At 36.3% G+C, this 46,250-nt stretch carries 37 protein-coding genes, 8 tRNA genes and 2 rRNA genes; 12 read left to right on the top strand and 35 right to left on the bottom strand.

Features of this window, described 5'->3' with window-relative positions; all coding sequences use genetic code 11:
- The first annotated feature begins 1,145 nt into the window (after positions 1 to 1,145).
- Positions 1,146 to 1,802 carry a GntR family transcriptional regulator gene (locus D8M06_RS18315; protein ID WP_121206028.1) on the top strand — a complete coding sequence of 219 codons (657 nt, stop codon included), beginning with the start codon at positions 1,146 to 1,148 and terminating at the stop codon, positions 1,800 to 1,802.
- Between the two features lie 64 nt (positions 1,803 to 1,866).
- On the opposite strand, the gene brnQ is transcribed toward D8M06_RS18315, so the two are convergent.
- Positions 1,867 to 3,225, bottom strand: a complete 1,359-nt coding sequence (gene brnQ / locus D8M06_RS18310) for a branched-chain amino acid transport system II carrier protein (protein ID WP_121206027.1) — start codon at positions 3,223 to 3,225, stop codon at positions 1,867 to 1,869.
- A 482-nt stretch (positions 3,226 to 3,707) separates the two neighbouring features.
- Here brnQ and D8M06_RS18305 point away from each other — a divergent pair, with 482 nt between their 5' ends.
- Positions 3,708 to 4,871: a pyridoxal phosphate-dependent aminotransferase gene (locus tag D8M06_RS18305; protein ID WP_121206026.1), complete on the top strand. Its 1,164-nt coding sequence runs from the start codon at positions 3,708 to 3,710 to the stop codon at positions 4,869 to 4,871.
- A gap of 143 nt (positions 4,872 to 5,014) precedes the next feature.
- Here the strand turns inward: D8M06_RS18305 and D8M06_RS18300 are convergent, their stop codons facing one another.
- The 5 genes from D8M06_RS18300 to glgB are packed head-to-tail and all read right to left on the bottom strand — an operon-like array spanning position 5,015 to position 13,098.
- Positions 5,015 to 7,444, bottom strand: coding sequence for a glycogen/starch/alpha-glucan phosphorylase (locus D8M06_RS18300; protein WP_121206025.1), 2,430 nt, complete (start codon positions 7,442 to 7,444; stop codon positions 5,015 to 5,017).
- A 12-nt stretch (positions 7,445 to 7,456) separates the two neighbouring features.
- Positions 7,457 to 8,887: a glycogen synthase gene (locus D8M06_RS18295; protein ID WP_121206024.1), complete on the bottom strand. Its 1,431-nt coding sequence runs from the start codon at positions 8,885 to 8,887 to the stop codon at positions 7,457 to 7,459.
- A 37-nt stretch (positions 8,888 to 8,924) separates the two neighbouring features.
- Positions 8,925 to 10,031, bottom strand: a complete 1,107-nt coding sequence (gene glgD / locus D8M06_RS18290) for a glucose-1-phosphate adenylyltransferase subunit GlgD (RefSeq protein ID WP_121206023.1) — start codon at positions 10,029 to 10,031, stop codon at positions 8,925 to 8,927.
- Positions 10,028 to 11,188, bottom strand: a complete 1,161-nt coding sequence (locus D8M06_RS18285) for a glucose-1-phosphate adenylyltransferase (protein WP_241558993.1) — start codon at positions 11,186 to 11,188, stop codon at positions 10,028 to 10,030. The genes glgD and D8M06_RS18285 overlap by 4 nt, the downstream gene beginning before the upstream one ends.
- Positions 11,185 to 13,098 carry a 1,4-alpha-glucan branching protein GlgB gene (gene glgB / locus D8M06_RS18280; protein ID WP_241558992.1) on the bottom strand — a complete coding sequence of 638 codons (1,914 nt, stop codon included), beginning with the start codon at positions 13,096 to 13,098 and terminating at the stop codon, positions 11,185 to 11,187. Before glgB ends, D8M06_RS18285 begins: the two co-directional genes overlap by 4 nt.
- A gap of 315 nt (positions 13,099 to 13,413) precedes the next feature.
- Between glgB and pulA the strand changes: the two genes are divergently transcribed.
- Positions 13,414 to 15,570, top strand: coding sequence for a type I pullulanase (gene pulA / locus D8M06_RS18275; protein ID WP_121206021.1), 2,157 nt, complete (start codon positions 13,414 to 13,416; stop codon positions 15,568 to 15,570).
- 179 nt (positions 15,571 to 15,749) lie between these two features.
- On the opposite strand, the gene D8M06_RS18270 is transcribed toward pulA, so the two are convergent.
- Positions 15,750 to 17,912 (bottom strand): heavy metal translocating P-type ATPase, encoded by a 2,163-nt coding sequence (locus D8M06_RS18270; RefSeq protein ID WP_421904736.1) that lies wholly within the window; start codon positions 17,910 to 17,912, stop codon positions 15,750 to 15,752.
- Positions 17,899 to 18,264 (bottom strand): ArsR/SmtB family transcription factor, encoded by a 366-nt coding sequence (locus tag D8M06_RS18265; protein WP_121206019.1) that lies wholly within the window; start codon positions 18,262 to 18,264, stop codon positions 17,899 to 17,901. Before D8M06_RS18265 ends, D8M06_RS18270 begins: the two co-directional genes overlap by 14 nt.
- Before the next feature lie 212 nt (positions 18,265 to 18,476).
- On the opposite strand from D8M06_RS18265, the gene D8M06_RS18260 reads away from it, so the two are divergent.
- Positions 18,477 to 19,373: a patatin-like phospholipase family protein gene (locus D8M06_RS18260; protein WP_121206018.1), complete on the top strand. Its 897-nt coding sequence runs from the start codon at positions 18,477 to 18,479 to the stop codon at positions 19,371 to 19,373.
- A gap of 382 nt (positions 19,374 to 19,755) precedes the next feature.
- Here D8M06_RS18260 and D8M06_RS18255 read toward each other — a convergent pair whose 3' ends face one another.
- Both D8M06_RS18255 and D8M06_RS18250 read right to left on the bottom strand, forming a co-directional pair.
- Complete coding sequence (locus D8M06_RS18255; protein ID WP_121206017.1) at positions 19,756 to 20,523, bottom strand: GNAT family N-acetyltransferase; 768 nt, start codon at positions 20,521 to 20,523, stop codon at positions 19,756 to 19,758.
- Between the two features lie 102 nt (positions 20,524 to 20,625).
- Complete coding sequence (locus D8M06_RS18250) at positions 20,626 to 21,252, bottom strand: methyltransferase (RefSeq protein ID WP_121206016.1); 627 nt, start codon at positions 21,250 to 21,252, stop codon at positions 20,626 to 20,628.
- Between the two features lie 144 nt (positions 21,253 to 21,396).
- Here D8M06_RS18250 and D8M06_RS18245 point away from each other — a divergent pair, with 144 nt between their 5' ends.
- Complete coding sequence (locus D8M06_RS18245; protein WP_121206015.1) at positions 21,397 to 22,317, top strand: ketopantoate reductase family protein; 921 nt, start codon at positions 21,397 to 21,399, stop codon at positions 22,315 to 22,317.
- Between the two features lie 262 nt (positions 22,318 to 22,579).
- On the opposite strand, the gene D8M06_RS18240 is transcribed toward D8M06_RS18245, so the two are convergent.
- The 3 genes from D8M06_RS18240 to D8M06_RS18235 form a co-directional block, all read right to left on the bottom strand.
- Entirely contained in the window at positions 22,580 to 22,909 is a 330-nt protein-coding gene (locus D8M06_RS18240; protein ID WP_121206014.1) for a nitrous oxide-stimulated promoter family protein, read from the bottom strand.
- A gap of 99 nt (positions 22,910 to 23,008) precedes the next feature.
- Positions 23,009 to 23,482 (bottom strand): hypothetical protein, encoded by a 474-nt coding sequence (locus D8M06_RS19765; RefSeq protein WP_147404995.1) that lies wholly within the window; start codon positions 23,480 to 23,482, stop codon positions 23,009 to 23,011.
- 13 nt (positions 23,483 to 23,495) lie between these two features.
- Positions 23,496 to 23,903, bottom strand: a complete 408-nt coding sequence (locus tag D8M06_RS18235; protein WP_121206013.1) for a secondary thiamine-phosphate synthase enzyme YjbQ — start codon at positions 23,901 to 23,903, stop codon at positions 23,496 to 23,498.
- Between the two features lie 145 nt (positions 23,904 to 24,048).
- Here D8M06_RS18235 and D8M06_RS18230 point away from each other — a divergent pair, with 145 nt between their 5' ends.
- The 5 genes from D8M06_RS18230 to D8M06_RS18210 all read left to right on the top strand — a co-directional run bounded on the left by D8M06_RS18230 (position 24,049) and on the right by D8M06_RS18210 (position 27,070).
- The gene (locus D8M06_RS18230; RefSeq protein ID WP_121206012.1) at positions 24,049 to 24,465 is read left to right on the top strand and encodes a YugN family protein; all 417 of its coding nucleotides are present in this window, start codon (positions 24,049 to 24,051) and stop codon (positions 24,463 to 24,465) included.
- A gap of 133 nt (positions 24,466 to 24,598) precedes the next feature.
- Complete coding sequence (locus D8M06_RS18225) at positions 24,599 to 25,135, top strand: ribonuclease H-like YkuK family protein (RefSeq protein WP_121206011.1); 537 nt, start codon at positions 24,599 to 24,601, stop codon at positions 25,133 to 25,135.
- Between the two features lie 147 nt (positions 25,136 to 25,282).
- Positions 25,283 to 25,645 (top strand): DnaJ family domain-containing protein, encoded by a 363-nt coding sequence (locus D8M06_RS18220; RefSeq protein WP_121206010.1) that lies wholly within the window; start codon positions 25,283 to 25,285, stop codon positions 25,643 to 25,645.
- 84 nt (positions 25,646 to 25,729) lie between these two features.
- Entirely contained in the window at positions 25,730 to 26,785 is a 1,056-nt protein-coding gene (gene ytvI, locus D8M06_RS18215) for a sporulation integral membrane protein YtvI (RefSeq protein ID WP_121206009.1), read from the top strand.
- A gap of 75 nt (positions 26,786 to 26,860) precedes the next feature.
- On the top strand, positions 26,861 to 27,070 hold the full coding sequence (locus D8M06_RS18210; protein ID WP_121206008.1) for a hypothetical protein: 210 nt from the start codon (positions 26,861 to 26,863) through the stop codon (positions 27,068 to 27,070).
- A gap of 297 nt (positions 27,071 to 27,367) precedes the next feature.
- On the opposite strand, the gene glmS is transcribed toward D8M06_RS18210, so the two are convergent.
- From glmS to sigW, 7 genes are all read right to left on the bottom strand, one after another.
- Positions 27,368 to 29,170, bottom strand: a complete 1,803-nt coding sequence (gene glmS / locus D8M06_RS18205; RefSeq protein WP_121206007.1) for a glutamine--fructose-6-phosphate transaminase (isomerizing) — start codon at positions 29,168 to 29,170, stop codon at positions 27,368 to 27,370.
- 548 nt (positions 29,171 to 29,718) lie between these two features.
- The gene (locus D8M06_RS18200) at positions 29,719 to 31,512 is read right to left on the bottom strand and encodes a S9 family peptidase (protein WP_121206006.1); all 1,794 of its coding nucleotides are present in this window, start codon (positions 31,510 to 31,512) and stop codon (positions 29,719 to 29,721) included.
- Positions 31,513 to 31,627: 115 nt separating this feature from the next.
- Entirely contained in the window at positions 31,628 to 32,971 is a 1,344-nt protein-coding gene (gene glmM, locus D8M06_RS18195; RefSeq protein WP_121206005.1) for a phosphoglucosamine mutase, read from the bottom strand.
- Positions 32,972 to 33,037: 66 nt separating this feature from the next.
- A complete protein-coding gene (locus D8M06_RS18190) occupies positions 33,038 to 34,267 on the bottom strand; it encodes a CdaR family protein (protein WP_121206004.1) in 1,230 nt (409 codons plus the stop codon).
- The gene (gene cdaA, locus D8M06_RS18185; protein WP_121206003.1) at positions 34,260 to 35,084 is read right to left on the bottom strand and encodes a diadenylate cyclase CdaA; all 825 of its coding nucleotides are present in this window, start codon (positions 35,082 to 35,084) and stop codon (positions 34,260 to 34,262) included. Before cdaA ends, D8M06_RS18190 begins: the two co-directional genes overlap by 8 nt.
- A gap of 485 nt (positions 35,085 to 35,569) precedes the next feature.
- Positions 35,570 to 36,214, bottom strand: coding sequence for an anti-sigma-W factor RsiW (gene rsiW, locus D8M06_RS18180; protein ID WP_338323006.1), 645 nt, complete (start codon positions 36,212 to 36,214; stop codon positions 35,570 to 35,572).
- 6 nt (positions 36,215 to 36,220) lie between these two features.
- On the bottom strand, positions 36,221 to 36,784 hold the full coding sequence (gene sigW, locus D8M06_RS18175) for an RNA polymerase sigma factor SigW (protein ID WP_121206001.1): 564 nt from the start codon (positions 36,782 to 36,784) through the stop codon (positions 36,221 to 36,223).
- Positions 36,785 to 37,013: 229 nt separating this feature from the next.
- Here sigW and D8M06_RS18170 point away from each other — a divergent pair, with 229 nt between their 5' ends.
- Positions 37,014 to 37,163: an aspartyl-phosphate phosphatase Spo0E family protein gene (locus D8M06_RS18170; RefSeq protein WP_121206000.1), complete on the top strand. Its 150-nt coding sequence runs from the start codon at positions 37,014 to 37,016 to the stop codon at positions 37,161 to 37,163.
- A 146-nt stretch (positions 37,164 to 37,309) separates the two neighbouring features.
- On the opposite strand, the gene D8M06_RS18165 is transcribed toward D8M06_RS18170, so the two are convergent.
- From D8M06_RS18165 to D8M06_RS18120, 10 genes are all read right to left on the bottom strand, one after another.
- Complete coding sequence (locus D8M06_RS18165; RefSeq protein WP_421904727.1) at positions 37,310 to 38,410, bottom strand: phosphomevalonate kinase; 1,101 nt, start codon at positions 38,408 to 38,410, stop codon at positions 37,310 to 37,312.
- Positions 38,411 to 38,420: 10 nt separating this feature from the next.
- On the bottom strand, positions 38,421 to 39,398 hold the full coding sequence (gene mvaD / locus D8M06_RS18160) for a diphosphomevalonate decarboxylase (RefSeq protein ID WP_121205999.1): 978 nt from the start codon (positions 39,396 to 39,398) through the stop codon (positions 38,421 to 38,423).
- Between the two features lie 22 nt (positions 39,399 to 39,420).
- Entirely contained in the window at positions 39,421 to 40,383 is a 963-nt protein-coding gene (gene mvk, locus D8M06_RS18155; protein WP_121205998.1) for a mevalonate kinase, read from the bottom strand.
- Positions 40,380 to 41,669, bottom strand: a complete 1,290-nt coding sequence (locus D8M06_RS18150) for a hydroxymethylglutaryl-CoA reductase, degradative (protein WP_121205997.1) — start codon at positions 41,667 to 41,669, stop codon at positions 40,380 to 40,382. Before D8M06_RS18150 ends, mvk begins: the two co-directional genes overlap by 4 nt.
- Before the next feature lie 234 nt (positions 41,670 to 41,903).
- A tRNA-Lys gene (locus D8M06_RS18145) sits at positions 41,904 to 41,976 on the bottom strand.
- 186 nt (positions 41,977 to 42,162) lie between these two features.
- Positions 42,163 to 42,237: transfer RNA gene (locus tag D8M06_RS18140), tRNA-Gln, on the bottom strand.
- Between the two features lie 9 nt (positions 42,238 to 42,246).
- Positions 42,247 to 42,331, bottom strand: a tRNA-Tyr gene (locus D8M06_RS18135).
- A 44-nt stretch (positions 42,332 to 42,375) separates the two neighbouring features.
- Positions 42,376 to 42,451, bottom strand: a tRNA-Thr gene (locus D8M06_RS18130).
- A gap of 53 nt (positions 42,452 to 42,504) precedes the next feature.
- Positions 42,505 to 42,580: transfer RNA gene (locus D8M06_RS18125), tRNA-Val, on the bottom strand.
- Between the two features lie 7 nt (positions 42,581 to 42,587).
- Positions 42,588 to 42,662: transfer RNA gene (locus tag D8M06_RS18120), tRNA-Glu, on the bottom strand.
- A gap of 351 nt (positions 42,663 to 43,013) precedes the next feature.
- Between D8M06_RS18120 and fabI the strand changes: the two genes are divergently transcribed.
- Complete coding sequence (gene fabI / locus D8M06_RS18115) at positions 43,014 to 43,790, top strand: enoyl-ACP reductase FabI (RefSeq protein ID WP_121205996.1); 777 nt, start codon at positions 43,014 to 43,016, stop codon at positions 43,788 to 43,790.
- 46 nt (positions 43,791 to 43,836) lie between these two features.
- Here the strand turns inward: fabI and D8M06_RS18110 are convergent, their stop codons facing one another.
- The 5 genes from D8M06_RS18110 to D8M06_RS18090 form a co-directional block, all read right to left on the bottom strand.
- Positions 43,837 to 45,351 (bottom strand): GGDEF domain-containing protein, encoded by a 1,515-nt coding sequence (locus tag D8M06_RS18110; RefSeq protein WP_121205995.1) that lies wholly within the window; start codon positions 45,349 to 45,351, stop codon positions 43,837 to 43,839.
- A gap of 396 nt (positions 45,352 to 45,747) precedes the next feature.
- Positions 45,748 to 45,820 (bottom strand) — tRNA-Thr (locus tag D8M06_RS18105).
- Between the two features lie 7 nt (positions 45,821 to 45,827).
- Positions 45,828 to 45,902, bottom strand: a tRNA-Asn gene (locus D8M06_RS18100).
- A 9-nt stretch (positions 45,903 to 45,911) separates the two neighbouring features.
- A 5S ribosomal RNA gene (rrf, locus tag D8M06_RS18095) occupies positions 45,912 to 46,026 on the bottom strand.
- A 125-nt stretch (positions 46,027 to 46,151) separates the two neighbouring features.
- Positions 46,152 to 46,250, bottom strand: a 23S ribosomal RNA gene (locus D8M06_RS18090); the annotation flags it as partial.

Genomic DNA, 46,250 nt, shown 5'->3' with positions numbered 1-46,250 from the left:
TTACATCGCACGAAGAAAATTGCCCTTTATTTTCGAGGAGTCGACTGCCCTCCGCTCCAATCAACCTGCTTAATAGTGGTAGCTATATCTATATCTATAAAGTCTTTATAACATGCTTGGAAGTTATAAAGCACCAAATTAGCGAAGGAAATACACGGAGACTCCTTGAAAAAAGAAGACCACTTTTTTCTGCGTGCGATGTAACCCTGCCGAGGCGCTCCTTGTCCTGCGGGTAGAAGAGCATCGGTGAGACTGCTTTGTGCGTCAGCACGAAGGAGGCTCACCAGCTCCCCTAAGGTGCGCGTAGTGTATTTCTGCAGCGAGAGTTAAGCACATTAATCTGAATTCAAATTATTAAGAGTTTCTATCAACTGTAAATCTTTAAAAGCAACAAACAATACGAAAAGAGCCTTTTTTTAAAGGCTTTTCCAATGAATTCCCTCCTTATATGAGAATAATTTTTCCCATCATTCGATTTTAATAAATAACACACTAATTAGGGGTACAAATCTCATAGCGTTTTGTACCCCTAATTTTATTGATATGACAACATTTATTTGTTTTTAACAAAGTATATAAGGTTATGTATAATCTGTAATTAAGGTGCTAAAACGAGTGTTAAAAACTAATATGTAAGAATGGGTTTTGAGTTTGGAAAGAGCTGGTGCAGACATTAAATCCGTTAATTGATCGAAAAGAGCCAATTTAAAACATAAGCGGACATCAGATTCCTTATATAGTTAAATAGTCATTATTTAGTCGGGATATCCATGAAATAACGGAACATATGTCCACGAAAATACTCAAATACATTTATTTAAAGAAATAGCGGAACGTATGTCCATAATCAGACCACTATTAAACTAGCTGGTCCTTAGTTGAAGAAGAAAATTAAATATCACGTTATAAAACGCGCAGAATATTTTCTGAGCGTATTAGTTGCTATTTATACTGTTAAATACGGGTAAAGTCATTTTAATAGCAACAATCTTTTAGAAAAGAGCAAAAAAGGAACGAGATGGTTTTCCCACTTCCCAGTTCTCCGATTTATCTATCCCCCAAACAAATATATTGCATATTACAATATAATTAGATTTATAGTATAATAATTGATAGGCTAATTAATTTCTGGGAGGTTACAAGACATGCCTATACCAATAAATCATGAAAAACCAACTAGACAATCTGCAAAAGAAAGCGCATTTAATCAACTACAGCAATGGATTATAGACGGGACATTACTCCCAGGCGAAAAAATTAATGATACAGAATTAGCACAAGCATTGGGAGTCAGCAGAACTCCAGTACGAGAGTCACTGCAACTTCTGGAAGCACAGGGATTCGTCGAGATGTTCCCTGGGAAAGCAACACAGGTGACAGAGATTGAAAGAAGCTCTATCAAGGAACTCTTACCACCTTTAGCAGTTTTACAAGCATTATCAGCAGAATTAGCAATTAACCATCTAACTGACGAGACAATAAGTTTGCTCGAAAATACAAATAGTCGATTTGCAGAAGCCATTCAATCGAAAAATTATTATTCTGCCTTGAAAATCGATGAACAATTCCATGACATTATTGTTGACGCTGCTAATAATAAGTACATCAAAAATTTAATCGAATCGTTACAAGCACACGTAAGAAGGCAATTCTTCCACAATTCAATTATCTTAACGGAACATTCTATTGAAGATCACGCTAAAATTATTGAATTGATGAAAAACAAGGATGTTGACACCCTAACGGCCATAATGAAAGAAAACTGGCTGCGAACTATTGAGTTATTTCCAGGTGTTGAATGAACTAGCTTGAGCATAAAAAAGACCGGCTTAGTTAGCCGGTCTTTTCCTATTTTTTTAAAAGATTTTATACTTCTTGTGCTGTAGTTACTTTTTGCACACGAGCAATAATTCCTGTAATTACGATTACGATAAGTGCAGGCACTAACCATCCAAGTCCTTGTCCATAAAGTGGTAATACTTGTTCATAGAAGTTAACGACTGGCACCATCCAACTAAAATAGTCAATTCCTAATGAATCACATAATGATTTAAGTCCATCAAAGATACTGATTAATAATGTAACAACGGTTGTTGCTACATAAACCATTCGAGCATGATTAAACAATGGTGATAAGAATGTTAATAGCATCAGGACGATAGCTAATGGATAAAGGAACATTAACACTGGAATAGAGAAAGAAATAATATTCGCTAATCCAAAGTTAGCTATTACAAATGACAATGTTGTAAAGAAGACAACTAAGGTTTTATAACTGAATTTTGGAAGTAATTTATTAAAATACTCTGCATTTGCTGTAATTAAACCTATTGCAGTTGTCATACAGGCAAGAATGATAAGTACTGCTAATAGCACAGACCCTATTGTTCCGAAATAGTGTGCACCAGCTCCACTTAGTACCGGACCACCTGTTTCAAATAAGCCTAGTGTTGCTGTACTTGTTGCACCAAGATAAGCAATACCTACATAGATGGCACCTAGTAATATGACTGCAATAACTCCTGATTTAGCTGTTGCAGATAATACTTCTTTTCTTGAAGTAACTCCAAATGACTTGACTGTACCGATAACGATGATACCAAATACTAAGGAAGCAAGTGCATCCATCGTGTTATAACCTTCTAGAAATCCTTTCATAAACGCACCACTTGCATACGCTTCTTCAGGTGCTTGTGCTGCCCCCATCGGGTTTACGAACGCTGTAATTAATAGAACGGCCAGTAATACTACTAGAGCAGGAGCCAATATTTTACCAACATTATCAACAAGTTTTGCTGGGTATAATGAAAATAAAAGAACTATTGCAAAGAATACTAACGTAAAAATGAACAGAATCAATTGTAGAGAACCATCACCTACAAACGGAGCAAGTCCTACCTCAAACGCTACTGTTCCTGTACGTGGAATAGCAAAAAATGGTCCGATTGTTAAGTATAGTAATGCTGTAAAGAAAATGCCGTATCCAGGGCTGACTCTACTTGCAAGATCCTGCAAATCTCGACTGCCGGAGAATGCCATTGCTAGAATACCAAGAAGTGGCAATCCGACACCAGTAAGTAAAAAGCCAATAGCTGCTGGTCCAAGGTTCGTACCGGAATATTGACCTAGCTGAGCTGGAAAAATTAGATTTCCTGCTCCAAAGAAAAGAGCAAATAACATAAATCCGATTGCTAAATAATTTGAAAATGGAAGTTTTTCCTTCATTTTTGTTCCCCCCAAGACATGATGTAATTTAAAAACGATAAAAATGTATGCAATATATTGGATGAAATCTATGATACTATCTTCCTAAATAAAATGCAATATATTTTCATTAAATTTTTTGATAATTTTCGCAAGGAAGTACTAATTTGATAATTCAGAACTATAAAACGGTTTAAATAAAGGCTCTTTTCTAAATAAATTGTAGCTTTTTTACCTTACATTTTATATAGAATCCTGATTAACTTAATTAAAAATAAATGTGTAATGTAGTGCGTTGTTGATTTCCGCTCCGGGCAGTCGCTTTCCGTAGCGGATATAAAGCACTATTCTTAATTAAATAAATCAGGAGTTTCTATCAAAAAATCTTCAAAAGCAACAAACTATACGAAAAGAGCTAACTAAATCATTTAATAAGGTAGACACATCAAGTAAAACATTATAACATTTATCTAACTTACCATAATTTAAAAAGGGGTTCGAAAATGGAATTATCAAATCGTATGAAACAATTGCCAACGCAATTTTTTGCTAGCCTTGTTCAAAGTGTTAATGCAGCAATTGAAGAGGGGCGGGATGTCATTAATTTAGGTCAAGGTAATCCAGACCAGCCTACACCAACGCATATAGTAAAAGCACTACAGAAAGCTGCAGAAGATCCGAAAAACCATAAATACTCTCCCTTTAGCGGAACATATGAATTTAAACAAGCAGCTGCAGACTTTTACAAACGAGAATACAATGTTGATATTGATCCGAATACGGAAGTCGCTATTCTCTTTGGAGCTAAAGTGGGCCTAGTCGAGTTACCCCTAACCTTAATGAATGAAGGGGATTTAATGCTACTTCCTGATCCGGGTTATCCTGATTATTTATCAGGTGTTAGCTTGGCAAATGTTAGATATGATACGATGCCATTACTCTCCAGGAATAATTTTTTACCAGACTATCACGCACTTACTCCAGAACAGAAAGACGAAGCTAAATTACTCTACTTGAATTATCCTAACAACCCCACAGGGGCAACAGCAACTGTTGATTTTTTCCAGGAAACAGTTCAGTTAGCATCTCAACATGAGATTGGTATTGTTCACGATTTCGCTTATGGTGCAATAGGCTTTGATGGACAGAAGCCAGTTAGCTTTCTGCAAGCCGAAGGAGCAAAAGAAGTTGGTGTGGAACTCTATACATTATCAAAAACGTATAATATGGCCGGTTGGCGAGTGGGATTTGCAGTGGGCAATTCCACAATGATTGAAGCCATTAATTTACTGCAAGACCATTTGTTTGTTAGCTTATTTCCCGCAGTACAGGAAGCTGCAGTTACTGCATTAACCAGTGAACAATCCTGTGTAGAAAATCTTATAAGACTCTATGAAAATAGACGCAAAACCCTTATTTCTGAATGTCAACGAATTGGCTGGGATGTAGAAGCACCAAAAGGCTCGTTTTTCGCATGGCTTCCTGTTCCAGATAACTATACTAGCGAATCATTTGCTGAACTTTTACTGGATAAAGCAAATGTTGCTGTTGCAGCAGGAAATGGTTTTGGAAAATATGGCGAAGGATATGTACGTGTTGGGTTATTAGTAGAAGAAGATCGATTAAAAGAAGCAATAGAACGAGTGGAAAAACTAGGTATCTTTTAGATTAACTTTCATGTTATTTAAGTTATTGTATTATATATCACTTTTGAAAAATGCCCACAAATTTAGGCTTAGAGAAATGTCTCTAAGCCTAAATTTGATAAAAACTTGTTAAAAGCAACAATCTTTTAGAAAAGAGCCATTACTTAAACCTGTTTAATCTTCCATATATCAGAAGCATACTCTCGAATGGTTTGATCACTGGAGAATTTTCCTGAGTAAGCGATATTAGTCACACTCATATTCATCCACGTTAGACGGTCACGATATGCTCGCTCAACTAATTCATGTGTCTCTAAATATGGCTCAAAATCTTTTAACACGAAATATGGATCATTATGATAAAGAATATTGTAAAAAATATCCTTAAATTCTATATCATGAACTCCAAATGCACCCTGGTTTAGTTGATCAAGTATTCTTTTCACCCGATCATCTGTATGGTATATATCTCTTGCATTATAACCACCATTTTGATAGTACTCTAACACCTCATCTGCCGTTAGGCCAAAAATAAAAATATTATCGTCTCCTACCAAGTCACGAATCTCAATATTGGCTCCGTCCAATGTACCAAGCGTTAGTGCTCCATTCATCATCATTTTCATATTTCCAGTTCCTGATGCCTCTTTACTTGCTGTTGAGATTTGCTCACTAATGTCTGCCGCAGGAATAATTCTTTCAGCGAGACTAACATTATAATTCTCCAGAAAAATAACCTTTAACTTTCCTTGTATACTTGTATCATAATTTACAATCGATGCTACTGTATTAATTAGCTTAATAACTTCTTTGGCTAGATAATAACTTGGTGCTGCCTTTGCACCAAAAATAAAGGTACGTGGTGTCATATCCTGATTCGGGTTTTCCTTCAGTTCGTTGTATAAATAAATGACATGAAAGATGTTCAATAGTTGCCGTTTATATTCATGCAGTCGTTTTATTTGTACGTCAAAGATAGATTGATCATCAATAAGAATTCCTGTTTGTTGATGGATATAGTTGGCTAGCAATTTTTTGTTTTCATGTTTCACCTGATCAAATTGCTCTAATAGTGCTTTATCATTCGAATATTTTAATAAGCTAATCAGTTGTTTAGGCCGCTTGATCCATTGTGACCCTATTACATCTGAAACGACCTCAGCAAGTTTTGGATTCACTTGAAGCAACCAGCGCCGGTGTGTTATTCCATTCGTTTTATTATTGAACTTATTTGGAAAAAGCGAATAAAAGTCCTTCATCTCTTTCTTTTTTAAAATCTCTGTGTGAATACGTGCCACACCGTTTACACTAAAACTACTAACGATTGCCAGTCTTGCCATATGAACTCTGCCATAGGAGATAATGGCCAATTCAGGAATCTCATCTCTTAATTCTTCGTGATCAAACCAAATAGATTGACAAAAGCGCTCATTAATTTCCTCAATAATCATATATATTCTCGGCAGTAAATCTTTTATCATTTCCTCTGGCCAAGTCTCTAAAGCTTCACTTAGAGTTGTATGATTGGTATAAGCAAAGACATTGGTCGTTACTTTCCAAGCAGCATCCCATTCCATTCTTTCATCGTCCATTAATATTCGCATCATTTCTGGAATAGCTAAACTTGGGTGTGTATCATTAATTTGGATAACCACCTTTTCCGGTAATTTGCTAAGAGGAAGGTGATAACTCTTCTTGAATTTTTTGAGGATATTTTGAATACTGGATGAGACAAGGAAATATTGTTGTTTTAGTCGTAATTCTTTGCCTTCATAACTTGAGTCATCTGGATAAAGAAACCCAGATATTTGCTCAATAGAATGTTGATGATCTAAGTCATGATAGAACGCTTGATTTTCTTCCATCCGTTCATTCTCTGTTCCTGGAATAGGTTCTGCACTCCATAACCTTAACGTGTTAACAACGTTATTTTTATATCCCACCACCGGAATATCATACGGAACTGCCATAACCTTATCCGTATTTTCATATTTGAATTCCAAAGATCCATCATTTCTTTTAAACATATGTACCTTTCCTTGAAACTGAATGACAACAGACTCTTCTTCATTTCTTGTTTCCCATGGATAGGGATTCTTCAGCCAATAATCTGGAAGTTCCACTTGATTACCGTGTATAATTCGTTGCTCAAACAATCCATATCGATAACGGATCCCGAAACCATGGCCAGGGTAATATAAGGAAGCTAATGAGTCGAGGAAACAAGCAGCCAGCCTTCCTAACCCACCATTACCAAGTGCCGCATCACGTTCCTCTGCAAACACATTTTCCGTATGAAACCCTAATTCTTCCAATGCTTCCTTTGCAGCATGGAGCATGCCATAGTTAAGAAGGTTGCTTTCCAAAAGCCGTCCAATCAAAAATTCCATTGATAAATAATAAACTTGTTTAGAACGCTTCGAAGCATACTTTTGATTAGTATTAAACCAGTTAGGGATGATTTCCTCATTTACAATCGAGGCAAGCGCATAATAAACATCTTTATTCGTGGCATTTGCTACTTCCATTCCATTTTCAATGATTAATCTTTTTTCTATTCTTTCTTTCAAATCACTAGCAGTTATCTGTGGCAATTACATCTCTCCTTATCCGTAAATAGGAATTGGTACTAATTGCTCATATAATCTTCTATACTCATATGCAGAGTCCTTCCAGCTAAACTGACTATTGTTTACATTTTTTATTAGTTGCTGCCAATGATCTGGATGATGGTATATACTCAGAGAATACATTAGAACATTCAGTAAATCATGTGCATTGTAATTCGTAAAACTAAACCCGTTCCCTTCTCCCGTTATCTCATTATAGGAGAAAACCGTGTCCTTTAGTCCGCCAGTTTCCCGAACAATCGGAACTGTTTTATATTGCAAAGCAATTAACTGAGCCAAGCCACATGGTTCGAATTTTGATGGCATCAAAAAGAAATCAGCACTTGCATATAGTCTTCTTGCTAATCCTTCATCAAATGTTAAAAGTGTTTTTACCTTATTTGGATAACGATAAGCTAATTCATCAAAGTAATGTTCAAATTCTTGTTCACCTGTTCCTAAAATGATAAATTGAACGTCTTCTTGCAAAAATTCATCTAATATACGTTGTACAAGATGGAGGCCTTTTTGCTCCACAAGCCTTGTAACAATGACATATAAAGGCTTATCCAAATCCATCTGATAGTCTAGTTCTTCTCCTAGAGCTAATCTGTTTTCTATCTTTTTAGACCTGGCTGATCTGTATTTTATTGGGAGATTGGAATCTGTCAATGGATTGTAGTCCCTCGTATCTATTCCATTCAAAATCCCTATAAGGTCCTCGTTTCTATCTAATAGGATTGATTCGAGCCCCTCACCATAATAGGCGTATTTAATTTCTTCTGCATAGGTAGGGCTTACCGTCGTAATTTTATCTGCGTGAAATAAAGCCCCTTTCAGGCAATTAAGCGTACCATTCCATTCAATCCCACCTATATGTTTACTATCCAAATCGAAGAAGTCATTAAATATGTCAATAGGCATTATCCCCTGATATTTGATGTTATGAATAGTAAAGACTGTTTTCATCTGATTAATCGGTTTACGAATATTCGCCAGTACTACAGACATCGCTGCCTGCCAATCATGAGCATGGAGAATTGCTGGTTTAAAATCTGTATGTTTTAGAAATTCAATGACAGCGTGACTATAATAAACAAAGCGCTCGCCATCATCATAGTATCCATAGACACCTTTTCTTGTGAAATAATAATCATTGGATATAAAGTAATAGATTACCTGATTATGTTTTAATGTATATACTGTTGCATCCTGATTTCGCCAGCCAAATGGAACATCAAAAGCAGTAAGGTACTCCATTTTATCTTTCCATACCTCTGGTATCTCATCATATAAAGGTAAAATAACACGTACCTCCAGCTGCTCAAGCTGATTTAATGCTTGTGGAAGGGAACCTATCACATCTGCAAGTCCTCCCGTTTTTATGAAAGGAGTGGATTCCGAGGCAACAAATAATATGTTCTCCATTTGATATCTTCCCTTTCTTGATTATATATAGCTCTCCTTATATTTCCTGTCTCTTAGCAACTACATATGGTTTGTCTTTTGAACCAATAATCTGCTGTCCTTTTGTCACATGAACATCTTTATCTAATATGACATTTTCTAAATAAACATCTTCATCAATCTCGCAGCGTTGCATTATGATAGAATTCTTTATAGTAGCGCCCTCATTCACTTTAACGCCTCTAAACAGAACACTTCCTTCTACGTCTCCATCTACTAAACAGCCGTTTGCTAGAATAGACCTTTTAACCATGGATTGATTATGATGCTTGACTGGTGGATTATTAGATATCTTTGTTCGTATAAAAGTAGGTTTAAAGAATAAGTTACGATAATTCTCCTCATCCAATAGATTCATATTATGACGATAATAACTTTCAATAGAATTTATAAATGCAGAATAACCTTTATGTCGATAAATCTGAACCTTTAAATTCGATAACTTGTCTTTAATTCCATGAACAAAAAAGTTATCAAAGTTATACGCAATGCAGTAATCTACTAATTCCCTCAATAATGATTTATTAATGATGTATGTCCCTGTAAAGAGAGTTGGATTCCTACGTTCATTCGTTATATTTTGAACCCAGCCTAAGTCGTCAGCTTGAATGCGGTAATATGGTGTATGTTCCTCTTTTAATTCATCTACGGAAGTGGAAATTAACGTAACATCAGCGCCTCGATCTAAATGCAATTTAAATGCTTCTTTATAATCTGTATTTGCGATAAATTGACTTCCGCTAATTAAGACATACTCCGACTTCCCGCGGTCAAAATAATCTCTATTATTATGAAAAAACTGTAAGTCTCCTTTTGATACATCAGTAGGGTCATTCCAGTCAGGAGGAAGGATATACAAACCACCGTTCCTGCGGTCCAAATCCCAGTTTTCTCCAGTTCCAAGATGGTCAAGAAGGGAGCGGTACTTAGATCTAGCAAATATTGCTACCTCATGTATGTCTGAATTCACCATGTTAGATAATGCAAAATCAATTAATCGATAACGGCCTGCAAAAGGAATCGAGGCATTGTTTCGAAAGTAAGTCAATTCATTGAATACATGATGTTCATGCTCTAAATTAATCAGTCCCATCAACGTCTTCATCGCTGTTCCCCTCCTGTCATAGCCAGCATTCCATCCAATATATCCTGATTAATAACTACAGGTTCCCCATCATCCCCTGCAGAAATATTCGTTCCTTCAGGTATTTCTGTGTTTTCCATCACAATTACACGCCTTAGTACACTATTGGAACCTACTGTTACGCCAGGATGCAAAATAGATTGTTCAATCGTACTGCCAGTTTTCACTTCAACATCTTTGAATAAAATCGAGCTATCAATTTTCCCCTTAACAAAACATCCTGAATTTATCATGGAATGGTGAACCTCTGCACTTTCTCCGATAAATTGAGGAGGAAAGTTTGAATCATTGGTGGATATTTTCCAGTTTCGATTAATCAAGGCACTTCTTCCCCATCCCTCATCCAATAAGTCCATATTCGCTTCCCAATAGCTTTGAACTGTACCAACATCTTTCCAATATCCTTCAAATCGATAGGCATAAAGTCTTCTCTCTTCTTCCAGCATGGCAGGAATAATATCCTTTCCAAAATCATGACTGGATGTCGTTAGCCGTGCATCCTTCATTAAATATGCTTTCAACGTTTCCCAAGTAAAAATATAAATTCCCATGGAAGCTAAGTTGCTTTGAGGTTGGTCTGGCTTTTCTTCAAATTCATAGATACGCATATTTTCCGTAGTATTTAAAATACCAAATCTTGACGCATCCTCCCAAGGGACTTCAATAACAGAAATCGTTGCATCTGCATTAGATTGTTTATGCTGATTCAGTAATTTCCTATAATCCATTTGGTATATGTGGTCACCCGAAATAACAAGAACATATTCCGGATTATATTGATCAATGAAATGGATATTTTGATAAATAGCATCCGCTGTACCAGAATACCATTCCCCACCAGTCTTGGCTGTATAAGGTGACAGTACCGTTACCCCACCATTCCTTCTATCCATATCCCACGGCTTTCCATTTCCAATATGTCTATTCAGTTCAAGCGGTGAGTACTGTGTTAATACTCCAAGTGTTTGTATATTTGAGTTAGAACAATTGCTTAAAGTAAAATCAATGATCCGATACATTCCTCCAAATGGCACTGCTGGTTTTGCAATACGATTTGTTAATGCACCTAATCGTTTTCCTTCTCCCCCTGCTAAAAGCATACCTACACATTCTTTCAAACTACCCTCTCCTTCATAATATCTATATTTTTAAATAGTGTCATAGCTAATGGTGGTATTTTTACCTTTATATGTTGCGGCAATCCATGCCACTTTTCTGGAAAACTAAAATGTTCTTTCTCGTTTAATTGTCCTGATCCCCCGAATTCTTTCTTGTCAGAATTGAAAACTTCCTGATATATCCCGGGAATCGGGACACCAATTTTATAATCGTAATACACGTTTGGAGTGAAATTGCAGACAACGATTAGTTCTTCGTTTTTTTCTTTACTCTTTCTTCTAAAAGCAATGATACTTTGATCTACATTATGTGGGTCTATCCATTCAAATCCATTTGAATCATGGTCTAATTCGAAAAGCTCTGGATATCTTTGATAAAAATGATTTAACGATTTGACATAGTTGTATATTCCCTCGTGAAGTGGGTAATTCAAAAGATGCCAGTCTAACTCTTCTTTATCCTTCCATTCTGCATACTGCCCGAACTCTCCTCCCATAAACTGCAAACTCTTTCCTGGATGACAGGTCATATATCCATACAATAACCTTAGATTGGCAAATTGCTGCCACTGATCTCCTGGCATCTTATCAAGTAATGACTTTTTCCCATGAACCACTTCATCATGGGATAGTGGCAAAAGAAAATTTTCCGAATTAGTATACATAAAAGAAAAGGTTAATAGATTATGATGCCATTTACGATGTACTGGGTCTTTTTTCATATAGGTAAGCATGTCATTCATCCAGCCCATATTCCACTTATAATTAAATCCCAGTCCACCTGAATGTGTTGGTGCTGTTACCATTGGCAAATCAGAACTATCCTCTGCCATCATTAATGTGTTTGGTTCATAGGAAAAGATAACTTTATTCAGTTTACGGATAAAGGCGAATGCTTCTAAATTCTCCTCCCCACCATAGGAATTATAAATCTTATCCTCCCAATCAGATCGGTCAAAATTCAGATAAAGCATACTTGCTACTGCATCGACTCGTATTCCATCTATGTGATACTCTTCCAGCCAAAATAAGGCATTGGAAATTAAAAAGCTTTGGACTTCAGGTCTGCCAAAATCAAAACTAAGGGTACCCCATGATCTTTTCTCTGCCTTTTTTGGGTCAGCATATTCATATAGAGGCCGCCCATCAAATCTCCGTAGTGCAAAGTCATCCCTACAAAAGTGACCAGGAACCCAGTCCATAATGACACCAATATCATTTGCATGACATTGATCGATAAAGTATTTAAATTCATTACGATTTCCATACCGAGCAGTTACCGAAAAATAACCAGTAATTTGATAACCCCAAGATAAGTCAAATGGATGTTCAGCTAGAGGCAATAACTCAATATGGGTAAATCCTAACGACTTCACATAAGGAATTAATTCTGTCGCTAATTCCTTGTATGTATAATATTCTCCTGAATCCTTCTTTTTCCATGTTCCTAAATGAACTTCATAAATAGACATAGGTGATGCATAAGGTTTATAGTGTTTCTTTTTGTCTAACCAGTTTTTATCTTTCCATTCATATGTAGAGACTTCTGGAGTTAACGACGCTGTTTTTGGTCGAAGTTCTGATTGAAGTGCATATGGATCTGATTTTAACCTCACCTCATCATCTGAAGATATAATATGATATTTATAGGCTTGGTTAGGGGATACATCTGTAAAAAAGCCAACCCAAAGTCCTTCTATTGTGAGTCGTTCTAACAAGTGGGACTCTTTATTCCAATGGTTAAAATCACCTACAACAGAGATACTCTTCGCATTAGGGGCCCAAACAGTAAAACGGAATCCTTTTTTACCTTCCCATTGGATAAAATGACATCCTAGAAATTGTTGACTATGGTAATTTGTCCCTTGATGAAATAAATAAATGTCCTGTTCTGATATATGATACTTCAAAAACGATGATACCTCCTTAAACCAATAGGCAGGAACCCGACATAACGAAAATAATGCGGAAATACCTTTTAATATAGGAATAATTATAGGATGAATAACCATTCACTTCAATGAAATTTCTGAAGATTCGTTCGACAAATGTCGCTAATTTAAAGTTAATCCGCTCTATTAATGTCGAAAACTATTAAGCTCCAGTAAACTCTGTTTAATGTATGGAATAAAAGGTTATTATCGTTTTAAAGAATACGTATATTTGCATATTTAGAATATCTACATATACTAATATGCATAGATACTAAGAAGGAGTTGCTTCCTGTGAAAAATCAAGTTGCATGGATTGATAATATACATGAATTATCCGTTATTGGTGATGTTAAAAAATTACTGGGTCAAAATCATTATCCAACTATATATTGGGAAGCAAAAGAGATCTACATTCAAACAAAAGTAGAACAGGTTATCGATGAAAAAATGATTAAGATTCGTTTTCATGAAGAACTGCCAATGGGCGAGAATTTGTATCTCCATTGGGGAGATACAAAGATTCCAATTTTTCCAGGATCCATTGTTCGAACGAATTGGTTTGATGAAAAGTATGCTAATCTTGATACAGAACTAGGTGCCATTTGCGACCGTTTGCAAACTACTTTCTCTGTTTGGGCTCCAACTGCGGTATCTGTTGACTTAATATTAAATGATCAGATCTATCCTCTTAAGAAGCATGAAAGAGGAATATGGAAATTTCTAATTGAAGGTGATTGGCATGGCTATCCCTATGAATTTCAAATCACCGTAAATGGACAAACAAGATGTGTCAATGATCCTTATGCTAAATCCATGCTGCCAAATAGTGAAAAAGGAATCATTGTTGACTTATCAAGAACGAAACAATTGAGTGGAGAGACGAACTCAAGACCTAAAATGGAACATCTGCAAGACAGCATTATTTATGAACTCCACGTTAGAGATGCCACTATTCATAAAGATAGCGGGGTTAAAAGTAAAGGGAAATTTATTGGTTTAACAGAAAAAAATACGAAAACTGAAAATAATTTTACAACTGCTCTTTCCTATATAAAAGAATTGGGAGTTACACACGTTCAACTTTTGCCTATCAATGATTTTGCTAGGGTAGATGAACTTCATCCAGATGGTTCTTATAACTGGGGATATGATCCTCTTTATTTCCAAGCTCCTGAAGGCAGTTATTCTATATTTCCAGAGGACCCCATTGCCCGGATAAACGAGTGTAAATTGATGATTGAAACTTTCCACCAGGAAGATCTGTCCGTAATATTAGACGTTGTGTATAACCATGTTTTCATCATGGAGGAATCTACATTTGAAAAGATGGTTCCAGGATACTATTTCCGTTATCATCCAGACAGAACACTTAGCAATGGAACTGGAGTCGGAAATGATTTTGCATCCGAACGAAAAATGGCAAGAAAATTCATCTTAGATACAGTTGATTTTTGGCTAAGAGAATATCAAGTAGATGGTTTTCGTTTTGATTTATTGGGTTCACTAGATATAGATACAATGACACAGATCGCAGAACGATGTAAAAAAGAGTCCACACCAATCATGCTATTAGGTGAAGGATGGGATTTGCCAACTGCTCTTACAACTCATCAAAAGGCAACGAACACAAACTCTCATATGCTAAAAGACATACATTTCTTCAATGACTTTTTTCGGGATACAATCAAAGGCAGCTTATTTCACCATGATGATACTGGTTTTATAAATGGAGATGGACATTTTAAGGAGAGGTTGCCACATTTACTTTCAGGATGCGTTCTTGAAGAGTTTGGCATTCCTTTTGTATCGGAAGTATCGCAAACCATTAATTATGTGGAATGCCATGATAACCATACATTATGGGATCGTCTTTTACTAACGAATCCAAGGGCCACTGAATTGGACCGAAAGAAAATGCATCAGCTTGCAACAGGACTGACGCTACTAAGCCAGGGAGTACCTTTTCTTCATGCAGGACAGGAATGGTACCGCACCAAACAAGGAGTTGAAAATAGTTATATTGCAAAGGATGAAATCAATCAGTTGGACTGGGGGAAACGAGAGCTCGAAACAGAAAATATCCGCTTTGTGAAACAATTGATATCATTAAGAAAGAAATATGAGGTTTTCCGATTAAAAACAAAAAATGAAATACGTCGCAGATTCTATGTTTTAGAAACTCCTAAACCAGTTATTGGAATAACTTTACTAGGAGATGAGGCTGATTTTTCTGTATATGCCAATCCGACAAAGAAGAGTTATACCCTACAGCTTCCTTCTCCAGGGCAATGGAAAATTGCTGTTACCAATATAAAGAAAAAAGAATACAGTCTGATCATAGGTGAATATGCTTCCATTGATCCTTATGAATTGATGGTAGTGCAAAAATCCCGCAAAAAGATTGGCAGAATGGTGGAAGCCAATTTTATTGGAAATGCAGAAAAGTAATGCTTTATAAGCACCTAAATATGAACATTAGCATCTAACGCACAAACATTAGAAAACTTGGCTGTCGCCAAACCTTTCGGCGACAGCCAAAGCCCGCCTTATGCAGGAAGAAAGTATTGTATTCTCCTATCTGCCTAAAAAAGCGAACAGTTCTCATAAAGACCTGTTCGCTTTCAAACTTATTCCTTTACACCAAGCAATCTGAGTCCATTTGCTGTTACGAGAAGAGTAGCCCCCATATCTGCTAAAATTGCGATCCATAACGTGAGCCATCCTGGTACAACTAATAGTAAGGCAACTAATTTTATCCCGATTGAGAATGTAATGTTTTGTTTAATAATTGCTAGTGTTTTTCTGCTTAGTTTCACGGTAAATGGCAGTTTACTCAAATCATCTCCCATTAATGCTACGTCGGCTGTTTCAAGTGCTGTGTCTGTACCTGCACCGCCCATTGCAATCCCGACTGTAGAGGCAGCTAATGCAGGAGCATCATTAATTCCATCGCCAATCATTGATACACTGCCATATTCATTGTTTAATTTTTTCACAGCAACTAACTTATCTTTTGGAAGTAATTCAGCTTCTACATCTGTAACCCCTACTTGATTTCCAATGGCCTGTGCTGCTTTTTGATTATCTCCAGTTAGCATAATCGTTTTATGAACTCCCAATCGATGGAGTTTTTCAATCACTTTACTGCTTGTTTCCCTTACCTCATCTGCAACGGCTACTACAGCAAGTATTTCATCATCTGTTCCAGCAACCATGGCTGTTTTACCTTGATTCTGGAACGCAGTAATACATCTTTCAACTTGTTCGTCTAGCGGTAGTGTGATTTCTTTAAATAAATTTGGGCTGCCAATGTAGTATGTCTGCCCATAAATTGTGCCTTTAATCCCTTTTCCGGTAATCGATGTAAAGTCTTCCACTGGAACTTCCTTATAGGAAACATTTTCTTTATCCGCCTTTGCAGCAATAGCAGATGCAAGTGGGTGCTGAGAGCGATACTCCAGAGCTGTTATTAAGGCTAATATTTCTCGCTCATCAGCAGTTTCATCAAACACCTTAAAATCTGTTACTGTTGGTACTCCTTTTGTTAAGGTACCTGTCTTATCAAAAGCAATAGCCTTGATTGCGCCCATTTCTTCCAGATAAACACCACCCTTTACAAGAACACCGTGTTTAGCAGCATTTCCAATGGCTGTCACTATAGATACCGGTGTGGAAATTACAAGTGCACAAGGACAGCCTACCACTAAAACTGCTAATCCTTGGTAAACCCAAGTTTCCCAGCTACCGGCAAACAGAAGTGGTGGAATCACTGCAACTAAGGCTGCGATAACCATAATGATGGGTGTATAATATTTAGCGAATTTATCAACAAATGCTTGGGAAGGTGCTTTTTCTGCTTGAGCTTCTTCAACTAAATAGATAATTTTTGAAATAGTCGTATCTTCTACTAATTTATTTACTTTTACTTCCAGTAGTCCTTCTTCATTAATGGTTCCAGCAAACACTTCATCATTTAACCTTTTTTCAACCGGAACAGACTCCCCTGTAATAGCCGCTTGATTTACTGCTGAATGACCATTAACGACAACACCGTCCATTGCAATCTTTTGACCAGGCTTAACAATCATAATATCGCCAATTGCAATGTCCTCCACACCAACCGTTATTTCTTCTCCTTTTCTTCTAATGAGCGCTTCATTTGGGGCAATATCCATAAGTGAGCGAATCGACTGTCTCGCTTTATCCATCGAATAACTTTCTAGGGCCTCACTTATAGCAAAGAGAATAACAACAACTGCTCCCTCTGCCCATTCGCCTATCAGAGCTGCACCGATAATTGCAACAGTCATCAATGTCTTCATATCGAAATCTAATTTACGCAAGTTTTGAAAGCCGACAATAAATAAAGAATAGCCACCCATCACGATAGCGGCAAGGAAAAGCAAAACGGTCACCAAATTATCCTCGCCATTAACAAATTGGGAGATGTAGCCAAATACAACAAATAAAAGAGAAGTTAGTAATGTACTATATTTACTAAGAAAAGACACTTTCTCCTGACTCTGCTCATTATTTTCGGGTCTGCTTTCTCCTCGTTTTCTTTCTGGCGTTACCTTTAAGTTTTCAAACGCCCCTGCTTTTTCCAGCTCATCTACAGTTACTTCACCATATACAGAAATTTTTGATGCTCCAAAGTTAACCTTTGCATCATAAACTTGAGGTAACTCTTTTACATTTCTTTCAAATTTCCCCGCACAATTTGCACAAGAGAACCCCTGAACCAGGTAGGTATGTTTCTGATCTTTTACAACTTCATCAGCCAATTTCAACTTCCTCCTTTCTTCCTGAGAAGGCAAATTGAATTAATTGTTTAACATGTTCGTCATCAATAGAATAGAAAACCAGTTTTCCGTTTTTACGATATTTTGCCAACCCTATATTCCTTAACAACCGCAAATGATGAGATGCAGTAGCTGTTGTCGCACCAACAATATTAGCTACATCACATACACATAACTCATTTTCCATAGAAAGAGCATAAGCGATTTTTATTCTTGTATCATCTGATAAAGCTTTAAATATCTTCGCTACTTCCAAAGTATTTTGTTCAGAAAGATTTTGTCTTACACTTGTTACCTTTTCTTCATCAATACATGTTATCTCACAGACATCTTTACCCAAAGGAATCCCCTCATTCAAATACTTGTTTGATTATTAGTTTATGTAAAGTGAATACAAAATGCAACCAACTTCTTCCATTGATTTAGCAGTATTCTAAAACATCCAGTGTTTGATATACTTGGTATAATAGTTTTATATGAAATCGAAAGAAAGGTACTAGTCCTAACGAATGCTTTACATTGTTTAACAGAAAGAAAGGGAAGTGTGCGTAATTGATAGAAAATACAGGGCTTTTGTTAGAAGGCGGGGGGATGAGAAGCGCCTATACGGCTGGAGTTCTAGATTTATTCCTTGATAAATGCATCGAATTCCCTGTCGTCGCAACTGCTTCGTCAGGTGCACTGATTGGCAGCTCCTATATCACAAAACAACGAACTCGTAACTATAAAATTCTAGAGGAAGTGACGAACCATAAAGATGCGGTATCTATCAAAAACTGGATCCGTAACAAAGAAATATTTGGGATGGATTATATATTTGATAAAATTCCTCGTGAAATTGTCCCATTAGATCTTGTGGCCTTTTTAAATTCACCGACTAAATTTATTATTGGAACAACCAATATTCATACCGGTGATCCAGTTTACTTTGATAAATACCAATCACAAGAGGAACTATTTACTATTACTCGAGCTTCCTGTTCCTTACCTGTGTTAGCACCGAGTATTACATATAATAATATGGAATTAATGGATGGGGGAGTATCTGACCCTATCCCGATACGACCATTAGTTAAGCAAGGTATGAAAAAACATATTGTTGTACTTACTAGAAATAGAGGGTATATCAAAAAAGCAACCAAATTAAATTGGTTTTTTAAACGAATCTTTAAAGATAAACCTGAACTTATTAAGATACTTCGTGACAGACATCAAATATATAACGATACAATGAAGCAAATCTATGAAATGGAAAAAACAAATGAAGTCTTTATCATACAACCTGAACAGCCATTAACCGCAACCAGATTTGATAATAATAAGGAAAAGCTTAAGAATTTATATTTGCAAGGATATACAGAAGCTGAAAGCAAGTATAGCCAGCTTGAACTCTTTCTTGAAGCCAAAGATAACATCAAACCTTTTGTTTCTGGAAATGTGCCATCTTAAATAAAGGCTCTTTTTTTACATTTTATTTAAAATATGGATTACTATAATTAAGAATATTGCTATATAACCCGCTACGGAAATACACTACGCTCTTCGCGGGCAGCTGGTGAGCCTCCTCGTGCTGTCGCACTGCGGGGTCTCACCTATGCTTTTGCTCCCGCAGAAGTCTCCGTGTATTGCCTTCGCTAATTTGGTACTTTTTAAATTTTTGCATGTAACTTTGCATAAATATATTGATCACTAGTAAGCTGGTCGATTGGAGTGGAGTGCAGACGACTCCTGCAGGAAAAAAATGTGCACATTGTTCGTTTTCTGAGTTAAACACTTTAGTTATGTCCAAACCTCTTTATTGGTTATAGATATCTCATATATACATTCTACACTAAGATTTATTTGGTTCTTCTATTTTCTGCACTTCATATTGATACCCTAAGTATTGATAACCCTGCCTCTTATACATTTCTTTTGGAGTGTCCTCTCCATCTGCAACGAGTATGATCGTTTTATCAGAGAACTTATCCATTACATATTGCTGCAACCTGCTTCCTATTCCTTTTCTTTGCACAGCTTTTTTTACTTCTAAACCATCAATTTCTGCGGTCTCATCAGAAATAATCACATCCATGCTTCCCACAGGCTCCCCCTGATAATAAGCAATTATCTGCATAATGCCCGAATCAAAATAATGCTTCGTATTTAAATCTATCTTCTGCTTAGCAAAGTCTTCTCCAAACTGCCTATCTATTTCATATTGCAATTTGATATATGCATTAAAATTCTGTTCGTTCACTTCCTGAATGTCAATTTCTGGATGGTTATCAACTGCAGGGAAGTTTTCCGGCTGAATAGCATACAGCTCTAAAAAACCAATATCATACTTCTGGAAACGAAGATAAGTAAGTATTTCCTCACATGGTTTTTCGTTTTCAGGAAAGTAAAACTTCACATGTTGCTGGTTATGCTTTTTATGAAAGTCTCTAAGATATGTCTCCGCCTCTTGTAGTTTGATAAGAGAAGGCATTTTCTTAAATTCTATAAAATTACTATCATAACGAATAATCATTTCAGGGTAATGTACTTGTTTATAAAGTTCATTTTCTACTATCACATTTCCTATAATATTAATATTTTTAAATGTAATTTCCTTCATCCTAATATTCCCCTCTATATTCATACTACTTTTGCTCAATTTCCCCCCCTACCTAGTAGGGATAGTAAAAATTTCCTGAACTCCTGTCCATCTATTCAAATATTAAATTTGTTTCCCTTGATAATCAAGTCGATAAATTAAAAAATGTTCGTATGGATTTCGTTCATATAGACCCGGCAATTTTATCTCCTTAACCAAATTAAAGTATGTTTCATTATCCAAAAAGTAAATATAATCATCATGTGCATAATATAAAATTAATTCTAATTCCCGGTCTGTTTCTTCTACCGAAATTAATATATTCTGAATTACTTTACGGAAAATCTGAATGGAAAATGGATGAAAGAAATAGAAGCGATTATCTGTTTCCTTAATCTTATAGTCCTCAGCCAAACAACTAAGGAATTGAATTTTATCAGTATTCCGCTTCCACTTTTTTAAGTATTCATTCTGGTTAATTAACGCTTTTTCATGGAAATCCTTATTCATTTCAATACCAACAACTGATGCGTGATAAAAATAATGGACGAAGAAATTTAACCTTCCCATTCCACATCCAAAATCAACTATACGATCGTTTTCTTTGATTTCATATTCACTGAATAGTTTCTCTAGGGCACTGTACGGTGTGGGTTCATACGGATGGTAATGGATAGATGCGCCCGAGGAGTTGTTCCTGTCTCTCCTTGTCCTGATGTTCAGCAATTTATCATAGTAGTATTCTTTCATATTATCTCTCCAACTATAATTTCATTCCTCTTATCATATCGTTATTCTCCCGTACTGTAAAATAACCCTCTTAATTTATTTTGTATTCTGAAAAGTTATCTTATATAATAGTTTAAAATATAATAGAAAGAAGCGGGGATTAACATGGGAAAAATTCAGAAAGTCGTATTAGTTGGTTTAGGAGCTATTGGTGCATCATACGGTAGTAAATTACAAACATTATTAGGCCAAAACTTTAAAGTCATTCTCAACCAGGAAAGGTTGGTACGCTATCAAAATACCGAATTTAAAGTAAATGGAACGAGACAGCAGTTTAATTACATTCTTCCCGAGATAGACTCTGACCCAGCGGATTTAGTCATCATAGCAACTAAAAATGCAGAACTTAATCAAGCGATTGAACATGTTAAAAGTCATATAGGACCTAGTACCATTATACTTTCTCTATTAAATGGAATTTCCAGTGAAGAAGAAATCTATGATGCTACTGGAAGTGATCATATCCTCTATAGCATGTGTGTAGGGATAGATGCCTTGAGAGATGATTTTTCTGTTCGCTACACAAGTATTGGGAAAATATGTTATGGAGAGAAAGATAAATCCGTCTCGGAAGATGTCCTGGCAGTAGAACAATTATTCACCGAAGCAGGAATTCCTTATGAGATTTCTGAAGACATTTGGCACACCATTTGGGCAAAGTTTATGTTTAATGTTGGAATTAATCAAACCTCCGCTGTACTAAAGGCCCCGTACGGATACTTTCAGCAAATTCCTGCACTTCATGAATGGATGGAATCCGCCATGTATGAAGTTGTAGCTATTTCTAAGAAAGCTGGTGTTCATTTAACAGAGGAAGACGTTAAACATTATCGCCCTATTATACAAAAACTTTCACCTGACGGGCAGACGTCGATGCTACAAGATATCCTAGCTAACAGGAAAACGGAAGTAGAGCATTTTGCCGGGAAGGTTTGCGAGCTAGGCAGGAAATATAATATTCCAACACCTGTGAATAACCAACTATTTAAGATGATACACATAGTGGAGAAAATGGCAAAAGTATAGAAAAGAATTATTAAAGAGGACACGCGAGTTCTAGCGTGTCTTTTTAATCTCTTTCACTTGTTGCATCTGCAACGACTGTACAAGGTGCATCATTCTTCATGGCATCTACCTATTCCGTATCCCAATCCACTGCAAGCACTTCATCCCCAAGATGATATAATTCCTTGCAGACACTCCTTCCAAACCCGCAAAGGCCCAAAACAAGAAAATCCTTTCTCATTTTTTTACCCCATCTCCATTAAATGGATACGTTCCTATATGTTTATTTCTGATTTTGCTTTACCAGATGTTTAACAGAATAAACTGGATGATATAACAGCATCCATTTGCCGCTATAACGCATGACACTTTTTATCTTTTCTCGATACTCCGGTCGATAGCAATGTACTTTACAATTCGAACAGGCGCTTTTCTTTTCACCGAATCTGCATAATGATAACCTTTGCATACAATAGTTTAATAGATCATTACATTCATCACATAAATCATGTTGATGATGGTGTTTTTTTCTGCAATATATATGAATCATTTTCGATACTGTTTCTTTTTCATCTTGAATAACGGGACCATTATTTAGCTCCCTTCTTGCCATCGTCCATCCCTTCTTTCATAAAATGATAATAATCCTACTTTCATGATAAACCACTTTCACTTTAAATTTGCTTGATTCATGCTAAAATTCATATATTGTTCATTTTTTCACAATTAAATATATACATAGCTTTGATACGTTGTTAACAGTATATTTATGATTAATCGGGATGTTAATGCTAAGCCAGTTCAATTGATGGGGGAGTGGGATGTATCGGTTGGGTTCGGGTGCTATCAACCGCGATGTAGGCTCTATCAACCGCTTTTCACTTTCTATCAACCGTCTCGCGGGCTCTATCAACCGCGCTCCACTTTCTATCAACCGCCACGTGCGCTCTATCAACCGCGTTTCACTTTCTATCAACCGCCACGTGCGCTCTATCAACCGCGTTTCATTTTCTATCAACCGCCACGTGCGCTCTATCAACCGCGTTTCATTTTCTATCAACCGTCTCGCGCGTTCTATCAACCGCGTTTCACTTTCTATCAACCGTCTCGCGGGCTCTATCAACCGCGCTCCACTCTCTATCATTCGCAAAGTGCTCTCCATACCATATAAAAAAGACGAAACCATCTCATTCCGCCTCTTAACCTTCGATAATTTTCACATAGAACATTCTTCTTCTCGGACCATCAAATTCACAAAAATAGACACTTTGCCAAGTACCAAATATAGGGTGTCCATTTGAGATTATGATGGTTTCACTAGCTCCTACTACGGATGACTTCATATGGCCATCTGAGTTCCCCTCCATGTGAATATACTCCTGCTTATTAGGGAAGGTCTCATTTAGACCTAATTTTAAATCTGTTTTTACATCAGGATCTGCATTTTCATTTATTGTAATTGCCGCTGTTGTATGGGGACAATAAATTACCATCATCCCTTCCCTCACCCCACTCTTAGTAAGTGCTGTTTCTATATATCGGTCAATATTAACAAAATCCTGCTTTTCACTGGTCGTGATATTAAATGAATAAAGGTTTTTGCTCATTGAAACTATCCTCCAAGTTAAAAATGTCTTTTCATCATCATATTATCATTAATAAATAATTATAGAAAAGAATTGTCCATTCTAGGTATTTTATTCCAATTATAGTTAAAAATAATCGTAACAATTTTAAATGAGGTGAATAAAAATGTTGAAATTACATACGGAACTAGAAGGACAGCAGGGATACTTCGGAGATATATCAAAAAAACTGAAATCAATGGGACTTACTTTATGCGGAAGCTGGGAATATGACGGTGCCTTTTTTGATGCCTTACTGTGGCGAGAAAATGGTGAATCCATCTATTTGCGAATTCCTTTTCATGTACTAGATGGTGAACTGGACCGTCCGGATGCTTATATCGAGTTCCGAACTCCTTTTGTTATTAAACATGTCGTGAATTTTGGATTAGATAAAGATGAAAATTCTTTACTATCCGCTACAGGATTTAATCAATTTCAAAAACCCCTTGATCCTGATGGAAAGATTCATGATAAAAGTTATTGGGAAAAAACTGGAGAACAAGTAATCGAACAAGTGATGAATAAAGTTCGAGTTTCCTAAAGATAATTTACATATTTTTAGGAATGTTTAAGAAAAACAATCGTAAATATTTAGTAATGAATATAATGTACTGAGGCAGAAAGCAATAAAGCCTTCATGAAGTAACTCACTCTTATTAAAAAGGAAGGGAAAAATGTCAAAATTAAAGGTATTAAATTATTCGTTCCAAAACCTAAGCCAGAAGAACATGTCATTTGAACAGGTATTCAGTCACATTGTTCAGTTCATGGAAAAAGACCGAATTGGAAACTATCGTTTAATGTTTGGAACAGATTCGCAAGTACATGGTTACTACACAAAATTTATCACCGGAATTGTCATTCAGCGTGAGAAAAAAGGGGCATGGGCTTGCATTCGTAAAATAATCGTACCTCGTAAAATGACAAACCTTCACGAGCGCATATCATATGAAACTACCTTAACGGAAGAAGTCGTATCAATGTTTACAGAAGAAAGAAAAGACCAGCTAATTGATATTGTCCTCCCTAATATCTATAAAGGTGCATCCTTTACTATAGAAGGACATATTGACATTGGATCAGGAAATAGGAATAAGACCAGAATCTTTGTAAATGAAATGGTATCAAGAATGGAATCAATCGGTGTAGAACCAAAAATTAAACCCGATTCTTTTGTGGCGAGTTCCTACGCAAATCGGTACACCAAGTAAGGTTGAAGCGAGTATATACACCTCATAATCCTTAGGTCGTATTTATTTCTAAATACGGCCTCCAATTATTGCTTAAACACTTTTACTGCGATATACTTCTATCAAACTTCCTATTTTTCGAATAATAATAGAAAGTAGGCTTTTTTTATGTATCATTTTGTTGAAGAAAAAATCAAAGAATCTATTGATAACGGTGAATTTGATGATCTTCCCGGAAAAGGAAAACCACTTCATTTAAAAGAAGAGTTACAAGGTTTGTCTCCAGAAATAAGAAGAGCATATAAAATTTTAAAAAATGCAGGTTATATTCCTGAGGAACAAGAAAAAAAGAAGCGTTCTCTCACATTTAATGATTTATATACTTTTGCAACTGGTAAAACAAGAAAAACGGAATCATTGCAGAAAAAGCAATTGGAAGAATTGGTAAAGAAAAGAGAATTGCAGAAAAACCAAACTTTCCGTACCTATGCTCAAAAGATATACAAAAAGTTATTAAATTTACAAAATTAATGTTTCAGATTTGGAAACTTCATGTTCGCATAATATAATGAAACTTAGTAGATTACTATGTTCAGGTTGGAAAGGAGCCTTTATTTGTCAAAGTTTCTCACCACTAAACGGATTATCATTGCAGTCGTTATCATATTATTAGCTGTCTTACTTTATTTCTATTCATCGGCATTTATGCCCTTTATTTTGGCCATGTTTACTGCCTTTATATTAGAGCCCTTGGTAAGACTAATTCAAAGATATTTAAAGTTTAAAACCCGATTACCAGCTGTGGTGATAACCTTTGTTTTTTATGTGTTAACCATTGCATTTATCTTTTATTTAGCAATTACTCGAGTCGTTAATGAAACGATTAATTTTGTAGAGAGATTGCCTTATTACATAATTGAAATAAACTTTTTTATTGAAAATATGCTGGAAAGCCTAAATAAAACAGCAGCGGGATTGCCTCCTATCTTTATTGATGAAATGGAAAAACAAATGACCAGTGTGCTGGAATGGGCAACTACCTCTGCCCAGCAAATGATACCTGTTTTAGCAGGTTGGATACAAGGCATTCCTAATATGATAGTTGTAATTATTATCTATTTAATTGCCTTATTTCTTATTAGTATTGATTTACCTAAATATAAGCAAGGATTTTATGCAAGATTTGAGAAGGATAATGCGGAAAAAGTGCAGTACATGTTGCAGCGTTCCACTCGATTTTTTACTGGGTTTTTTAAAGCACAGTTTCAGGTAAGTATTATTATCTTTATCGTTTCTTATATCGGTCTACTTATTATCTCTCCAGAAAATGCATTAGTTATGGCGATAATCATTTGGCTGATTGATTTTATTCCTATTATTGGATCCATCGTCATTTTAGCACCCTGGGGGTTATTTCACTTATTAGCAGGTGATGTCAATACCGGAATTCAGTTATTATTCCTTGCTGCTATTCTGTTAATTATTAGAAGAACTGTCGAGCCAAAAATCATGGGGGATCAAATTGGACTACCTCCATTATCAACCTTAGTTGGGTTATGGTTTGGCTTATATTTCTTTGGTATCTTTGGACTCATCATTGGACCACTTGCCATCATCGCTATACTATCAGCTAAAGAAGCTGGTCTCATTAAATTGGACTTTAAAATATAGAGTTGCGTTCTTTTTTATAGACTATTGACGGTTAAATGTTAACGATATTACACATATTAACGTTGAGGTGATTAGATGACAAAGGATAATAAGAAGAAGAATGCTGATATACCAAATTCTGAGGAGAGAGAAAGAGTTAGTGTTCATATGGGATCAAATGCCACTCATCCATTGAATACTAACGACCGGGTGTCAGGCAATTCTGTCGATGAACACAGAATGCAGGAATCAGCAAATGCTTATATCGCGGAAAAAGAGATCAAGCAGACTTTTCTAAACTCATAAATTTCCGAGAATCATCTCCTATACTAACAAACCATCAGTACAAATTGTGACTGATGGTTTGTTATTTCAAGATTGTTATTAGTTTCTTTCGCCTTCTCCATAATTAAACGTTCAAGCGTTACTTCATTGGATTGCTCTATAGTAGGTTATCTACTATTCATAACAGTTTTCACCATTATTGAAGATCTTTTCATCTATTCATGTCTTTTTTCCATAAGAAAACACCCCTTTAAACATTTCTTCGCTAAAGGGATGTATCTGTGTATCTTCTATATCTATACTATTTCATACAAATAGCTACTCAACCGTAACACTCTTCGCTAAGTTACGTGGTTTATCTACATCACAGTCACGGTGAAGTGCTGCATAATATGCCAACAATTGCATTGGTATCACACTAGTAAGTGGTGTGAGCAAATCATGAACGCTTGGCAATACAAAATCATCTGTATCTTCTTCTAGACCTTTCATACTTATGATTAATGCATTTGCACCACGAGCTACTACTTCCTGTACATTACCACGAATGGAGTAATTAACATTCTCGTGGGTAGATAGGGCAATAACTGGTGTACCATCTTCAATTAAAGCGATGGTACCATGCTTCAATTCCCCTCCAGCGAAACCTTCTGCTTGGATATAAGAAATTTCTTTCAGTTTCAATGCCGCTTCTAACGATACATTATAGTCACCGCTTCTTCCAATAAAGAATGCATTACGAGTTGTTGCTAAATACTCTCTTGCTAAACGTTCCATTTCTTCTTTCTGATCAGTAAGAACTTCCATTGCGTTCGCAACGATTGCCAGTTCTTTCATTAATTCAAATTCTAACTCCAAACCTTTTGCTTTTGCAGTATCAGTAGCTAGAATTGCAAGCACCGCTATTTGCGCAGTATACGCTTTGGTTGATGCAACTGCAATTTCTGGTCCTGCATGCAAATGTAAGGTGTAATCCGCTTCACGAGAAAGGGTAGATCCAGGTACATTCGTCATCGTTAATGCAGGATGACCTAATTCTTTAATTTTTACTAAAACAGCACGGCTATCTGCGGTTTCTCCACTTTGTGAGATAAACACAAATAATGGCTTTTCCGATAATAATGGCATGTTATAGGAAAACTCACTTGCAACATGAACTTCAGTAGGTATTTTAGCTAATTTTTCAATGAAGTCTTTTCCTACTAATCCAGCATGGTAACTAGTTCCTGCAGCGATAATATAAATACGATCTGCTTTTTGCATCGCTGAACGTATGGATTTATCCAGTTTTAATTCATTGTTTTCATCTTGATATTCACGGATGATTTTTCGCATAACAATAGGCTGTTCGTCAATTTCTTTTAACATATAATGTGGGTAGGTTCCTTTTTCAATATCACTTGCATCAATTTGTGCTGTATAAGGTTTACGTTCCACTACAGTACCGTTAAGTTTTTGAACTTCCACAAAATTTCGGTTAACTAAAACAATCTCTTTGTCAAAAATCTCAAGATATTGATCGGTTTCCTTAAGTGTTGCCATCGCATCACTTGCAATAAGATTGAAGCCATCACCCAAACCAATTAATAGTGGACTTTTATTCTTGGATACATATAACGTATCAGAATCATCTGCATCAATCATGCCGATTGCATAACTTCCTTTTAAAAGTCCCATAGCTTCTCGGAATGCTTGCAATGTATCCTTATATTTATCATATAACTTTTCAATGAGCTGAACGATAACCTCTGTGTCTGTTTCACTAACAAACGTGACATCCCTTAGGTAGTCTCGTTTTAAGTCTTGATAGTTCTCGATTACACCATTGTGAACGATAGTGAATTGGCCTGAAGCACTTTGATGTGGATGTGCATTAATAATACTTGGTTCACCATGAGTTGCCCAGCGAGTATGACCGATTCCCATCGTTGATTCAACAGAATTATCCACACTCTTTTTCAAATTGGCTATTCGTCCTTTTACTTTAGTAAGATTTACACCGTCATCATTTAAAACAGCAATCCCTGCTGAATCATAGCCTCGATATTCTAATTTTTCTAGCCCATGTAATAAAATGCTTTTTGAATCATTTGTTCCAATATAACCTACTATTCCGCACATAATTCGTTGTCCTCCTAATATGGGGCAGACAAACGTTAGTCAGAGTTGTCTAAAGTAATAATCAGAAAAAAATTTCTTACTATTAATTAGACAGCTCTGCTAGGGGCGTTTAACTGCCCCTTTCTCGATTTTAGTTAGACATCTTGCCCGATTCCTTTGTGCAATAAGTCACCTTATTGTTTTCAGAATGAGCTTAAACGACTGAGATGTGCAGTCGGAAGGCATCCGCCGAAAATTTCGATAACCTCCACCTCGTCAACTATTTTCCATTTTCGAACGGAAAATAGTCCTGGCGCTTAATATAAAATAGTAATATTTAATGCTCCTTCCTATCCTAAAATACGCCCATCCATTTTTAATGGGCATGTTATATTCTACCCGATATAGACTTAAATGGTCAATAAAAATTTAGGTAGATATTTTAATTTATGAAATAGGATGTTATTTTGTTACGTAGTAGTACTTTAAATTGCCTTTCAATAGAATCAAAAAGGAAATGCAAAATTCACATCCTACATTTCCCTTTCAGTAATATTCGTATTAATTATTTACTTATGTTCCTCCATAAAGTCGAGCATCAATTTATATACTTTTATTTCATTTTCTTTTTTAGAGAAACCATGACCTTCATCTTCCAATACGAGATATTCTACATCTCGATCTTTTTCTTGTAATTTAGCAACGATTTGATCTGATTCTGCTTTTACGACTCGCGGGTCTTTTGCCCCTTGTATAACTAGCATTGGTTTGGTCATACCATCTAAATAAGTTACAGGAGAATCTTTTATAAAACGCTCTTTATCACGTTCGGGGTCACCTAGCCATCTATCCATAATTGGTTTCCAGTGTGGTGGTACCGAATTTACAAAAGTAAATAAATCCGATGGTCCAAATATATCTACAACAGCCTTAAAGTATTCCGGATGCCTTCCATGTAATAGAAGTGCCATATATCCGCCATAACTTCCCCCAACTAAAAAAAGCTTCTCTCGATCAGTAATTCCATTATCAAATAACCATTCAATTCCTGCTACATTATCAAGTCGTGGACCTTCTCCCCAATCCTGCTCCACTAATTTTACAAAAGAAGAACCATAACCGGTACTACCACGAAAATTAGGAGCAAAAATGGTATAACCACGATTTAAAAAACATTGAAACATGGAACGGAATTGTTTTCTTTCAGCAGCTTGTGGACCACCATGTGGCCAAAAGATTGTATATCCATTATCATTTTCTGGTTTTGCTTTAAATAGCAATGCTTCTATTTCCATTCCATCAAATGAAGGATAGGATACTACTTCAGGATCCACCATGCCTTCCTTGTTTATCCCTAATACCCGATTATCTGTTAACTGAATCCAAACCCTTGCATCTTCTGACATGTAAATATTAAGTGGCTCTGTAGCACTTTCACCGAGGATATAAATATTTCCTGATTCTGTCACAGTTAGTTTTTCAATAATATCAACGGGATAATCAATTTCATCTACCACTTCACTTTCGAGGTGATAACGATATAGTTTATCTGTAACTCCTTTCTCTGTTACAAGATAAAAAACTTTATTTTCTTTATCCCAGGTTAAATCATTTATACTTTCATTCTCAATCATTACTGTTTTACTGAATTCCTTTGTTTCCATGTTAAAACATGCTAGATATGTGAATTCACTCTTATAATCTGTTAAGAAATAGATTGTTTTATCATCAGTAAATACCGGATCAAACGTATCATGAACTTCTTCAGGGTTTGGCGTTAAGTATTGCGTTTCATCATCAGCAGTTTTAACAAAACCAATGTTATATGTATTTGCAAATGAGCGAATATAAACAAAAGCCTTTTCATCCTTTGATACAGCAGCTAATACTGTTGGGGAAATTTCACCTTCGTTTAACAATGTATCCAATCCATCTTTTAAATCTCTTACTCGTGCATTTAGAAAGTTTGGATTATCATCTGAAGTCATATAGTATATTCTTTCTCCATCCTCGCTAAGATGACTGAAGAAATATTTTTCATCCGAATGGCCATTAACTAGCTCTTGGGGGATACCACCATCATAGGGAATAGCATAGATATGATAATTTTCATCTCCATCTTTATCGTAACCTGCTAATACAAATCTATTTTCAGGGTCAAATTTTATAAAACTTGTAGATTCTTCTTGATGAGCAAATAAGTACGGAAACTTTGTGCCTTCTAAATTCATTGCCCATAGGTTCATTTTTCCATTCAGGTTAGAACTGAAAACAAGTCGTTTTTCATCATTACTTACTGTGAAATCAGTAATAACATATGTACGAAAAAATTGTTCTACTGTAGGTTTTGCAAATTCAATCAAACATAACTCCTCCTCTACGGACTAATAAAAATTTTCTAACTATTCCTATTGTAACATATCATGCTATAATAACAGAAAAAAACCACTCCTATTTTTAGAGTGGTTTTCCATTTTTTTATTCCATTCCAACTAAATCTTCAACAAGCTTGACGATACGATTTACATAGGTTTCACACTCTTCTTTCGTAGGAGCTTCAACCATAACCCGAATCAATGGCTCTGTACCGGAAGGACGAACTAGAACACGGCCATTCTCACCTAGTTCACGTTCCACATTTTCAATCTCACTTAAGATTTCTGGATTATTTAATGCTTCATTTTTATTATTTACTTTTACATTTTTTAGTACCTGAGGGAATATCTTCATCTCTCCAGCTAACTCTGAAAGAGGTTTCCCTGTTTCCTTCATCACATTAACCAACTGCAATGCTGATAACATCCCGTCACCAGTAGTAATGTAATTTAAAAAGATGATGTGACCTGATTGTTCCCCTCCAAGATTATAACCGCCCTTACGCATTTCTTCCATTACATAACGGTCACCAACAGCGGTCTTACTGCTCTTGATTCCAACTTTATCTAGTGCTTTATAAAATCCGATATTACTCATCACAGTAGAGACAACCGTATTTTGACGAAGAAGACCACGTTCATTTAAATATTTTGCACATATATACATAATTTGATCTCCATCAACGATGTTTCCTTTTTCATCCACTGCTATCAATCGATCTCCATCCCCATCAAATGCGAGACCAATATCAGCACCCTTTTCTATAACATATTCCTGTAATTTCTCAGGATGTGTAGAACCGACTCCATCATTAATATTTAATCCATTAGGTTTAGAACCAATGGAATATATATCTGCTTCCAAATCTGCAAATAAGTGTGTAGCAAGACTTGACGTTGCACCATGCGCACAGTCAAGTGCTATGGATAATCCATCAAAGTCATTATCGATGGTATCTTTTAAGAAGGAGAGATATTTCTGTCCACCCTCAAAATAGTCATTAATTACCCCTATATTTCCACCAATCGGTCTCGGTAAACTGTCTTCGCCGTCTATAATTTTTTCGATTTCAAGCTCTTGTTCATCGCTTAATTTAAATCCATCTGGTCCGAAAAATTTAATCCCATTATCTTCAACTGGATTGTGCGAAGCAGAAATCATTACTCCAGCATGTGCACTCAATGCTTTTGTTAAATAAGCAACACCTGGTGTAGAAATCACGCCCAGTCTCATAACTTCTGCTCCAATAGAAAGTAGTCCTGATAAAAGAGCTCCTTCTAACATTAATCCAGAAATTCGTGTGTCGCGACCAATAATTACTTTTGGTTTTTCTGTTTGCTGGGTAAGTACGTAACCACCAGCACGACCTAATTTAAATGCTAATTCTGGCGTAAGTTCCTTATTCGCAACTCCTCTTACTCCATCTGTTCCAAAATATTTTCCCATGTCTTACCTCTCCTTTATTTCCAATTCAGGTATTTACAAGTGAGAGCCTATGTAAATCTATATACGTTATTCAATTACTATTGTTACTTCATCATATTCAGTGGAAATGGATATATCTTCTGAGTCGTTATCCATTTCCACTTCTACCGGTAAGTTATGTTGGCCCGTTTCAATACCGATCGCATTTATAAAAACCCGTATATCATCTGTTGTAAGATTATCTACCTCAGACTGGTTCCCCACAACTGTCACACTCATTGTCTCAGCCTCTGGTTGAATAAACCTAAGGGCTTGTCCGTCTTCTATTCCTTCTACTTCTATCTCCATCTCTTCTAATGTCATAGATTCTTCTACTTCCAGCGCTACTTCAATTGTTTCCACTTCTGGAACATTTACACCTTCAGGTAAGGAAAGGGGTACTTCCATGGTCCCTGATTCAGTAACTTCTGAAAGGTCAATCTCCTCTGTAGATACAGAGTTAATTGTAGATAGTATATCACTTGTTGCAAAAACTTCCACTTCTTCTACATTAGCAGAAATTGATAATAATGAATAGCCCTCAGGGACTTCACCTGTCGTCGGAACATTGACACTAACGGTTTTGCTTGGATTATTTATTTCTGCTGAAACTTCTACCCTTTCCGGCACTATATTTACATCCAATTCATTCCCCTGACTATCATAAACATTTACAGGTACTTCACGGTTGTTTATAGATTCTTCTAACTCTGCAACATCCACAAATACTTTAACAACTCCTATACGTTCTATAATGCTTCTTGAACTAGTTATTGCTATTTCCGTCGGATTAACCTCATAGTTCCCTAATTCATAGCCATCTGGCATCTGATCTTGATTAATAAAATCTACCGATACTGGAAATTGTTCACTTGCCCGTTCTTCAATATATATATCTATTGTTTTGGGTTCAATAAAGACTTCTAATTGATTGGAGATATTATGTTGGATTTCTACCGTATGTTCCCCTTCTTCCAATCCCTGCAAATCAACATATACATCAAAATTACGTTGCAACACAATTGGTCTTAAATAGTTAGGGGGTCCTTCTAAAGAAACTGTAATAAATTCCGGGACGCCACTAACCACAAATTTTTCATCATCGATTCGTATTTCTACGGGAACATCATCTAACGTTTGCGTTTCTCTATTATTTCCTGGAAAAGTTGATTCTGTTTGGGATGTACTCACAGAAGTTTCCACAAATATATATAGTACGATAGCAAAAGCAAGTGCTGCAAAACGAACAAACCATTTGCTTTTAAACCAATTATCCATTATCATTTTCCCTCCGTTTCCATGATTTCTTATCATCAGAGGTTTCTTCTATTAATGATAAATGCGTATTGAGCATTTGACGAAGGGTTTCTTCATTTATATCTCTGTGTAATTCCCCGTTCTTCGTACAGGAAATTGACCCAGTTTCTTCAGATACGACAATTGTTAATGCATCCGTCACTTCACTTATACCCATAGCCGCACGATGCCTAGTACCAAGTTCTTTTGAAATAAATGGACTTTCTGATAAAGGAAGGTAACAAGCAGCGGACATAATCATTCCGTCTTTAATGATAACAGCTCCATCGTGGAGTGGTGTATTTGGAGTAAAGATGTTCGTTAATAATTGATGGGTTAAATTCCCTTCAATAGGAATACCAGTTTCCATATATTCGCCTACTCCTGTTTCACCTTCAATTGTAATTAAGGCTCCAATACGCCTCTTCGCCATATAATTGCATGATTGAATAATTGCATCGATGTTGTTTCCAATCTTCTCCTCTTCTGATTTAGAGCTTCTAGAAAACAAGTTACCTCTCCCTAATTGTTCCAGAGCTCTTCTAAGTTCAGGCTGGAAGAGAATAATAATTGCCAGGAACCCCCAAATGATAGCTTGGTTGGTTAACCATTGCAAGGTCTGCAAATCAAATGCAATACTAAGTCCCCACACAAGCAAAACTACAGCAATCCCTTTTAATAGCTGGATTGCTTTTGTTCCTCGAATCAACATCATTAATTTATAAAATACATACCAGACGAGAGCAATATCTACGCCTATTCTTAGTAGATCAATAAGATCCAATCCCCCATCAAGCATGTTCACACATCCTTCTTTACACAGTGAATTTAATTATATCATTTACTCTTATAGTATGTTACTAATTATACCATAAATACCTATATAGAACTAAACGGAACTCTATACTGACTAGGTTCCAGACACACTTTTTTAAGGCTATATTCTTGAAGATTATAAATACATTTACATATTTTAGCGTTTATATTTGCTATTTAGAAGATAAAATTATGTCAAACAAATGGGTAAGATAAAGACATTCTCTAATACCCCGCAGCGTGAGTACTACTCGAATAATCATCTTTGGCCCTAGCACCAAGGAGGCTAATGCCGTGCCCGTGGAAAGCGAAGTATTCTAACGGAGCGATAGCAGCACACAACATTCATTAGTACAAGCAAGAGCTATACAATTCTGGAGATAAACCAAAAAGCATCTTTTAAATTATACCCGAATTAGTGCATGAAAAAACCGGATAAGTGAAACGCCTTATCCGGTAGATTTTGCCTTATTCTAATGAAAAGATGCTTTGAAACAAATTCTTTGTATGATACCAGAGCCATTCAAACATTTTGTCAACTGTATGAAGTTCTCCATTTACTTCTCCAACTGATGCCATTAGTCCTTCTCCATTAAGCTCTTCATCAACGAGTTCACCATTAATAATCGTGACATCACCATCAATGGTTCCTTTTATAATTAGTTTCCCGTTTTTCACAAGTAGATCGCCTTCAACAGTTACATCTTCAGGCACTATAACAGTGTCGCCTTGAATAATTAGATTTTCCTGTTTAGATACAACTAACTCACTGTCCTGATTCCACTGTGTAAACACACCACTAAACATAAGAATAAAAAATATAGCCGCCGCTGTTAAAACTGGGTGTGCTTTAAACCAACGTTTATATTTAAATCCCTTGTTCTCACTTGGAAGATTCTTCATGACATTTTCGGTGAAATTTGATGGTGCTTTAATGTTCTCAGCACTTTGTATTAGCGTTAGAGTCCGTTTTAATTCATGAAAGTGAGATTGACACTCCTCACAGTTCTCTAAGTGATTACGTAAGGTTACTTCTTCTTCTTTCAATAAATCTCCATCTAAATATTTATGCATTAGTTTAATTATTTCATTATGAGCTCTCAAGCGGGTCACACTCCTTTACACGTGACGAAGCCTTTTGCGTAAAGCTTCCCTTCCTCGGTGAATTCTTGTTTTTACTGTTCCCAAAGGAATATCTAGGATGCTGCTTATTTCCTGAAGGGAAAATTCCTCTAAATAACGCAAAATAATAATACTGCGATACTTTGGTGGAAGTTTTGATATTTCACTATGGATATAGCGCTGTAATTCTAAACTCTCTACTTCCTCGTTTGGTAATGGGTCATCTGTAGAAAGCTGTGAATACATGTCGAGTCCATCCGTTCCCTTAACTTCAGCATCAAGATAATAGTCCGGTTTACGTTTTCGAATTCGGTCAATGGTGACATTCGTTGCTATTCGGTATAACCAAGTGGAGAACTTTTTACGCTCATCAAAGGAATCAATGTTTACATAAGCACGAATAAAAGCCTCCTGCGCCATATCCTCCGCCTCGTGTTTATTCCCAAGCATTCTATAGCAATGTTGATATATTTTATGTTGATAAACATTTACAACTTCGCTATATGCTGCTTGGTCCCCTTTTTTTACTTGTTTAATTTTTTCTCTTATAAATTGTTCCATTTACGTACCTCCGCTTACTTGCGGTATTTATATTACGAATAGGTACATAGAAAGGTTTCATTTTTTTATTAAAAAGAATAATCTCTTCTTATAAATGCGATATCCTATATACCCTGTGATAATAATTTTAAAACCATTTTATAAAATAGTCATAAAAATATCACAATTTTATATTGCAATTTATACTTTATTTTCTTATTATAGTATACTAGATAGGGGGTAAGTTTTGGTGACTAAATCTGTTTTATTAGAAAAAATTGAAGAATGTCGTGAAGAAATGATTTTATTAAGTGATGATCATGATTTAACTTCTGACGTTGTAATTTCTTCTAGTATGAAACTAGACGAATTAATTAATGAATATCAAAAATTTATATAAGTGTTTTTCTAAATATAAGCTATAACCTACACCAAGAACTTACTACGCATAGTAAAAGACATGGAGATAATCCATGTCTTTTTTACATACGTAAGATAATTTTACACTTTCTTATCACTTTAGTCATTCGAAACCAATATTTAGCATTATACATCAATGGATCCATGTGGATATGGGTGAATGAATAATGGCTTTATGCCTTCCTTTTCCCAGGCCTTTATGACATGTTCTGCTTTTTCTTTTGAAGGCATAAACGCAATTCCACAATCGCCCCCACCAGCACCGGATGGCTTACCCGCTCCTCCGTGCTGTTCGGCTAAATTACACAAGTTACTAAGCTGTACCGTTTCTATTGGAGTATTTGCATGTTCTCCCACTTTCGCTAAGGCTCTTCTGTTTTCTTTCACACCTTCAAGTACAAGGGAGAGATTAGATTCATTCATACCAGTATAAAATTTATTAACAGCAAATTTACTATCTTCGAGAAAACGATAAAATTGTTCGGGATTATTCTCTTCTAATCTCAATATTTTATCGACTAGTTTTGCAGTCGATGCAGCATTCCCAGTCCAACCTACGCAGAAATAGATATCCTTAGGCATCTCCATGGTTTTCACCGAAAAGTAAGTCCAATTTTTTTCTACTAATTCTGTTACAGTTTTAGCATTCTTATACTCAGTTCTTAACCAGTCTGCTTGGAATGAAGAATAGTAAAGTATTCCTCCATACGTAGATGCTGCAATATCAGCACCAGACCCATTCCCCTGTGTTATAACATGAGATATAGATGCTAATTTAAAGATTAATTCCTTAGACGGTTCTTCTGGAAGAAATATCTTAAGCATGGCATTTACGACAGAAGTAACAACGGCCGCACTAGATCCTAAACCATATTTAATGCCAGATTCATCATCTAACTCACTTTTGATAGATAACATAAAGGGAGTTAGCGTAACTTCTTGCTCCTGCAAATAGGTACTTACAATTGTCATTGCATCATTAACAAATTGAACTCTCGAATCATTCGTTGCTACTTTTACCCGTTTATTTTCTATCGCAAACTCTAGATTTTCTAATTGAAAATCAGTTAAGGACAATCGATTTACTTCCGATTTCTTAATAGTGGCATATACGAACCTGTCTACTGCCATTACTGCCAAATGATGATATGGTTGTAATACCGCGAATTCCCCGGCAATCATTAGTTTCCCGGGAGTTTTGATCGTCATAGATTGTTTTTCCAACACAATTCAACCCCTAAAGATAGGTTACGCCGGGTCCTGGCTTACTTAGCGTTACGCTATTCACACCTGGTACTTCCTGTAATCTTTCTTTTACTCGTTCTTCATTCTCTGGCAAATATAATACCTTCACATTCGGGCCAGCATCAATTGTAAAATAAGCAGGAATTCCATTAGAACGCATTTCCTGTACAGTTTGCATGACACGTAGAGTTGTATCATGCCAGTATGTAAATGGAGGATTCGCCCCCAAAGTAGTAGCATGCATCTTCAAGCAATTCGCTTCTGCAATAGAACCTGTCTTCTCAAAATCCTTTGCATTTATTGCAGCTTTAATTTCTCGTAAATCAGTTGGAATACTATCTAACCATCCCTGGTAGAAAGGGGATGTCTCCACTGTTCGTTTCATACCTGCTCTACTTGATACCTTTTTCTCGGTTGCAGATAAGACAACCGCAGCAACTCGTACATCCCAATGGCTTGCAGGTGCAACAGAAATTGCGTGAGAGTCCAGACCATCAGATCGTGTTCCCATTTCCCACTCAACAAAACCACCATAGATGGAACGACAAGCAGATCCAGAGCCTTGACGTGTCAACCGGGAAAGCTCTTCATCTGATAATTCCAGACCGATGGCACGACTACTCGCAGCTGCAAGAGCAGCAAAGCCTGAAGCAGAGGATGCAAAGCCGGCAGCAGTTGGTACCTCATTGGTTGATTTTACTTCAGCAAAGAGGTTCGCTTTCCCCGATAAATTTCGTAGTAAATCCAGGAACAGGGTAACTCGGTTAAATGCCTCACCCGTAACAGGAACGTCATTAAGCATAAACGAATCCACCAAAAATTCCTCGTGGAAGGCTACACTAGTAGTTGTATAAAAACCATCTAACGTTAAGGAGAGGCTGCTATTAGTAGGTAAAATTAAGCGCTCGTTCCTTTTTCCCCAGTATTTAATTAAAGCAATGTTTGTATGAGCCTTTGCTGTAGCCTTCATCATGTATCTCCTTTATCCACATTTAATCCTGTTTTTTTAACACAAACGGCCAAACTGCATGAGCACCGTATTTTCTAAGGTTTTCTGCAAGCTGTCTTGAATGTACTTCATTTCGTGCAAGCGCAATAATACAGCCACCGTTTCCGCCACCAGTAAGCTTAGCGCCTAATGCACCCTCTTGTCGCGCAAAATAAATTAGACGATTTAAACCTGCATCACTTACTCCCAAAGCCTCTAATTCTCGTTGAGCTTCATCCAGCAAGTGTCCCAGTAAATGCTTACCAGCTTTTTCTAATGCATGTTTTGCTTGGTGAGTTAACTCACCTATGCGCTCTAATTTACGATGTATTCTTTTGGGTGCAGATTTTAATAAACGGGCTACTGATTCAACAGACATTCTTGTGTCCCCAACTCTTCCTGAATCAGCAACAACGAAATAAAAGTCCTCTTTCAAATCAATGTATTTTATCGGAAAGTCCTTTTCATACCATACTGGCGAACTTGAAGTAATCGTTAGTGTATCAATTCCACTTGGCTGACCATGCGCATGAGTCTCAGCAATGTTCGCTAAATCTAGTATTTCTTCTTCTGAATAAGTTCTGTTTGCAAAAGCAAATAAAGATCGAATCACTGAAATTGCTACCGAGGCACTGGATCCTAGACCTTTACCAGGTGGTATAGATGAGCTTATTTTAATTAATAAATCCTCTGGAGGCATTTCAAGGTAATCCAATGTTCCTTTTATACATTTAACAATTCCCTGTAACGAATCAGGGGCAAGATTCATTGGACCATGATAAAATGCACTATCAATTTTGACAGTGCCAGGCACTTGTTCTATTACCGTCTCAACACCGATTAAAGGAAAGGGTATGGCAATAGCTGGTTGTCCGTGTACAACTGCATGCTCCCCAATCAGTATTAATTTACTATGAGCTATACCTATAGCTGTTTTTTCTGTGGTTGTAACTTTTTCTGCACTCATTTTTTATATTCTTCCACCAATTCTTTAGCTTTCCCTACACGGATTTGTTTTTCTTTTACTAGTTGTTCAGCAATAATATCAATCATCTCCCCTGTAGCTCCTGCTGCAATAGCAACAGAGCGAGAGTGTAGTGCCATATGTCCTTTTTGAATGCCCTCTGTTGCTAATGCCTTTAACGCACCAAGATTTTGAGCAAGACCTACCGAAACAATTACTTGGGATAATTCTTTTGCAGAGTTCACGCCTAATATGTGTAGAGCAAACTTAGCCATCGGATGAACGCGAGTAGCTCCTCCAACAGTACCAATTGACATTGGCAATTCTAATTCCCCTACAAGGTTACCATATTCATCCTTAGACCAGATTGTCATTGAATCGTAAGTTCCGTTACGTGATGCATAAGCATGGGCCCCTGCTTCCACTGCTCTCCAGTCATTCCCTGTCGCAATGACGACTGGATCAATTCCGTTCATTATTCCTTTATTATGTGTTACTGCACGATACGGATCAGAAGCGGCAAACTCATATGCGTGAATTACACCATCACGCACCTCTTCTCCAGAGTAATCTCCAGTTTTTAAAAGATCGGGTGGAATGACACATTTTGCCTTAGCCAAACATCTGTCTGCATAATTCGATAAAATTCGCAAATAAACCTTACCTTTAGTCAACTCTTCAACTAATGGCGCCAACGATTCAACCATTGTGTTAATGATATTCGCACCCATTGCATCACACGTGTTAATATACAGATGAATCACAAGCATCTGACTATATGCAGAAGTGGATTCTTCATTTAAGATCCGAACATCTAAATCTTCTGCGCCACCACCTCTAGAAACTATACTAGGGTAGGCGTTATTAGCAGCTTCTAAAAGAACTTCTTTATTTTGTTGCACAGTTTCTTTTGCTTGTTGAAAATCTGCACATCCTACGACCTGAATTTGGCCAATCATTACTCGTTCTGTAGCCTTTGTAGTAAAACCTCCAGCTTCTCTCACAATCCTAGCAATATGACTTGCTGAAGCAACTACAGATGGTTCCTCAATTACCATTGGGATTACATAGTCTTTCCCATTTATTAGGAAATTCAACCCTAATCCTAACGGAAGTTGGTATGTTCCAATTACATTCTCAATCATCTTATCGGCAGTATCAGTTGTTAACGGTGCACTTGTTTGAATATTTTTTACATCCTCTTCTGAAAAGGAATGTATCTTTTTTAATAAATTCAATCGTTCTTCAACAGTCATATTATAGAACCCAGGAATTCTAGAGGTTTCCATACTGTACCATCCTTTTTGTATACAAAAATTCAAACACCTAAAATCTCTTCTCATTATAACATGTTATCTCTATTATCATTATTAGAATGTCTTATTATCATACTACAAATTATTATTTAATGAGTTAAAACATCTCTATTTATTATGTAAAAAATCCATACAAAATGCAAATAAACAAGGTTGTTTTATAACGACCTTGTTTATTTATTCTAATATTGATTTTTTAATAAGTGATGAGCCATGAAGGATTCGAACCTTCGACCCTCTGATTAAAAGTCAGATGCTCTACCGACTGAGCTAATGGCTCCTATTTTGATGCTCTTTCTATGATTATTGAAGAGTTATTTTGTTGACCCCTGCATCTGCTAGTTTAATCGGAGATGCTTTGTGCTTCGGGGTTACTCGGAGCTTATTGTGAGTAATTTTTTCATAAAAAAATACTATTGCACTAATAGTATATTTACATGGACAACATTTATTTTATAAAAACAAATGGCTGGGCCACCAGGATTCGAACCTGGGGTACACGGGATCAAAACCCGATGCCTTACCGCTTGGCTATGGCCCAATAAACAAATGGTGGAGGGGGGCAGATTCGAACTGCCGAACCCAGAGGGAGCGGATTTACAGTCCGCCGCGTTTAGCCACTTCGCTACCCCTCCGTATTTTATACAATATAATTATCAAATATACACATAAATATAAATGGTGCCGGCCAGAGGACTTGAACCCCCAACCTACTGATTACAAGTCAGTTGCTCTACCAATTGAGCTAGGCCGGCATAAATTATTTGATTACTTTAAGTCATTTGATCTTGCTTATTTTGTGATATTATGGTGGAGGATACAGGGCTCGAACCTGTGACCCCCTGCTTGTAAGGCAGGTGCTCTCCCAGCTGAGCTAATCCTCCATCATGTTGGTGACCCGTACGGGATTCGAACCCGTGTTACCGCCGTGAAAGGGCGGTGTCTTAACCGCTTGACCAACGGGCCATTCATTACCATTCGACAAGTTTTGTGATTGCCTGTCTCAAACTGACGAATTTTATTATACCGAGTTATTCAAACTTTGTAAAGGGTAAATTTCTATTTTTGTAAAAAAAATTATGTTAGAAAGTAAATTCTTTGCTATATAAAGCTTTTACCCTATTTTAGCCATCTTCTCTATCATCTTTTCCCAATATATGATTTTTATAAAATAAAAAAATAAATGTATGTGAAATTTCTAGTTTGGGGGAAATTAGAACCAAGTAATAATATCAAGTTATATAAAATGTTTTATTTCTACCACCCTGTTAGGTTATAATATAAAAAAGAGATTTATTTATATGATGGAGGTTAACAATGTCTGGATTATTACAAGGTAAAAATGTTGTTGTGATGGGTGTAGCAAACGAAAGAAGTATCGCTTGGGGAATAACAAAGTCGCTACATAACGCTGGTGCAAATTTAATTTTCACGAATAGACAAGAGCGTTCCTATAAAAAGTTAGTTAAATTATTAGAAAAACATGAAATAAATCCAAAACAAATTGTCTCCTGTGATGTAGCAGATGACGAAAGTATTCGAGAAGCATTTGAAGAAATAAAAAATGAGGTAGGTGTCATCCACGGGCTTATTCACTCAGTAGCTTTTGCAAAACGTGAAGAGTTACAAGGTGAATTTGCAAATACTTCGCGCGATGGTTTCTTATTAGCTCAAGAAATTAGTGCCTACTCATTGGTTGCTGTTACGAAGGCAGCTAAAGAACTCATGACAGAAGGCGGAAGTATTGTTACGCAAACATACTTAGGATCTGAACGAGTTATCCCTAATTACAATGTGATGGGTGTAGCTAAAGCATCCTTAGAAGCTAGTGTTCGTTACTTAGCTGAAGATGTAGGTAAATATGGCATACGTGTAAATGCAGTATCTGCAGGACCTATTCGAACACTTTCAGCCAAAGGGGTATCTGGCTTCAATGAAAAAGCTAGTCTCATTGAGGAAAAAGCTCCATTGCGTCGCGGTATAGATCAAGACCAAGTTGGGGATGCAACATTATTCTTTATTAGTGAACTATCTAGAGGAATCACTGGTGAAGTTTTACATGTTGACTCAGGATTTCACATTATTGGTGGTTAACAAACTTAAAAGCTCCTAGTTACTAATGTAGTAACCAGGAGCTTCTTTAATTAATTGTCCTCCAATACTCATTTGTTTCTTCATTTCGATCGTTGTTATAAAAAGAAAATTGGTTTTTCCCTTCTACTTTCGAATTATACATTGCTCTATCTGCTTTTCTATAGAGTGACTCAATATCCTCCATACTGTCCGAAGATGTTATAGCAATCCCCATGCTTGCAGTTACATCTAATCCATTTAAAGACTGCTGTGAATAGAAGGTTTCTTTCAAGTCTTGAAGAATACGACTAGCTATTTTTACTGATTTCTCATTTGTTGCTGAAGGGATAATTAAAGCAAATTCATCGCCACCCAATCGGTAAGCGGTAATATCTCCTGATAGGCTGGATTTAACGGTATCTGCAATTAGTTTTAATAATTGGTCTCCTTGGTCATGTCCAAGTTGATCATTAATTAATTTAAAATTATCCAAATCAAACATCAGCAATGCAGTATTTTCTTTACTTTTCTTCAGTTCCTTACTTAACCTTTCTTCAAATGCTGCCCTATTTTTCAAACCAGTCAGACTATCATGAAAAGCCATATACATTGGTTTGGCAACAAGTTTTGATAGAATAAGTGCTAGCATAACTGTGACCACCGAAATCAAAAGAAGCTGTATCAGAAATGTTTTTTGATTTTCCTGTAAGACTGATTCCAATTGATGTTCATTGTAGACGATCTCTATGACCTTATTTTTTGTCAAACCCTCATCATACTTTGATGTATAGGTTACATAGCGATAGGTTCTATTTTTATTATTCCAAGTTCCTTCTATTTCTGATGGAACACCGGTATGTAGTGTATTATTAAAAGCCTGTCGCCTATCTGCCGATAACCCCTTCTGTTTTTCTTCACCTAAAGGAATTCCACCTATGTTTATGACATTAATCTCATCAATTGAAGGATATTTTGTTTCCAACTCATTTATTACTTTTAAAAAGTTAAACTCATTAAAAATCATTCCACTCTGCAATTTATACCCGAGCTCAATGATATACTTTTGATCTTTCGTGGCCATATAACTATATTTTGTGATCTCACCAGATCCTTGGTCTATGTCTATTCCATCATGATAGAACTCGCCAGTTTTTCGTCTATCTTCTAGTGTTGATGCTAACGTACTGCAGCAAACATCAAAATCCATTCCAATATCTCGTTTTAGGCTACTATGGGTAATAATATTGTCTTTATTGATAATATAAATGTCCATACCCATAGATTCTTTTAATCGTTGAAAATCCCATTCTTTAAAAGAATTATTCTCTTCATACAGGTCCATAAGAGAGTTCATATTCATCCTCATATTTAAGGTGGTATCTTCATCAAAGTAATAATACACCTTATCAATTGTTTCTAATGAATATTTCACCGTTTCCTCAATTTGTTCTATTTGAAACTGATTATTTTTAATTAGTTGTTCCGTCATTCTCTTTTGATTAATAAAAGCTATAGTAAAAGCAATAACTATTGCAAAAACTATCATTATAAAAAATAATTGCAAACGAAAACTTTTTTTCAATTAAAATCCCTTCCCCCAAATTGAGAATCAAATTTTTATATTATTAAACTACTTTCTCCTGTATATACTGTAACAATATTAAATACCGTTCAAAAATGACAGCGTTAACAAACAACTGTTAAACTATCTATTTTCAGATAAACGTATATATATTACACTTATGAATCAAAAGTCCTGCATTTGCATCATATACTTCTATTCTTTATTGTTCAACAATAAAACATAAATTCCAATATCATTTTACACTCTTAAAATTAGTTTAACATCATTTCTACTTTCTGATTAATGAAAATGATTCATAGTTCTACAAGTTTCAATCTTACCTATTTTTATCATTTCTTGTACCAAAGGAAAAAGCTTAGAATTCATATTAATGAACTCTAAGCTTTATCATAAAGCTTCCAAGCGGACTCGAACCGCTGACCCCTTCCTTACCATGGAAGTGCTCTACCTGCTGAGCTATGGAAGCATAAAAATGGCTCCACAGGTAGGATTCGAACCTACGACCGATCGGTTAACAGCCGATTGCTCTACCACTGAGCTACTGTGGAATAATCTTAGCCTAGCGGCGTCCTACTCTCGCAGGGGGAATCCCCAACTACCATCGGCGCTGGAGAGCTTAACTTCTGTGTTCGGCATGGGAACAGGTGTGACCTCTCCGCTATCGCTACTAGGCCTACACGATGTAGGTCGTTCGGTGTTGTTCACAGGACGTGAACGGTTTTAACCGAACATCCTTTACTTTCTAGGTTTGTACCCTAAAAACTAAATAAGAGTAAATCTAAGACATCTTGAAGAAGTTAGTTAAGTCCTCGATCGATTAGTATTCGTCAGCTCCACGTGTCACCACGCTTCCACCTCGAACCTATCAACCTCATCGTCTCTGAGGGATCTTACTC

The sequence above is a fragment of the Oceanobacillus halophilus genome (genome assembly GCF_003628505.1).
In the GTDB taxonomy this organism is placed as follows: Bacteria; Bacillota; Bacilli; order Bacillales; family Amphibacillaceae; genus Oceanobacillus; species Oceanobacillus halophilus.
The sequence above is the reverse complement of the archived record's forward strand: the minus strand, read 5'-3'. Positions and strand labels throughout refer to the sequence as shown.

Excerpts from the sequence above, each read along its gene's own strand:
- D8M06_RS18210 (WP_121206008.1), top strand. The coding sequence starts at position 26,861 with ATGACAAAGGATAATAAGAAGAAGAATGCTGATATACCAAATTCTGAG.
- D8M06_RS18220 (WP_121206010.1), top strand. The coding sequence starts at position 25,283 with ATGTATCATTTTGTTGAAGAAAAAATCAAAGAATCTATTGATAACGGT.
- D8M06_RS18255 (WP_121206017.1), bottom strand. The coding sequence starts at position 20,523 with ATGAAGGAAATTACATTTAAAAATATTAATATTATAGGAAATGTGATA.
- D8M06_RS18190 (WP_121206004.1), bottom strand. The coding sequence starts at position 34,267 with ATGGATAATTGGTTTAAAAGCAAATGGTTTGTTCGTTTTGCAGCACTT.
- D8M06_RS18250 (WP_121206016.1), bottom strand. The coding sequence starts at position 21,252 with ATGAAAGAATACTACTATGATAAATTGCTGAACATCAGGACAAGGAGA.
- D8M06_RS18305 (WP_121206026.1), top strand. The coding sequence starts at position 3,708 with ATGGAATTATCAAATCGTATGAAACAATTGCCAACGCAATTTTTTGCT.
- D8M06_RS18245 (WP_121206015.1), top strand. The coding sequence starts at position 21,397 with ATGGGAAAAATTCAGAAAGTCGTATTAGTTGGTTTAGGAGCTATTGGT.
- mvaD (WP_121205999.1), bottom strand. The coding sequence starts at position 39,398 with ATGAAGGCTACAGCAAAGGCTCATACAAACATTGCTTTAATTAAATAC.
- fabI (WP_121205996.1), top strand. The coding sequence starts at position 43,014 with ATGTCTGGATTATTACAAGGTAAAAATGTTGTTGTGATGGGTGTAGCA.
- mvk (WP_121205998.1), bottom strand. The coding sequence starts at position 40,383 with ATGAGTGCAGAAAAAGTTACAACCACAGAAAAAACAGCTATAGGTATA.
- D8M06_RS18150 (WP_121205997.1), bottom strand. The coding sequence starts at position 41,669 with ATGGAAACCTCTAGAATTCCTGGGTTCTATAATATGACTGTTGAAGAA.
- brnQ (WP_121206027.1), bottom strand. The coding sequence starts at position 3,225 with ATGAAGGAAAAACTTCCATTTTCAAATTATTTAGCAATCGGATTTATG.
- D8M06_RS18295 (WP_121206024.1), bottom strand. The coding sequence starts at position 8,887 with ATGGAGAACATATTATTTGTTGCCTCGGAATCCACTCCTTTCATAAAA.
- D8M06_RS18315 (WP_121206028.1), top strand. The coding sequence starts at position 1,146 with ATGCCTATACCAATAAATCATGAAAAACCAACTAGACAATCTGCAAAA.
- cdaA (WP_121206003.1), bottom strand. The coding sequence starts at position 35,084 with ATGCTTGATGGGGGATTGGATCTTATTGATCTACTAAGAATAGGCGTA.
- D8M06_RS18230 (WP_121206012.1), top strand. The coding sequence starts at position 24,049 with ATGTTGAAATTACATACGGAACTAGAAGGACAGCAGGGATACTTCGGA.
- D8M06_RS18225 (WP_121206011.1), top strand. The coding sequence starts at position 24,599 with ATGTCAAAATTAAAGGTATTAAATTATTCGTTCCAAAACCTAAGCCAG.
- D8M06_RS18235 (WP_121206013.1), bottom strand. The coding sequence starts at position 23,903 with ATGAGCAAAAACCTTTATTCATTTAATATCACGACCAGTGAAAAGCAG.
- glgD (WP_121206023.1), bottom strand. The coding sequence starts at position 10,031 with ATGAAGACGTTGATGGGACTGATTAATTTAGAGCATGAACATCATGTA.
- glmS (WP_121206007.1), bottom strand. The coding sequence starts at position 29,170 with ATGTGCGGAATAGTAGGTTATATTGGAACAAATGATTCAAAAAGCATT.
- glmM (WP_121206005.1), bottom strand. The coding sequence starts at position 32,971 with ATGGGAAAATATTTTGGAACAGATGGAGTAAGAGGAGTTGCGAATAAG.
- D8M06_RS18240 (WP_121206014.1), bottom strand. The coding sequence starts at position 22,909 with ATGGCAAGAAGGGAGCTAAATAATGGTCCCGTTATTCAAGATGAAAAA.
- D8M06_RS19765 (WP_147404995.1), bottom strand. The coding sequence starts at position 23,482 with ATGGTTTCGTCTTTTTTATATGGTATGGAGAGCACTTTGCGAATGATA.
- sigW (WP_121206001.1), bottom strand. The coding sequence starts at position 36,784 with ATGGAACAATTTATAAGAGAAAAAATTAAACAAGTAAAAAAAGGGGAC.